This is a genomic window from Polaromonas sp. JS666 (assembly GCF_900103405.1).
In the GTDB taxonomy this organism is placed as follows: Bacteria; Pseudomonadota; Gammaproteobacteria; order Burkholderiales; family Burkholderiaceae_C; genus Polaromonas.
In genome coordinates this window covers 286,803-344,473 of sequence record NZ_FNHX01000002.1, presented here as the reverse complement: position 1 = coordinate 344,473, position 57,671 = coordinate 286,803, and the positions used below count along the sequence as shown (strand labels likewise).

The following is a 57,671-nucleotide window of genomic DNA, read 5'->3' as shown; positions in this document are numbered from 1 at the left end:
ACTTTCACCGTCGCCGACATCCGCAAGACCTTCCTCGATTTCTTCGCGTCCAAGGGGCACACCGTGGTGCCCTCCAGCTCGCTGGTGCCGGGCAACGACCCGACGCTGATGTTCACCAACTCCGGCATGGTGCAGTTCAAGGACGTGTTCCTGGGCACCGACAAGCGCCCCTATGTGCGCGCCGCGTCCGTCCAGGCCTGCCTGCGCGCCGGCGGCAAGCACAACGACCTGGAAAACGTGGGCTACACCGCGCGCCATCACACCTTCTTCGAGATGCTGGGCAACTGGAGCTTTGGCGACTACTTCAAGCGCGAGTCGCTCACGTGGGCCTGGGAGCTGCTGACCGAGGTCTACAAACTACCGCCCGAGCGCCTGATGGCCACGGTGTATGAGGAAGACGACGAGGCCTACGACATCTGGACCCAGGAAATTGGCCTGCCGCCCGAGCGCGTGATCCGCATCGGCGACAACAAGGGCGGCCGCTACAAGTCCGACAACTTCTGGATGATGGCCGACACCGGGCCCTGCGGCCCGTGCAGCGAAATCTTTTACGACCACGGCGACCACATTCCCGGCGGCCCGCCCGGCAGCCCCGATGAAGACGGCGACCGCTTCATCGAAATCTGGAACAACGTGTTCATGCAGTTCGACATGGCGGCCGACGGCAGCGTCACCAAACTGCCAGCGCCCTGCGTGGACACCGGCATGGGCCTGGAGCGCCTGGCCGCCATCCTGCAGCATGTGCACAGCAACTACGAAATCGACATCTTTGACGCGCTGATCAAGGCCGCCGCGCGCGAAACCGGCGAGAAGGACCTGGGCAACAAGTCGCTGCGCGTGATTGCCGACCACATCCGCGCCACCGCCTTCCTGGTGGCCGACGGCGTCAACCCGTCCAACGAGGGACGCGGTTATGTGCAGCGCCGCATCATCCGCCGCGCGATCCGCCATGGCTACAAGCTGGGCAAGAAGACGCCTTTCTTCCACAAGCTGGTGGCCGACCTCGCCAAACTGATGGGCGACGCCTATCCCAAGCTCAGGACCGACGAAGCCCGCATCACCGCCGTGCTCAAAGCCGAGGAAGAGCGCTTCTTCGAAACGCTGGAAATCGGCATGACCATCCTGGACACGGCGCTGGCCGGCGGCGCCAAGGTGCTGCCGGGCGAGGTGGCCTTCAAGCTGCATGACACCTACGGCTTCCCGCTGGACTTGTCGGCCGACGTCTGCCGCGAGCGCGGCGTCGAGGTCGATGAGGCCGGCTTCAAGGCCGCGATGGACAAGCAAAAGAACCAGGCGCGCGCCGCCGGCAAGTTCAAGATGGACCGCGCGCTCGAATACACCGGCAGCGGCAATACCTTCACCGGCTATGAGCTGCTCGAAGAGCCCGCGAAAGTGGTGGCCCTTTATGCCGACGGCGTGGCCGTGCAGGCCCTGAATGCCGGGCAAAGTGGTGTGGTCGTGCTGGACACCACGCCCTTTTACGCCGAAAGCGGAGGCCAGGTCGGCGACCAGGGCCGCATCACCGCGGCAGGTGCCAGCTTCGCGGTGGACGACACGCAGAAAATCCGCGCCGATGTGTTCGGCCACCACGGCACGCAGGAAGAGGGCACGCTCAAGGTCGGCGATGCGGTGAAGGCGCAGGTCAATACCGCCGTGCGCGCCGCCACCGTGCGCAACCACAGCGCCACCCATTTGATGCACAAGGCCTTGCGCGAAGTGCTGGGCGAGCATGTGCAGCAAAAGGGTAGCCTGGTGAACGCCGAGCGCACCCGCTTTGACTTCGCGCACGGCGCGCCCGTAACCGACGCGCAGATCCGCGAGATCGAAGCCCGCGTCAATGCCGAAATCCTCTCCAACGTGGCGACCGACGCCAGCGTGATGGACATGGAGGCCGCGCAAAAAAGCGGCGCCATGATGCTCTTCGGCGAAAAATACGGCGACCGCGTGCGCGTGCTGACCATAGGCTCGAGCAAGGAACTCTGCGGCGGCACCCATGTGGCGCGCACCGGCGACATAGGCCTGTTCAAGATCGTCGCCGAGAGCGGCGTGGCCGCCGGCGTGCGGCGCGTGGAAGCTGTCACCGGCGAGAACGCGCTGGCCTATCTGCAGTCGCTGGAATCCACGGTGCAGGCCGCGGCCGGCTCGCTCAAGGCCAGCCCGACGGAACTGCAGGGCCGCATCGGCCAGGTGCTGGACCAGGTCAAGGTGCTCGAGAAAGAAATCGCCGCGCTCAAGGGCAAGCTGGCCTCTTCGCAAGGCGATGAGCTGCTCACGCAGGCGGTGGACATCAAGGGCCTCAAGGTGCTGGCCGCAAAACTCGAAGGCGCCGACGCCAAGACCCTGCGCGACACCATGGACAAGCTCAAGGACAAGCTCAAGACAGCCGTCATTGTGCTGGCCGCGGTCGACGGCGACAAAGTGCAGATCGCCGCGGGCGTGACGGCCGACAGCGTGGGCAAGGTCAAGGCCGGCGAGCTGGTGAACTTTGTGGCCCAGCAAGTCGGCGGTAAGGGCGGCGGCAAGGCCGACATGGCCATGGCCGGCGGCACCGATGCGTCCAAGCTGGGCGATGCGCTGAAGTCGGTGCAGGGCTGGGTGGGCGAGCGCGCCTGACGCGCTCCCGCTTCAAAAGCGTTTCAAAAAACGAGGCCGGTTTCCCCGAGGGGAACCGGCCTTTTTCTTTTGGCGAACTGGTTTGTTTACACCGCAGCCCAGAACACCGCGAACCAGCTGTTGGGATCGGTCCAGTATTCGATGTGATTGAAGCCGGCCTGCCGCAGCAGGGCCGTCATGCCCGGGACCGTGTACTTGTAGGAGCATTCGGTGTGTATGCGCTCGCCGGCCCGGAAGCCGCGCTCATGGCCGGGCCAGCGCACCGTCAGTTCATCCGTCGCTTCCAGGTGCATCTCGATGCGCGACTCCCTGGCATTGAACAGCGCCACATGGCGCCATTGCCGCAGGTCAAAGTCCGAGCCCAGCAAGTCGTTGATATTGAGCAGCAGGTTTTTGTTGAAGGCGCCGGTCACGCCCAACGCGTCGTCGTAGGCGGCCTCCAGGCGCGCCGTGTCCTTGACCAGGTCTATGCCCAGCAGCAGGCCGCGCGCCTTGCCCTGCGCCGGGTCGGCGATGTGCTCCAGGAACTGCAAGGCCTGGCCGGGGTGGAAATTGCCCAGGCTGGAGCCCGGATAGAAAAACACCCGCTCATGCGCCTGGACTTCGCCCGGCAGGGCCAGCCCGGCCGAGAAGTCCATGCCCAGGCCGACGATGTCGAGCGCCGGAAAGTTGTTTTGCACCTGCTCGGCCGCATCGCGCAAAAAATCGACCGAGATGTCGACCGGCACGTACTGGCGCGGCTGCAGGTGCGGTATCAAGGCCATGGCCTTGGCGCAGTTGCCCGCGCCCAGGTCGATCAGGCAGGGTTGGTGGATGCCCGCCTCGGCCAGCGTGGCGGCGATGTGCGTTCGCGCCGCCTCGAAGATGCCGGCTTCGGTGCGCGTGGGGTAGTACTCGTCCAGGCCGGTGATGGCCTCAAAGAGCTTGGAGCCCAGCGCGTTGTAGAAAAATTTGGGCGACACAGCGGCCGCCGGGGCCAGCAGTGCTTCCGTCAGCTCTTGCACCGTTGCATGCATGGCCTGCGCGTCGCTGTTCGGACGGTAGAGGTCAATGAATTGCGGGGACGCGGGAGGCAGCTGGAGCGAGAGGGCCGATATGTTGAGTGGTAGGTTCAAGATTCGCCTTGGCTACGGTTATTTGGTAATGACGTTAGATTTAAAAGCCAGTTGGAAAGAGCGTTTGTAGGACTGAATCGCTTTGGGTGCAAGCGGCGCCGGCCAAATGCTGTCCTATATAGGGTTCGCGCCGCAAGGCGGACCAATGCTGGCGCTGTGCCGGTGCTGTGTTTTGCAGCGGCGCGCGGACCTCCTGTGGCATTTGGTCGCCCCAGGTTGTTATTTCTTACAAAAGAGCTCTTACAAAGAGCCGGCACTGCTGACCAGCGCCCTCATGCCCGCGCAGGCGGCTTATGGCGTCGGCAGGGCCTGGCCTGTGTGCTCGGCCCCTTGCGCAAACTGTCGCAGGGTGTCACCGGCCATGCGGTAGCGCACCCATTCGGCTTGTGGTTTGGCCCCCAGCGATTGGTAAAACTGGATGGCCGGCTCGTTCCAGTCCAGCACACTCCACTCGAAGCGCCCGCAGCCGCTGTCAAAAGCCAGCCGGGCCAGGTGGCGCAACAGCCGTTTGCCGGCGCCGCTGCCCCGGTGTTTGGGCGACACGTACAAATCCTCCAGGTACATGCCTTTGCGGCCCAGCCAGGTGGAATAGCTCAGGAAGTACACCGCATAGCCCACGGGCTGGCCGTCTATCTCGCAGATCAGGGCCCGGGCGGGGGTGCCCGGCTCAAACAGGCTGCGCTCGATGTCCGCGACGCTCGCAATGACCTCATGCTCCGCTTTTTCATAAATGGCCAGTTCGACGATAAAGGCGTGGATCAGTGCGGCGTCGCTGGCTAGCGCGTCCCGGATATCGATGTTCATGAAGCTTCCTGTGATTGGTGTGAAGGCACCCGCATGGATGCATGCATGGTGGCTCGGTTACCCTAGCAGCATCCTACCAATGCCAGGCCCATGACGATTCCGCCCTTTTCCCGTCGCCATTTCCTGCAACGGGCACTTGCCATCAGCGCCGGTGCCGCCGTGCTTCCGGCGAGGCCGCAGGGCTTGACCGGCCCTGCGTATGAAGTCAGTCCCTGGGCCGGCCCGGTATCCGCTTTCGCGCTGGTCGACACCACCGGCAAGACCTGGTTGCCTGCCGACCTGCGCGGCCGGGCCGTGCTGCTGAATTTCTGGGCCAGCTGGTGCGAGCCCTGCCGCGCCGAGATGCCCACGCTGCAGCAAGTGGCGGATTTTTACGGGCCCGAGAAGCTGCTGGTGCTGGCGATCAACTTCAAGGAGCCGCCCGCGCGTGCCCTGCAGTTTGCCAAGACCACGGGCGTGACGCTGCCCGTGTTGCTGGACCTGGACGGCAAGGCGGCGCGGGGCTGGGGCGTCAAGGTCTTCCCGACAACCCTGATGATGGACACGGCCGGCCGGCCGCGCCTGCGCGTCAAGGGCGAAGTCGACTGGACCGGGCCCGCGGCCGCGAAGCTGATTGACGGCCTCCTCAAGCCTTGAGAGAGCCGACGGCAGGGCAGGGGCGATAATTGCGGCCTGGCATCCCGGGGCATCTTTACCTGCCGCGGTGTATGCCACTCTCACCCCACCCGGAGATCCTTTATGACCACCGTACGCCGAGCCTTCCTGAAAAGCGGCGCCGCAGCCGCCATGGCCGCCGCCTTGCCATCCCTCAACTTCGCCCAAGCGCCCGCCGCCCCCAGCCGCCGCCACTTCGCACCCCAAAGCGGCGCCTGGCGTACTTTTGACGTGACGACGCGCGTGGACATCCTCAAGCCGCAAGGCGTGACCAAGGTCTGGCTGCCGATTCCCTCGGTCAACAGCGACTACCAGCATTCGTTGGGCAACAGTTTCGCTAGCAACGGCAGCACGCTGCTGGCGCAGGACGGCCGCGACGGCGCGAAGATGCTGTATGCCGAATTTCCGGCCACGGAAGCCAAACCCTTTGTGGAACTGACCAGCCGCGTGCAGACCCAGGGCCGGGCCATCGACTGGTCGCGGAAAACCGCTCCGGCCGAAAGCGCCGACACGCTGCGCTATTTCACGCGCCCGACCACGCTGATCCCGACCGACGGCATCGTGCGCAAGACCGCGCTCGCGGCCACACAGGGCGCGAAGACCGATGTCGAGAAAGCGCAAAAGATTTATGACTGGATCGTCGCCAATACCTACCGCGAACCCAAGGTGCGCGGCTGCGGCGAGGGCGACATCAAGACCATGCTGGAAACCGGCAACCTGGGCGGCAAGTGCGCCGACCTCAATGCGCTGTTTGTCGGCCTGTGCCGCTCGGTGGGCCTGCCGGCGCGCGACGTCTACGGCATACGCCTGGTGCCCTCGGCCTTCGGCTACAAGGAGCTCTCGGGCAACCCGGCCAGCCTCAAGGGCGCCCAGCATTGCCGCTCCGAGGTCTACCTCAAGGGCCACGGCTGGGTGGCCATGGACCCGGCCGACGTCGCCAAGGTGATGCGCCTGGAAACGGCGGACTGGATCAAGACCACCGCCGACCCAGTGGTGGCCCCCGTGAACAAGGCGCTGTTCGGCGGCTGGGAAGGCAACTGGATGGCTTACAACACGGCGCACGACCTGGCCCTGCCGAAATCGGCCGGCGAGAAGCTAGGCTTCTTTATGTACCCCATTGGCGAAAACGCCGCAGGGCGTTTTGACTCCTACGCGCCGGACGACTTCAAGTACCAGATCACGGCCAGGGAAGTCACCGCCAGCTAGCCCGGCGGCGTGGCCATCAGGCGCAGCAGCAGCGCCTCGTAGCGGGACACCACCTCGGCATTGGCCGGCAGGTAGCGCTTGATCAGCTCGCGCTGCCGCGCCGCGTAGCCGGCGGCCTGCTCGTCGTGGCGGTCGAAGACCTCCAGCAGGCGTGCGCAGCCCGCCTCGACGTCATTGCCTTCGTAGTAATAGCCCAGGTCGGCGCACAGGTGGGCGTTGTGCACCAGCGGATAGCCCTGCCAGCAGACCTCGAGGTAAAAATAGTTGAGCGCGTTCTCCCACTGGTGCGAGATCACGACGTCGCTCATCTCGCTGAGGAAGGCCGGTGTCTCGAAAACGCCCAGGAAGGAGGCCTTGTGCTGGCGCACGATGTCCAGCTGGTTCATCAGCGCGACAAACTCCTTGCTCTCCTGCGCCAGGCGCATGGCATTGGTGACGTGCAGCCAGGCAATCGCCTCGGGCCTGCGCCTGTAGGCTTCCTCGGCGATCAGGATGGGATAGAGGCAGAACTTGACCACGTCCAGGTTCTGCTCCATCACGCTGAGCCGGCGCGGGCCGTGCCGCGGGTGGTAGCGGCCGGCATCAGGCAGGGCCTGGCTGCGTTCCTCGATGAACACCGGGTCCCAGACAAAGGGCACGACGGTGGCCGGCCTGCGCCGCAGCGTCGAAAAATAATGCTGGCTGATGGGCGCCACCTGCGGAATCACCCAGAGGTCGTCATAACGCTGGTTGATGAACAGGTCATAACCCCACAGCGGCCGGCCAAACAGGATGGACTCCATGGTGTGCACGTATTCAAAGCCGCAGCAGTAGGACACCAGGCGGGTGCCGCGGTGCTTCAGGTAGTCGGTCTGCTCCGCGCTGACCTGGCCGCCGAGCTCGATGAGCACGTCCAGCGAGTCCTTGGCATCCTCGAAAGCGACGGTGGGCCAGCGCCGCTGGTCCCAGGGCAGGGCGGCCGTGATGCGGACGGCGGTGGTGTTGACCAGGCGCACCGAGGCCACCAGCCGCGAGTGCTTGAGGGCTTCGGCCAGAAACACCGCGTTCTGTTTGATGCCGTTGTTCCACAGCGTCTCAGCCTCCTGGTGCAGGCCAATGGTGATGCCTATGCGCAGGCCGGGGTTTGTGGGGGCCATGGCCGTGTTCTCAGCCGGTCAAAAGCCCGGCCAGCAGTTCGTCGTAGCGGGCCACCAGTTCCGGGTTGGCGGCCGTGTGCGCCCGCAGCAGCTCGCGCTGCCGCGCGGCATATTCGGTGGCCGCGTCGTCATGCCGCTGCAGCAACTGCAGCAGCTGGCGCGCGCCGGCTTCCACGTCGTTGCCTTCGTAGTAGTAACCCAGCTCTTTGCACATGCCGGCGTTGTGCACCAGCGGGTAGCCCAGCCAGCAGACGTCGAAGTAAAAATAATTGAGCGGGTTGTCCCACTGGTTGGAGATCACGGCGTCGGCGTGTTCGCCCAGGAAATTCGCCGTGTCATAACGCCCCAGGAAGGTGGCCTTGCCGGCGTTGACGATGTCGAGCTGGAACATCAGCAGCTGGAACTCGCGGCTTTGCTCGGCCAGGTGCTTGGCGCTGCAGACGTTGAGGAACTCGATGAGCTCCGGCCGCGCGCGGAAGGCCGCTTCGGCGATCAGGATGGGATAGATGCAGGCCTTGACCACATCCATATTGGGTTCCATGACGGCCAGCCGCTTGGCCGCGCGACCCGGCTGGTAGCGCGCGCCATGGGGCAGAGCCGCCACACTGGACTCCAGCCAGCGCGGGTCCCAGACAAAGGGCACGACCTTGGCCGGGCAGCGCCTGAGCGTCTGGATAAAGGACAGCGAGTTGTTGGCCACCTGGGGGATGACCCAGATTTCGTCATAGTGGCGGTTCATGTAGACGCCGTTGGGCCAGAGCGGCCGGCCAAACAGGATGGACTCCAGCACCACCACATACTCGCTGCCGCAGCAGTAGCTGACCAGGCGCGTGCCGGCCGCCTTCAGTTGCAGGGAATGCGCTTCGCTGATGCCGCCGCCCAGCTCAATCAGCACGTCGAGGTCCTTCAGGGCGGCCTCCAGCGTGACGACCGGGAAGGTCTTGAGGTCCCAGGGAAGCTGGCCGGTGATGGGCACGTCGGTGGTGTTGACCAGCTGCACCCGGTGGCCCAGCGGCGAGGCCTGCAGCACGCAGGCCAGGTTCAGCGCGTTTTGCTTGATGCCGTTGACCCACAGGCTTTCATCGGGCGAGCGCAGGCCTATGGTGATGCCTATGCGCAGGGCCTTCATGGTCGGTGTGCCCCGCCGTTCATCGCCTGGGTGCTCTCAGCGCGGGGTCTTTCCAGTCGTACTCGACGTGGCGGCGGATGATCAGGCAGCCGGGCGGCGAGTCGATCAGGGTCACCGAGGCGCCGGGGTCGCGCGCATCGACGTAAACGGTGAAGGTGGCCAGCAGCTGCGTGGCCTGGTAGCCGCCAAGCTCCTGCTGCGCGATGCTGCGGCAGGCAAAGGGCGCGACCGAGATGCGTTCGGCCGCGACCGAGCAGCCGCCCGTGCTGTCGGGCACCGCCGTCAGGGAAAAGGCCAGCGAGGCGTTTTTGTACTCGACGCCGCTGAGCGAGAAGAAGGGGCCGCCGTCGGGGTTTTTGCGGTCCCAGTCGACCAGCACGTCGTTGCCGGTGCTGCCGCTGACGGTCAGCGAGGACAGGCGGGTGATGGCCGGCAGGCAGCGCCTCACGCCCACATTGGTGGCGGCGGCCGTCAGCGCGTCCAGCGGTACGCCGGCAGCCGGTGCCGGCAACACGGGAGCGGGTGGGCGCTGCGGCGTGACCTGCGCCTGCGCCTGGAAACCCGGCATGCCCAGAACGGCGGCCGCCAGCAGCGTGCGGCGCAAAAAGAAGAGGAAAGAGGTGGACATCACGATGAACCCGCGCGGTACAGATGGACCAGCGCCTCATTGTAGGCACGCACGTTGTTTTCGTTCTCGGGCGCCAGGGTGCGCAGAAAGGTGCGCGCGCGCTCCCGGTAGCCCGCCAGGTCGGCGTCGTGCTGGGAAAAGGCCTGCAGCAGGGCCAGGCCGCCTTCCTCGCAGTCGAAACCGGGGTAGAAGTAGCCGCAATCAGCGAGGAAGCTGGAGTTGTGGATCAGCGGGTAGCCGCCGTAAAGCGCTTCGTAGTACAGGTAGTTTTGCCCGTTTTCCCAGTGGTGGCAGACCACGGCATCGACTTGCGACGAAAGGCACTGGTAGACCGGAAAGCGGCCTTCGAAGACGGCCAGGCCGTGCCTGACGATGTCCAGGCTGTTGGCGAAGTCGACAAAGGTCACATGGTCCTTCATGTGAAAGCTGTTGTAGACCCGCATCAGCTCGATCACGCGCGGGTTGGCCCGGTGCGCCATGTCGATCAGCAGCATGGGCAGGTGGCTGGTCTTGACCATGCAGATATTGGGCTCGAAGATGCCCAGCCGCCATTTTTTGCGGCCCGGCTTGTAGCCGAAGGTCTCGCCGTTGGGCAGGGTCGCGGCCGCGCGGTCTATCACGCCGGGGCTCCAGAGGTGCTGCATCAGCCGCACCGGCGCCCGCATCGCGCTGCCGAAGTAGTGCATGCAGCTGCGCTCGTACTCGGGCAGGGTCCAGATTTCGTCGTAGGGCGTCCCGGCGATCAGCAAGCCGTGCTGCTTGTTGAAGATCATGCGCTCGATGTCGATGACGTAGTCGTTGCCCACGCGCATGGTCACGATTTTCCCGTCGCGCTCGCGAAAGCCCACGGCCCAGTCCCGGCTCAGTTGCGCGCTCATCTCTATCATGATGTCGAGCTTGTCGGCCGCGGCCGCCATATCGATGATAGGCACCGGGGAGTCGGCCATGAAGCGCTGGGCGTCGGCCGCATCGCCGTCGCCGCCGCCGCTGACGAGATAGGTTTCGGCCACGTTGGGCGCCTTGAGCAGCAGCATCACCAGAAACAGGCAGTTCTGGTAGATGCCGTTTTCCCACAGCGATTGCTCGCCCTTGCGCACATAAATGGAAACGCCGACCCGCAGGCGGTCCGGCGTGGTCGCTTTGGCCTGGCTCATGCGGCGGCTCCCACGCTTGCGGTATTGCTGAAAAGCGCTTGCAGCCTGCGCGCCAGGCTTTGCAGGTTGCCGTGCGCAAAGGGATCGACGGAGGCGATCACCCGCCGGGCCTGCTGGCGGTGCTGCTCCAGGCGGCTGTCGTGCTGGCTTGCGGCCAGCAGCAGCTTGCGCCCGCCTTCTGCCGTGTTGAAGTCGGGATAGTAGTAGTCGGAATACCCGGCGTCGCGCAGCCAGGGCGAGTTGTGGATCAGCGGGTAGTTGCCGTGCAGGGCGTCCAGGTAGTTGTAGTTCTGGTCGTTTTGCCACTGGTGCGCCACCACGGCGTCGGCATGCTGCACCATGTAGCCGGCAAAGTCATGGCGGCCCTGGAAGATCGCTTTTTGCTGCTTGACCAGGTCCAGCGAGTTGGCCAGGTAGAGCAGCGTGGGGTGGTCCTTCAGGTGCAGGGTGTTGAGCACGTGCATGAAGTTCACCTGCGCGGGCTCGGCGCGGAAGGCCTCGTCGCAGATCAGCATGGGGATGTTGGTGCATTTGACCACCGACACATTGGGCTCGAAGATGGCCACGCGCAGGCCCGCGCCGGCTGCGCGCGGTTTGTAGCCGAAGGCATAGCCTTCTTTTTCCAGCTCCCGGGCGCGCGCGTCCAGGAACTGCGGCGACCAGATGTAGGGCACCTCATGCACCGGGCAGCGGTGCAGGGCGCGCAGCATGGGGGCGAAGGCGGAAAAGTCCTTGGGCAGTATCCAGATCTCGTCACAGCGGTCGGCCCGGCTGAAAAACCCCGGGCGGTCGAACACGCTGGGCTCTATCAGGCCGACATAGGGCTGGCCGGCGCAGTACCAGACCACTTTTTTGCCCTGGGCGCGCAGGTAGTCCAGCCATTTGACGTCCAGCGCGCCGGCCATCTCGATGGCCAGGTCGATGTGGTCGGTGGCTTCGTGCGCGGACATCATGCGCAGGCCCAGCGCGTCCATATTGACCTGCGGCGGCATGGTGTTCTGGTCCCCGCCGTTGAGCAGCACGACGGACTGCACAAAAGGCAGCTTCTGGAAGGACTGGGCCAGGAAGACGACGTTCTGCCCCAGCCCGTTTTCCCAGATGTTCTGGCCGGCGTGTGTGAGGACCGAGATACCGATACGCATGCTTGTGTCTCTCCCAAAGCAATGAGCGCCGGGGGCCCTGGGGGGCCGCGCGGCGCTCACCGGGAGCCGGGGGGCTCCATCTGACTGACGGTGTAAGGCGCTTAAGCCATTCTACTGAGAGCGGCTCCTGGAGCCGTTAGCGCCACTTCCAGCTTGCGCCGAAGTTCATGCCCCACTCCTTGCCGGTGGTGGAGACGCCGAAGCCCCATGCGCTCTTGCCGTCGTTGTTGAGCGCCTTGAAGTTCAGGCCCAGCGCGCCGTAGCCCTTGTAGTTGCCCACGCCTATGCCCAGGGCTTTTTCGCCGCCCTCGAGGTTGGGCATGTAGGTGGCGGCCATGGCCATGCTCATCGCGATGCCGGAGTAGGCCACGCGCCTGACGTCGTTGAGCTGCGCGACGTTGACCGCATCGGTGGCGAACACGCCGGGGGCCACATTGGTGATGCGGCGCTCGTTGCCCGGCGAGCCCACCGACACCGTGTTGGGTTGGTCGGCCACCGAGTAGGCGCCCAGCGCCACGGCGCGGTTGGCCGTGGCTTCGGCGCTGGCGCCCAGGGCCACCGAGTCGTTGCCGGAGGCCAGCGAATTGGCGCCCACGGCGGTGGCCGGGTCGGCAATCGCCCTGGCCTGGAAGCCTATGGCCACCGAGCCTTCGTAGGTGGCCGTCGCGCGGAAGCCGATGGCCGTGGTGTTTTTGTCCTGGGCCAGCGACTGCGAACCATAGGCGGTGGCGCCCGTCGCCACCGTCGTGGCGGTTGCGCCATTCACCCCGGCACGCGTGCCGGCGCTGGCGCACAGGCCGGTTGCCGTGGTGTCGGCGCCGTTGGCCACCGTGCAATCGGAAGGCGAGGCCACGGTCTGCATCGTCGTGCCGTTGAAGGATTTTCCCTGCGTGAGCAGCCCGGCGCCGGCTGCGCCGCCCGCGGTGGAGCCTATAACTGCGCCGCCGTTGGCCGCCGCGGAATTTGCCGCATTGACCAGCGAGGCCAGGGCCGCGGTGCCCGAGGTCGCGCTCGACAGCCCGGTGGACAGCGAGGCAATGCCGTTGTTGGCGGTGCTCAGTCCGGTGGACAGCGAAATCACGCTGTTGCCGACCGTGCTCAGGCCGGTCGACAGGGACAGGATGCCGCTGCTGGCGGTGCTCAGGCCGCTGGAGGTCGAGGTGGACAGCGAGGCGATGTTGCTGTTGGCTGTGCTCAGGCCCGTTGACAGCGAGCTGGTGCCCGTGGAGACCGAGGTCGACAGCGAGGTCACGGTGCTGCTCACCGTGCTCAGCCCGGTGGAGACGGAGCTGAAGCCGGTCGAGAGCGAGCTGAAGCCGGTGGAGGTCGAGGTGGACAGCGAGTTGAGCCCGGTCGACAGGGAGCTGATGCCCGTGGACGTTGAGGTCGACAGCGAGGCAACGTTGCTGTTGGTGGTGTTCAGGCCCGTGGACAGCGAGCTGACGCCCGTCGACAGGGAACTGACCCCGGTGGACAGAGAACTGATGCCGGTGGACGTCGAAGTCGACAGCGAATCAATGCTGGTCGACAGGGAGCTGATGCCTGTCGAGGTCGAAGTCGAGAGCGAACTGACACCGGTGGACAGCGAGCTGATGCCGGTCGAGGCCGAGGTCGACAGTGAGCTGATACCAGTGGACAGGGAGCTCACGCCGGTCGAGAGCGAACTGACGCCGGTGGACAGCGAACTGACACCCGTGGACGCCGAGGTGGACAGGGAAGCGACGTTGCTGTTGGTGGTGCTCAGGCCCGTGGACAGCGAACTGGCGCTCGTGGAGGTCGAGGTGGACAGGCCGTCGATGGCGGTCGACAGCGAGCTGATGCCCGTGGAGGCCGAGGTGGACAGCACCGCGACATTGCTGTTGGTGGTGCTGAGGCCTGTCGAGAGGGAGCCTACGCTGGTCGACAGCGAAATAAAGCCGGTGGACAGCGATCCAAACCCGGTGGACAGGGAACCGAAGCCGGTCGACAGCGAACTGATGCCCGTGGAGGTCGAGGTCGACAGGGAATCCAGGCCCGTGGACAGCGAACTCACGCCGGTGGACAGCGAGCTCACACCGGTCGAGGTGGAGGTCGACAGCGAGGCGACATTGCTGTTGGTGCTGCTCAGGCCGGTGGACAGTGAGCTGAAGCCGGTCGAGGTGGAAGTCGACAAGGAGCTGAAGCCCGTCGAGATCGAGCTGAAACCGGTGGACACCGTATTGAAGCCGGTGGACAGCGAGGCGACCACACTTTCGGTGGTGCTCAGGCCGGTGGACAGGGAGTTGAAGCCGGTCGAGGTGGACGTCGACAACGAGTTAAAGCCCGTCGAGATCGAACTGAAACCGGTGGACACCGTGTTGAAGCCGGTGGACAGCGAGGCCACCGCGCTTTCGGTGGTGCTCAGGCCGGTGGACAGGGAGCTGAAGCCGGTCGAGGTGGATGTCGACAGCGAGTTAAAGCCGGTCGAGATCGAGCTGAAACCCGTCGAGATGGAACTGAAGCCGGTGGAGACCGTGCCAAAACCCGTGGACAGCGAGGCCACGGCGCTGTCCGTGGTGCTCAGGCCCGTGGACAGGGAACCCAGACCCGTGGACAGGGAACTGAAGCCTGTCGAGGTGGCGGTCGACAGCGAGCTGAAGCCTGTTGAGAGTGAGCTGAAGCCGGTAGACACCGAGCTGAAACCGGTCGACAGCGAGGCCACACCGCTTTCGGCGGTGCTCAGGCCCGTGGACAGTGAGCTAAAGCCGGTGGATGTCGAGGTCGACAGCGAGCTGAAGCCGGTCGAAATTGAGCTGAAGCCGGTAGAGATGGAACCAAAGCCGGTCGAGAGCGAGGCCACGGTGCTGTCGGTCGTGCTCAGTCCCGTCGACAGCGAGGTGATCCGGCTGGCCGAGGTGCTCAGGCCCGTTGAGGCCGAGGTGGACAGGGAGCCGATACCGGTCGAAGCCGAGGTTGACAGCGCCGCCAGGTTGCCGTCGGTCGTGCTCAGGCCGGTGGACAAGGAACTGAAGCCGGTCGACGTGGCGGTCGAGAGCGAGCTGAAACCCGTCGAGAGGGAACTGAAACCGGTCGATACGGAGCTGAAGCCCGTGGACAGCGACGCGACACGGCTGTCAGTTGTGCTCAGGCCGGTGGACAAGGACGTAATGCCGCTGGCCGCCGTGCTCAAGCCCGTGGAGGTCGAGGTGGACAGTGAAGTGATCCGGCTGTCGGCGGTGCTCAGGCCAGTTGACGTGGAGGTCGACAACGAGGTGACGTTGCTGTTGGTGGTGCTCAGGCCGGTAGACAGCGAGTTGGTCGAGGTCGACAGGGATGCAATGCCGCTGGTCGCGGTGCTCAGGCCTGTGGAGGTGGACGTCGACAGTGACGTGACATTGCTGTCTGTTGTGCTCAAGCCCGTCGACAGGGAAGCAATGCCGCTGGCGGCTGTGCTGAGTCCCGCGGAGGTCGATGTCGACAAGGAAGTGACGCCACTGGTCGCCGTGCTCAGGCCGGTCGAGGTCGAAGTCGACAGTGAAGTGATCCGGCTGTCGGCGGTGCTCAGGCCTGTTGAAGTGGACGTCGACAGCGAGGTCACATTGCTGTTGGTCGTGCTCAGGCCGGTGGACAGGGAACCGATGCCGGTCGATGTCGACGTCGACAGCGACGCAACATTGCTGTCCGTTGTGCTCAGGCCGGTGGACAGGGAAGTGATGCCGCTTGCAGCCGTGCTCAGACCGACCGACGTAGCGGTGGACAGCGACGTGACGCTGCTGTTGGTGGTGCTAAGGCCGGTGGACAGCGAATTGGTCGAAGTCGACAGGGATGCGATGCCGCTGGTTGCTGTGCTCAGGCCTGTGGAAGCAGACGTTGAGAGCGAAGTGATGCTGCTGTTGGTCGTGCTCAGGCCGGTGGACAGCGATGAAATACCGCTGGCGGCGGTACTCAAGCCCGTCGAGGTGGAGCTTGACAGCGAGCCGATGCCGGTCGAAGCCGACGTGGACAGCGATGCGACATTGCTGTCGGTGGTGCTCAAGCCAGTCGACAGGGAAGCGATGCCGCTGGAGGCAGTGCTCAGTCCGGTTGACGTGGACGTGGAAAGAGATGTGATCCTGCTGTCCGCGGTGCTCAGGCCCGTGGAGGTCGAGGTCGACAGCGAAGCAAGGTTGCTGTTCGTGCTGCTCAAGCCGGTGGACAGGGAGCTGACACCGGTCGACGCGGACGTCGACAAGGACGCGACATTGCTGTTGGTGGTGCTCAGCCCGGTGGACAGGGAAGTGATGCCGCTGGTCGCCGTGCTCAGGCCGGTTGAGGTCGAGGTCGACAGCGACGTGACGTTGCTATTGGTCGTGCTCAGGCCGGTGGACAGGGAGCCGATGCCAGTCGAAGCCGATGTGGACAGCGACGCGACATTGCTGTCGGTGGTGCTCAGGCCTGTCGACAGGGAGGTGATGCCGCTGGTAGCCGTGCTCAGACCGGTGGAAGTCGAGGTCGACAGTGAAGTGATCCGGCTGTCGGCGGTGCTAAGGCCCGTTGAAGTAGAGGTCGACAGCGAGGCGACGTTGCTGTTGGTCGTGCTCAGGCCGGTGGACAGGGAGCCGATGCCGGTCGACGCCGACGTGGACAGCGACGCAACATTGCTGTCCGTCGTGCTGAGGCCGGTAGACAAGGACGTGATGCCGCTGGCCGCCGTGCTCAGGCCTGTCGATGTCGAGGTCGACAGGGACGTGACGCTGCTGTTTGTGGTGCTCAGCCCGGTGGACAGCGAGGCGATGCCGCTTGTGGCGGTGCTCAGGCCCGTCGAGGTGGAGCTTGACAGCGAGCTGATGCCGGTCGAAGTCGATGTCGACAGGGAGGCGATGCCGCTGGTCGCCGTGCTCAGGCCTGTCGATGTCGAGGTGGACAGCGAAGTAACACGGCTGTCCGTGGTGCTCAGGCCCGTGGATAGCGACGTAATGCCACTGGCGGCGGTGCTCAGGCCTGTCGAGGTTGACGTGGACAGCGAACTGATGCCGGTCGACGCGGACGTCGACAAGGAGGTGACGTTGCTGTTCGTCGTGCTGAGCCCGGTGGACAGCGAGTTTGCCGAAGTCGACAGGGATGCAATGCCGCTGCTGGCCGTGCTCAAGCCGGTCGATGTCGAGGACGACAGCGAGCTCACGGTGCTGTTGGTGGTGCTCAGGCCCGTCGACAGGGAGGTAATGCCGCTGGCGGAGGTGCTCAAACCGGTGGAGGTCGACGTTGACAGCGATGTAATCCGGCTGTCGGCGGTGCTCAGGCCTGTTGAAGTGGACGTCGACAGCGAGGTGACGCTGCTATTCGTCGTGCTCAGTCCGGTGGACAGCGACGTAATGCCGCTGGTGGCGGTGCTCAGGCCCGTGGATGTGGAAGTCGACAGCGAGGTGACGCTGCTATTGGTAGTGCTCAGTCCGGTGGACAGCGACGTAATGCCGCTGGTGGCAGTGCTCAGGCCTGTGGACGTGGAAGTCGACAAGGAGGTGACATTGCTGTTCGTCGTGCTGAGGCCGGTGGAAGTCGAGGTCGACAGCGAAGTGATCCGGCTGTCGGCGGTGCTCAGGCCCGTTGAAGTGGACGTTGACAGCGAGGTCACGTTGCTGTTGGTCGTGCTCAGGCCGGTGGACAGGGAGCCGATGCCGGTCGAAGCGGATGTCGAAAGCGAAGTGATGCCGCTGGTGGCGGTGCTCAATCCGCTTGACGTGGACGTGGAAAGAGATGTGATCCTGCTGTCCGCGGTGCTCAGGCCCGTGGACGTCGAAGTCGACAGCGAGGTGACGTTGCTGTTGGTTGTGCTGAGACCGGTGGACAGTGAGCCGATGCCGGTCGAAGCAGACGTCGACAAGGACGTGACGTTGCTGTTGGTGGTGCTCAGGCCAGTCGACAAGGAGCTTATGCCGCTGCTGGCCGTGCTCAGTCCTGTGGAGGTGGATGTCGATAGTGAGGTGATGCGGCTGTCGGCGGTGCTAAGGCCGGTCGATGTCGAGGTCGACAGCGAGATCACGCTGCTGTTGGTCGTGCTGAGACCAGTGGACAGCGAGGTGATGCCGCTCGCAGCTGTACTCAGGCCGGTAGACAGTGAACTGATGCCGGTCGACGCGGACGTCGACAAGGACGTCACATTGCTGTTGGTGCTGCTGAGGCCGGTAGACAGGGAAGTGATGCCGCTGGTAGCCGTACTCAATCCCGTCGACGTGGAGGTCGACAGCGAAGTGACGCTGCTGTTGGTGGTGCTCAAGCCCGTGGACAGCGAAATGATGCCGCTGGCGGCCGTGCTCAGGCCGGTGGACGTGGAGGTCGAAAGAGAGCTGATGCCTGTCGATGCCGAGGTCGACAGCGATGCAACATTGCTGCTGGTACTGCTCAGGCCAGTGGACAGCGAGGTGATACGGCTGTCGGCGGTACTCAAGCCGGTAGACAGCGAGCCGATACCGGTTGAAGTCGATGTCGACAAGGACGTGACATTGCTGTTGGTGGTGCTCAGGCCGGTGGAAAGCGAGCCAATACCGGTGGATGTGGACGTCGACAGCGAAGTGATGCGGCTGTCGGCGCTGCTCAGGCCGGTGGACAGCGAGACGATGCCGCTGGCGGAGGTGCTCAAGCCGCTCGACGTCGATGTCGACAGGGAGGTGATGCGGCTGTCGGCGGTGCTCAGGCCTGTTGAGGCTGAACTCGACAGCGATACCACGCTGCTGGCCGTTGTGCTCAGGCCGGTGGAGAGGGACGCGATACCGCTGGTCGCCGTGCTCAGGCCGGATGAAACCGATGTCGACAGCGAGCTGAAGCCGGTCGAAATGGAGCTAAAGCCTGTTGAGACGGAATTAAAACCGGTAGACAGGGACGCCACGCCGCTGTTGGCCGTGCTGAGCCCAGTGGACAGCGAGCTGCTGGCGGTCGACAGCGATGTGACGTTGCTGTTGGTACTGCTCAGGCCGGTGGACAGCGAGGTGATGCCGCTGGCGGCTGTGCTCAAGCCCGTTGATGTCGAAGTGGACAGCGATGTGACGCGGCTGTCGGTGGTGCTGAGGCCCGTGGATAGCGAGGTGACACTGCTGTTGGCCGTGCTGAGCCCAGTGGACAGCGAGCTGCTGGCGGTCGACAACGAGGCCACGCTGCTGTTGGTTGTGCTCAGGCCCGTCGACAGGGAGGTAATGCTACTGGCTGCGGTGCTCAGGCCGGTCGATGCGGAGGTGGACAGTGAAGTGACACGGCTGTCCGTGGTGCTCAAGCCTGTCGACAGCGAGTTGATTCGGCTGGTGGCGGTGCTCAGGCCGGTAGACGTCGATGTGGAGAGCGAAGTGACGCTGCTGTTCGTGGTGCTCAGGCCCGTGGACAACGAAGTGACGCTGCTGTTGGCACTGCTCAGCCCGGTGGATAGCGACGTAATGCCACTGGTGGCAGTGCTCAGTCCGGTGGACGTCGAGGTTGACAGCGAAGTGACGCTGCTGTTGGTGGTGCTCAGTCCCGTGGACAGCGAAATGATGCCGCTGCTTGCGGTGCTCAGTCCCGTGGACAGGGAGCTGATGCCGGTGGAGGCCGAGGTCGACAGCGAGGCTACGCTGCTGTTGGCGGTGCTCAGTCCCGTGGACAGCGAAATGATGCCGCTGCTTGCGGTGCTCAGTCCCGTGGACAGGGAGCTGATACCGGTGGAGGCCGAGGTCGAAAGCGAGGCCACGCTGCTGTTGGTGGTACTCAGCCCGGTGGACAGCGAAACAATCCCGCTTGTGGCGGTGCTCAAACCCGTCGAGAGCGAGGTGATGCCGCTGGCCGCCGTGCTCAAGCCGGTGGAGGTCGAGGTTGAGAGGGAACTGATGCCCGTCGATGCCGAGGTCGACAGCGAGGCCACGCTGCTGTTGGTGGTGCTCAGCCCGGTCGACAGCGAAATGATGCCGCTGGCAGCGGTGCTCAGGCCTGTTGATGTTGAAGTGGACAGCGAGGTAATACGGCTGTCCGCTGTGCTTAAGCCGGTCGATGCCGAAGTGGAGAGCGAAGTCACGCGGCTGTCCGCGGTGCTCAGCCCAGTGGACAAGGAGATGATTCCGCTGGCCGCCGTGCTCAGGCCGGTGGAGGTAGAGGTCGAGAGCGAACTGATGCCCGTCGATGCGGAAGTCGACAGCGAGACCACGCTGCTGTTGGTAGTGCTCAGGCCGGTGGACAGGGAGGTAATGCCGCTGGCGGCGGTGCTCAGGCCAGTCGATGCAGAGGTGGACAGCGAAGTGACACGGCTGTCCGCGGTGCTCAACCCGGTGGACAGCGAGATGATCCCGCTGGCCGCCGTGCTCAAACCGGTCGATAGGGAGGTGATGCCGCTGGTGGCGGTGCTCAAGCCTGTGGAGGTCGACGTCGACAAGGACGCCACATTGCTGTTGGTGCTGCTAAGGCCGGTCGACAGCGAGACGATTCCGCTTGTGGCGGTGCTCAAACCCGTCGAGGTGGACGTCGACAGCGAAGTGACGCTGCTGTTGGTGGTGCTCAGGCCCGTCGAGAGGGATGTGATTCCGCTGGTAGCCGTGCTCAGGCCTGTCGAGGTGGAGGTGGACAGGGAGGTGACACGGCTGTCCGTGGTACTCAAGCCCGTCGACAGCGAGTTGATTCGGCTGGTAGCGGTACTCAGGCCTGTCGACGTGGAAGTCGACAGCGAGGTGACGCTGCTGTTGGTTGTGCTCAACCCAGTGGATAGCGAGGTGATGCCGCTGCTAGCCGTGCTGAGGCCGGTCGATGCCGATGTGGATAGCGATGTGACGCTGCTATTCGTCGTGCTCAGCCCGGTGGACAGCGACGTAATGCCACTGGTGGCGGTACTCAGGCCCGTGGACGTGGAAGTCGACAGCGAGGTGACGCTGCTGTTGGTTGTGCTCAGTCCAGTGGACAAGGAGACGATGCCGCTGCCGGCCGTGCTGAGTCCCGTGGACAGGGAAGTGATCCCGCTGTTGGCGGTGCTCAGACCTGTGGACGTAGAGGTCGAGAGGGAACTGATGCCTGTCGATGCCGAAGTCGACAGCGAAGCCACGCTGCTGTTGGTGGTACTCAGGCCCGTGGATGTCGAGGTCGACAGTGACGTGATCCGGCTGTCCGCGGTGCTCAGCCCCGTTGAGGTAGAGGTCGACAAAGACGCGATGCTGCTGGTTGCCGTGCTCAGGCCGGTCGATGCCGATGTGGACAGCGAACTGACGCTGCTGTTCGTGGTGCTCAGGCCGGTGGACAGCGAACTGATGCCGGTGGACGCCGAAGTCGACAGGGACGTGATGCTGCTTGTGGCGGTACTCAGGCCCGTGGAGGCGGAAGTGGACAGCGAAGTGACGCTGCTGCTTGCCGTGCTCAGTCCAGTGGACAGGGAACTGATGCCTGTCGAGGCGGAGGTCGACAGCGAACTGATGCCGGTGGAAGCCGAGGTCGACAGGGACGTGATGCTGCTTGTAGCGGTGCTCAGGCCCGTGGAGGTGGAGGTGGACAGCGAAGCGACGCTGCTGGTTGCCGTGCTCAGTCCGGTGGACAGGGAGCTGATGCCTGTCGAGGCGGAGGTCGACAGCGAAGTGACGCGGCTGTCCGTGGTGCTCAGTCCCGTTGACAGCGAGTTGAGGCGGCTGGTGGCGGTACTCAGGCCCGTCGACGTCGAGGTCGACAATGAATCGACGTAAATGCGTGTGTTGTTGACGTAATTCACGCAGGTCGAGGCGGCGGAGTACATCGTGCCGCCATTGCCCGCGGTACAGGCGGCTTCCGGCAGTGTTTGCCCGTAGGCCGAACTCACGGGGCTGAGGCCCCCGCCACCGAACAGTCCAGCAAGCACCACGGCGCCTGCGGCGCCGACCTGGACCACCTTGGAGCCGCTGCGTTTGCCGCGCGCGCTCGAGATTTCCGACACGGCGACCCACGTGCCCAGAAGCTCGCTGTAGACGGTACGGTAGAACTTGTTCATGGTGGGGTTAGGACAGGCGTGTGGCCGGCAGTGTTTGCTTAAGTGCTACTTGTAAAAATATGTACAAACGATGTAACTAGTTCACAGGATTCTCCCATAGAGCTTGGAAAAAGCATGTGAAAAACCCCCGTATATTTCTTGTAAATCATTGATTAGATTGATTTTTTGCGGAAAAAATCACATGCCAATGAGATGCTAGATATATCGGTTTCTACGTAGAAATTCCCGATAAGTGATTCAATGTGTAACTAATACGCGATTTTTTGCTCGTTTCCTGACATCTTTGGTGATTGATTTCACGAAAAACCACACTTTTGGATTAATTCCGCGATGCGGCAGGCGCCGGCCTTTTTCGGCGCCATGCGGACGGCAAATTCGTGGGGATGAGGAGACACGGGCGTGCCGGGAGCCCGAAATCAGGTACGGCTCGGCTGCGCGCGGGCATGGGCGCACGCGTGCTGTGGTTTGGCTTGGGAGCGAGGGGGCTCAGCCGCCCGTTGCCGGGGGCAGGCCTGCAAGCAGGCTCAAACGGGTCTGGAAAGACCGTTGCCGACCCGTGACCGGGTCGGTGAAATGCATGGATTTCGCGAGAAGCTGCAAGGGGCGGCTGTAATCATCGTCCGGCGTGGGATGCACCGGCGGGTAGATCCTGTCGTTGAGGATGGGAATACCCAGGGCATGCATATGCACCCGCAACTGGTGTTTTTTGCCGGTGACCGGGCTCAGCGCGTAGCGGGCCCAGCCGCCATTGGTCTCCAGCACGCTGATGTGGGTTTCGCTGTTGGCGGGGCCGGGCGCTTCCTGTTGCCGGAAGAAGGGTTCGCCTTCCACGATGCGGCTTTGGCGAAGCAGCGGAAAAACAATGCCTTCACGCCATGGCGCGATGGCCTCGTAGTGTTTGGCCACCTCATGGCGCCTGAAAAGTGCCTGGTAGGCGTCGCGGTCGGCGGGCCTCACCGAAAACAGCACCAGGCCGGCGGTTTCGCGGTCTATGCGGTGCAGCGGCGCCAGGCCGGCCAGGCCCAGGCGGTTTTTAAGGCGCACCAGCAGCGTTTCCTGCACATAGTGGCCCGAGGGCGTGACCGGCAGGAAATGGGGTTTGTCGGCCACGACCAGGTGTTCGTCCTGGTACAGCACGCTGGCCTCGAAGGGTACGCGGGGCTCGTCCTCCAGCGCGCGGTAGTAGTACACGCGCATGTGGCCGCGGTAGGGCCGTTCAGCCGTGACGGGTACGCCGAACTCATCGGCTACCAGGCCGTCCCGCATGCGTTGCAGCCAGGTTTCACGCGTGATCGCGGGAAAGCGCTGCACCAGGAAGTCGGTGATGCTGGGCCAATCGCCCGCCGGCAAGCCCACACAGCTGGGGCTGACCCCGTCGCGGGTCGGCAGTCCATGGGACGGCTGCCCGTTCACGCCGGCATGGGCGGGCATTCAGACACGGGTGAACACCACGTCCCAGACGCCGTGCCCCAGCTTGATGCCGCGGTTTTCAAACTTGGTCAGCGGCCGGTAGGCCGGCTTGGGCGCGTAGCCGCCCTGGGAAGCGTCCGCGGTGTTGCGCAGCAGCGGCTCGGCGCCCAGCACCTCGAGGATTTGCTCGGCATAGGGCTGCCAGTCGGTGGCGCAGTGCAGGTAGCCGCCGGGCTTGAGGCGGGCCGCCAGCTTGGCGACCAGCGGCGCCTGGATCAGGCGGCGCTTGTTGTGCCGCTTTTTGTGCCAGGGATCGGGAAAGAAGATGTGCACGCCGTCCAGGCTGGCCGGCGGCAGCATGTTGTCCATCACTTCAACGGCGTCGTGCTGCAGGATGCGGATGTTGGCCAGGCCCTGTTCGCTGATGCGCTTGAGCAGCGCGCCCACGCCGGGGGTGTGGACCTCGCAGCACAGGAAGTTTTTCTCGGGCATCAGCGCGGCGATGTGGGCCGTCGCTTCGCCCATGCCAAAGCCTATCTCGAGGATGGTGGGGGCCGAGCGCTGGAACATGGCCTCGAAATCCGCCGGCGCCGCCGCATAGGGCAGCAGGAACTGGGGGCCCACGTCGGCAAAGGCCTTGGCCTGGCCGACGGTGGTGCGGCCGGTGCGGCGCACAAAGCTGCGTATGTTGCGCGGGGCGCCTGGCTCGGCGGCCGCGCCTTCGGTGGAGGGGTCGGGGAGGGCGGAGGGCGGGAGGGGGGAAGTTGTATCTGTCACCGGTTGATTTTAAGGCGGGTCGCCCACAGGGGCACGGCCTGCCGCAACCAGTCCTGCGGCGTGGCGGCGCTGCCGCCGTCTGGTGGCAGGCCTAAAACCGCGCCGGCCTGCCGCAGCAGGGCCAGCGGCTGGGACGTGTCCAATGCCTGCGCGCCGTTCTGTTTGGAGAGCTTTTCGCCGTTGGCGCCCAGCACCAGCGGCGTGTGCAGGTAGCGCGGAAGGGGCAGGCCCAGCGCGCGCTGCAGCAGGATTTGCCGCGCCGTGTTGTCGGCCAGGTCCTCGCCCCGCACGATGTCGCTGATGCCCTGGGCCGCGTCGTCCACCACCACGGCCAGTTGGTAGGCCCACAGGCCGTCGGCGCGCTTGAGCACAAAGTCGCCCACCTCATGGGCCACGTCCTGCGACTGCGGGCCCAGCAGGCGGTCCTGCCAGCGGATGGGCGCGGGGGCTCGTGTGTCCAGCCGCCAGGCGCGCGCGCTACGGCCGTGCAGGCCGTCCCGGCAGGTGCCGGGATAGACCAGTTCGCCATGGCGCTCGCGCGGCTGGCCTGAAGCCGCCAGCGCCCGGGCGATGTCCTGGCGCGTGCAGGCGCAGGGGTAGGCCAGCCCGCGCGCGACCAGCGAATCCAGCGCCTGCTGGTACAGCGTGCCGCGCTGTGATTGGTAGACGGGCGGCTCGTCCGGCAGCAGGCCGCATTGGGCCAGTTGTTCAAGAATCGTCTGGCCGGCGCCGGGCACACAGCGCGGCGTGTCCACGTCCTCGATGCGCACCAGCCAGCGGCCCTGGTGCGCGCGGGCGTCCAGCCAGCTGGCCAGGGCTGCGACGAGTGAGCCGGCGTGCAGCGGGCCCGTTGGGGAAGGGGCAAACCGGCCCCGGTATTCGGCCTCCATGCGGGCGCTCCCGAACCTGGTTTTCAGGCTGGCCGCCACGCAGGGCCGCCCCCAGTAAGGCCCGCCCCTATCTCTAATGAAAGGGGCAGCGTACCGCCGAAGGCACGCGAAGCGACAAGCGTGGGGGCTAACAAATTTCGAGGGCCATTTCTAGGCCCGAGATAAAGCCCTCTTCCACGCGGTGCCCCAGGCACCAGTCGCCGCAGGCGCCTATGCGGGACTTGGCGTCCCATGCATGGGTCTTGCCCAGTGGCTGCAGTGTCTGGGCGTGGCGCCAGCGGTGCACCACGGCATGCGGCGGCGCCGCGCGTATGCCGGTGACTTCAGTAAAGGCCTTGAGCAGTTTGGCCTTGACGCGTTCGGCGTCGTCTTCCAGGTGGCGCTGCGACCAGTCGGGGCTGGCCTGCACGGTCCAGCGTTCGATCGGGCTGCGCCCGGGCTTGGAGGATTCGCGCGCCAGCCAGGCGATGCGGTGGTGGGTGCTGCGCGCCGCGTTCCAGTGGGGGCCCAGGTGCGCCATCGTGGGTTGCATGGCCTGGGGGAAGGCCAGCATCAGCGTCCAGCACGGCGCCACGCTGACCTTGGCGAGCGCCTCCATCAGCGGCTTGCCCTGTTGCGAGCTCAACAGCAGGGCGTGCGCCTGCGGCGAGGGCAGGGCCAGCACCACGTCGTCAAAGCCCGAGTGCACCCGGCTGCCGGCGCCCGGCCCTTCGGTCTGCAACTGCCATTGTTCGGGATGCAGCTTGTCGCGTTCGAGCCGCAGCACCTCGGTCTCCAGCAGCAGGCGGCCCGCGGCCGCCAGGGGCTGGGCCCATTGGCGCAGCAGCGCATTCATGCCCGGCGTGGGAACCCAGTGCGCCTCCTTGGGCGGCAGCGCCGAGGCCACGACACGGCCCAGCTCGTCGAGGATGCGCACGGTGTTGGCGCTCCAGGGCCGCACCAGCCCGGGGACCGTGGCCAGGGCTTTTTCGAAACGCGCATCGCGCACGGTGAAATACTGCGCGCCGTGGTCGAAGCCGCCGAATTCGCTGTCCCGGGTGGCCATGCGCCCGCCGACTTCAGGGCTTTTCTCGAACACAGTGACCTGGTGGCCGGCCTGCGCCAGCGTGCGCGCGCAAGCAATGCCGGCGATGCCGGCGCCTATCACGGCGATGCGGCGGCCGGCCGCGGATTCAGGAAGGGGGAGGCTGGCGTTTTTTGTCATGTCTTTGTGTGCTTTTTGGGTTGGATGAATGAGGCGCCTTGCCGCTTTCGCGGGCAATTCACGGCCCCCCGGCCTGGGTCATCACGTCTGAACCATAAACGAAAACGATAAGAAGCTCTAAGCGCACTCTACACGCAGGCGCGGCCGCCGCGCCCGGATTGCGCGGCGACTACGGGTTTTCACATGCGCTCCAGCAGCGCTTTTCGCGTGGCCGCGCTCTCCAGTTGCTTGAGCCACCACTGCAGCGCGCGCCCCTCCTTGCCGTCGGGCGCGCGCAGCCAGGCATAACTCATGGGCACATGGCGCGGTGGGCGCTGCATGCGTTTTTCCACCAGCCGGCCGGTGATGACGTGGGGGCGCGCCAGGTATTCCGGCAGAAAACCGCCGCCCAGGCCGCGCAGCTGCGCCTGGAGTTTTTCCTGCATGCCGGGCACGGTGAAGATGTCTTGCCCGCCCAGCAGGCCCACCGTGACGCCGCTGCCGCGCTGCACCGAATCGGCGACGGCCACGGCGCGGTGCGGCATCAGCATGGCGTCGGTCACGGGCTCGGGGGCCTGCGCCAATGGGTGATGGGGCGCGACCGCGTAAATGAAATGGATGCTGCCCAGCACCCTGTGCTGCACCGCGGTATTGGCCGAGGGTTCTATGGCCACGCCCAGGGCCAGGTCGGCCTGGCCTGAGGTGAGCGCCTCCAGCGTGCCCGACAGCGCCTCTTCGCGCAGGCGCAGCCGGGTGGGCGGGTTCAGCGCGAAAAACGCCTCGCACAGCTCCATCACCGTGGTGCGCGAAATCACGCTGTCCACCGCCAGCGTGAGCTGCGGCTCCCAGCCGGTGGCCACGCGCTTGACGCGGTTGGCGACGGCGTCGAGTTCGGCCAGCAAGCGGTTGCCCTCGCGCAGCAGTTCCTTGCCGGCTTCGGTCAGTTTGGCCTGGCGCGAGGAGCGGTCAAAGAGCAGCACGTCCAGCGCATCTTCCACCTGGCGTATCCGGTAGGTCAGCGCGCTGGGCACCAGGCCCAGCTCGCGCGCCGCGGCCGCCATGCTGCCGGCGCCGTGGATCGCGCCTATCAGGCCCAGGGTTTCGGGCGTCAGGGCGTCGCGTACCCGGTTGTTGATCGTTGCCATAAGAATGATTCAAATAATTTGAATGATGCCATCAAAGCGAAGCAATGGAAAGCCGGGGTCCCAGGCCTACATTGGAGTCATCGCCAACGCATCTCAACCAGCTCGAAAGGAGCACCTCATGATGACCTTAAGAACCTCCAGCGAACGCGGCTACGCAGACCACGGCTGGCTCAAGTCTTTCCATTCCTTTTCCTTCGCCGGTTATTACGACCCGGCCCACATGGGCTTTGGCAACCTGCGCGTCATCAATGAAGACCGCATCGCGGCCGGCCGCGGCTTCGGCACGCACGGCCACCAGAACATGGAAATCATCAGCTATGTGCTGAGCGGCGAACTCGCGCACAAGGACAGCCTGGGCAATATCAAGAGCATCCCGCCCGGCGACGTGCAGCGCATGAGCGCCGGCACGGGCGTGCAGCACAGCGAGTTCAACCATGCGGACGGCCAGACCACGCATTTCCTGCAGATCTGGATAGAACCCAATGTGACCGGCATTCCCCCCAGCTATGAGCAAAAGACCTTTGCCGACGCCGAAAAACGCGGCGCCCTGCGCCTGGTGGCTTCACCCGACGGCGCCAAGGGCTCGGTGCTGATCCATGCCGATGCGAGGCTTTATGCGGGCCTGTTCGACGGCGCGGAAAGCGCCACGCTGGAACTGAGCGCAGCACGCAAGACCTATGTGCACCTGGTCCGTGGACAGCTTGAAGTCAACGGCAAAGTGCTCAAGGCCGGCGATGCCGCCATGCTGCAATCGGAAGCCGCGCTGCAGCTGGCCCATGGCCGGGACGCTGAAGTGCTGGTGTTTGACCTGGCACCGTAACCCACACCCAGGACAAGCGCGAATGCGCATGAGCGCACGGCGCTTGCCCAGAGTGTTTTTTTCATCCATGATTTCCCCGTTAACTTTACTTAGAAGGACTCACCATGCTCAACTCCCTGCAAAACCCTCTCTCCCTGGTCGGCCGTGTGCTGCTGGCCCTGCTGTTTGTGCCCGCGGGCTTCAGCAAGATCGCCGGCTTTGCCGGAACGGCCGGCTACATCGCTTCCAAAGGCGTGCCGCTGCCCGAAGTCGCCGCGGCTGCCGCGATCGCGATTGAGCTGGGGCTGGGCCTTCTGCTGCTGGTCGGCTTCATGACGCGCTGGGCCGCGCTCGGCATCGCCTTTTTCACCGTGGTGATCACCTTCATCTTCCACAACTACTGGGGTGTGCCCGCCGAACAGGCCATGATGCAGCAACTGATGTTTTTCAAGAACATCGCCGTGATCGGCGGCCTGCTCACCGTGGCGGCTTGGGGTGGCGGCGCCTGGAGCGTGGACGCCAAGATCAAGGGCTGATCCGCGAAAAAGCAGGGCTGCAGCGGGGGCTTTCATGCCTGGGCTGCAGCCCTTTTATCTGGCCTGGTTCCAAATTTCATTCTTCTCCCGCGAAAGATATTGAATGCCCAAAGTTGTCGTGATTTACCACTCCGGCTATGGCCATACCCAGCGCATGGCGCAGTCGGTGGCCGAAGGCGCCGGCGCCGAGCTGCTGGCCATAGATGCCGACGGCAACCTGCCCGAAGGCGGCTGGGAAACGCTCAATGCCGCCGACGCCATCATCATGGGATCGCCCACCTACATGGGCAATGTGAGCTGGCAGTTCAAGAAGTTCGCCGACGCCTCCTCCAAACCCTGGTACAGCCAGGCCTGGAAAGACAAGCTCTTCGCCGGCTTCACCAACAGCGCCGCGATGAACGGCGACAAGCTGTCCACGCTGAACTACCTGTTCACCCTGGCCATGCAGCACGGCGGCATCTGGGTCAGCCAGGGCATGCTGCCCAGCAACAGCAAGGCCGCGTTGCGCAACGATGCCAACTACCTGGGTTCCTACAGCGGCGCCATCGCGCAGTCGCCCTCCGATGCCGGCGCCGGCGAGATGTCGGCCGGTGACCTGGAAACCGCCCGCAGCTTCGGCGCGCGCGTCGCTGCCGTCGCCGCGAAATTCACCGCCTGATTTTTTCCTTGCCCACTGGAACCCCATGACCATAGAACTCCAACGCGATCTCACTGCCGCGATGGCCCAGCAGGTGCACATCCGCGGCCATAGCCTCACCGCCGACGTCAGCGAAGCCGAAGGCGGCGCCGACAGCGGCCCCAGCCCGCACGACCTCTACGACGCGGCACTCGGCGCCTGCAAGGCCCTAACCGTGATGTGGTACGCCCGCAAAAAAGGCATCCCTGTCGAGGACATCCACACACGCATGGAGCGCGACGACTCGCAGGAGCGCAGCGGCGTCTACAAGCTTTCGGCCAGGCTGCAGATCAAGGGCGCCCTGAGCGACGCCCAGTTGCAGGAACTGCACGCCGTGGCGCAGAAATGCCCCGTGCACAAACTCATGACCACCGTCACGACGGAAATCACCACCGAACTGGAGCGCCTGCCATGAGCACCGTGTTGAAACTGACTGGCCACCACAAGGACCTGGGCGGCGGCTTCATGGTGCGCCGCCTGCTGCCCGCCGCGCAGCAGCAGTCGGTCGGCCCCTTTATCTTTTTTGACCACTTCGGCCCGGTGACCGAGCAGCCCGGCACCAACCACGACGTGCGCCCGCACCCGCACATCGGCCTGGCGACGGTGACCTATTTGTTCGAGGGCGCGATGATGCACCGCGACAGCCTGGGCTCGGCCCAGCGCATAGAGCCCGGCGCCATCAACTGGATGACGGCCGGCCGCGGCATCGTGCACTCGGAGCGCGCGCCCGAAGACCTGCGCGGCACGTCCTACGTGAACCACGGCCTGCAGCTGTGGGCCGCGCTGCCCAAGGAGTTTGAGGAAACGGCGCCCGGCTTTTCGCACACGCCGGCGGAAACCATTCCGGCCACCACGGTGGACGGCGCGGCGGTGCGCGTCCTGATCGGTGAGGCCTTCGGGAAGGTCTCGCCCGTCAAGACTTTTTCCAAAACGCTTTACCTGGACGTGGCCCTGGCCGCCGGCACAGCTTTCACGTTGCCGCCGCTCGCGGAGCAGATGGCAATTTATCCGGTGGACGGCGACCTGATGGTGGACGGTGAGCTGCTGGCCATGCACACCCTGGCGACGCTGGCGCCTGGCGCGGCCGTGCAACTGAGCGCGGGCGTGCCAACCCGCCTGGTGGTGATAGGCGGCGACGCGCTCGATGCGCACCGCTTCATGTGGTGGAACTTTGTCTCCAGCCGCAAGGAACGCATCGTGCAGGCCGGCGAAGACTGGGAGGCGCAGGCCATGGGGCAGGTGCCCGGCGAGACGGAATTCATCCCGCTGCCGGAACGGAAGTTCACGGCGGGTGGCTAAATTAAGATCAGGCGATGCAAATCTTTACCCTGCTTCCGTGGAGCGACTGGTTGGCGATTGCCTGGTTTTTTCTGGGCTGGATGGGTTATGCCTGGTTCGCCCGGCACTACGGTGGGAAGCGCTCCTCGCTGCTGGGCACCACCAACCGCTACCGGCACTACTGGCTGCTGCAGGCTACTGCGCGCGACCCGCGCGTGATCGACGGCATCATCACGCAAAACCTCTCGAGCACGCCGGCTTTTTTCTCGTCGACCACCATCATCATCATCGGCGGCTTGTTCGCGTTGCTGGGCACCACCGACAAGGCGGCCGAGTTGGTGCGCGAGATTCCGTTCGCGGTGCGCACCTCGGTGCTGATCTTCGACCTCAAGGTGCTGCTGATGGTAGCGGTGTTTGTGTATGCCTTTTTCCGCTTCAGCTGGTCCATGCGCCAGTACACCTTTGTCGCCTTGCTGATAGGCTCCATGCCTTCGCCGCAGGAGTTTGAAGTCGGCAAGTTCGACCGCGAAGCTTTTGCCACGCGCAGCAGCCGCATGGTGGGCCTGGCGGCGGAGACCTTTAACGACGGGCTCAGGGCTTACTATTTCAGTTTCGCCATCATGGCCTGGTTTTTCTCGACCTTCGCGTTTGCGCTGGCGACCGCGGTGGTGGTGCTGATTCTCTACAACCGCGAGTTCAACTCCGACGTGCTCGGTGTGTTGCGCGATTAGGCCAGGTCGCGCGCCAGCCGCAGGCCGCTGAACTGCCAGCGCGCATCGGGCGGGAAGAAGTTGCGGTAGCTCGCGCGCATATGGCTTTGCGGCGTCGCGCAGGAGCCGCCGCGCAGCACAAATTGGTTGCACATGAACTTGCCGTTGTACTCGCCCACCAGGCCTTCCCAGGGCTTGTAGCCGGGGTAGGGGTTGTAGTTGGACTGCGTCCATTCCCACACGTCGCCGAACATCTGCGCCGGCAGGCCACGGCTGCCTTCCTGCTGCGGCAGCGGATGGAAGGCCGATGTCTCCACAAAGTTGCCCTGGGCCGCGGCACCGGCCGGCAAGCCGCGCGCGGCGAGTTCCCACTCAAACTCGGTCGGCAGGCGGGCGCCGGCCCAGCGCGCAAAAGCGTCGGCTTCAAAATAGCTGAGGTGGCAGGCCGGCGTGTTCGGGTCCACGTCAATCAGGCCTTGCAGCGTGAAATGCTGGTAGCCGCCCTCGCCGCCCTGCCAGTAAAAGGGCAGGCTGACCTTGTTTTCGGTGACCCAGTCCCAGCCCATGGACAGCCACAGCTCGGGGCGCTGGTAGCCCTTGTCGGCGATAAAGGCCATGATCTCGCCGTTGGTCACCGGCCGGCTGGCGAGCTCGAAGGCCGCCACATAGGCCTTGTGGCGCGGCGTTTCATTGTCGAAAGCGAATTCACCGTCGCGCGCGGCATCGTAGCCATGCTCCACCAGGCCGGCCTCATGGCGCAGCCACTCCACCGGCTGCGGGTGTATGCCGGCCAGTGGCCAGCGGCTCGCATAGGCCGGTCGCGCGGGATTGAAGGACAGCGCGTGTTTGATGTCGGTCAGCAGCAGTTCCTGGTGCTGCTGCTCGTGGTGCAGGCCCAGGGTCACGAGTTCCTTGAGTTCCTGCTGCTGAGCGCTATCGGCGCCGGCCTCGACCGCGCCAATCACCGCCAGCATGCGCTGGTTGACCTGGGCGCGGTAGGCGAGCACTTCGTCCAGCGAAGGCCGGCTGATCAGGCCGCGCTTGGGCCGCGGGTATTTGTCGCCCACGCCGTTGTAATAGCTGTTGAACAGCACACGAAAGCCCGCATCGAAGGGTGTGAAGCCGGGCTCGAAGCGTTCAAGGATAAAGGTCTCGAAAAACCAGGTCAGGTGGGCCAGATGCCATTTCGCGGGACTGGCGTCGGGCATGGACTGCAGCTGGCAGTCTTCGGGGCTTAGCGGCTGTATCAGCGCCTCGGTCTGCTGGCGCAGGGCGATAAAGCGCCTGGCGAGCGGAGACAGGGAGGCGTGGGCGGCCTGCTGGCGTGCGGGGGAGGTGTCTGTGGGCATGGTGGCTACCGTAAAAGGGGACGGCTGGCAGACGTGGAATGTTGTGGGATGCGAACGATTCAAAAGCTTCGCACGGGGCTTTGGGCTCAGCTGTCGGACAAAAGCCCGAAATTTTCGGACCGCCGGGCGGCGCGTGGCGGGTTCAAAGGCTTGGCTGGCGGGTTGACTTGGGGTTTGAGCGCCGGGTCCAGCGCGCGGCGTTCATCAAACACAAAACATTCGCCGTCAAAATGCGCGTGCCCGCTTTCCTCGAAGTACTTGAGGATGCCGCCGTCCAGCTGCCAGACGTTCTCCACGCCGGCCTCGCGCATCAGGATGGCAGCCTTCTCGCAGCGTATGCCGCCGGTGCAAAAGCTCACCACGGTCTTGCCGGCCAGCTCCTGTTTGTGCGCCAGCAGGGCTTCGGGAAACTCGGTGAACTTGCGGATGCGCCAGTCGATGGCGTTGCGGAAGGTGCCGACGTCGGCTTCAAAGTCGTTGCGGGTGTCCAGCGTCACCACGGGGCGGCCCGTGTCGTCGTGTCCCGCGTCCAGCCAGCGCTTGAGCGTGGCGGCGTCCAGCGCCGGCGCGCGTCCGGCCGCGGGCTGCACGGCCGGGTGGTTCATGCGGATGATCTCGGGCTTGACCTTGACCAGCAGCTTGCGAAAAGGCTGGGCGCCGGACCAGCTTTCCTTGGCCTGCAGGTCGGCAAAACGCACGTCCTGTTTCAACCATGCCAAAAAATCATGAATATCGCCGGCCGGCCCGGCCAGGAAGAGGTTGATGCCTTCTTCGGCCAGCAGCACCGTGCCCTTGATGGCATGGCCCTGCAGCCTGCCCGCCAGGCTGGTTTGCAGCGCATCGGGCTGGGCCAGCGCGACAAACTTGTAGGCCGCAATGTTCAGGATTTGCATGATGCGATTGATTGTAGGCAGGCACGCAAGGCCTTGCACTGTCCCATGGCGCCTCAGCGGACAGACCCGGCCCTAAAATGGTCCCTATGTTTGTTCATTTGCGCCTCCACACCGAATTTTCCGTCGTCGACGGCACCAACCGCATCGATGAAGTCGTGGCCGCCGCGGCCGCCGACGGGCAACCGGCGCTGGCCATCACCGACCTGAGCAACCTCTTCGGCACCGTCAAGTTCTACAAGGAAACCCGCGGCGCTGGCGTCAAGCCCCTGATAGGCGCCGACATCTGGGTGCAGGTGCCGGGCAAGGATGCCGGCGCGCCCGCCGCCCGCCTGCTGCTGCTGGTGCAAAGCCGCCAGGGCTACCTGAACCTGTCCGAAATCCTCACGCGGGCCTGGACCAAGAACGTGGTGCGCGACCAGGCGGTGGTCAAGCTCGAATGGCTGCAGGAGCTGGGCGAGGGCCTGATCGCCCTGTCCGGCGCGCAGGGCGGCTCCGTGGGCCAGGCCCTGCTGCAGGGCGACAGCGCCCGCGCCGCGGAATGCGCGCTGTATTTTGCGGGCCTGTTTCCCCACCGCTTTTACCTGGAACTGCAGCGCGCCCAGCGGCCCGACGACGAGCGCCATGTGGCCGCCGCCGTCCAGCTGGCGGCGCGGCTCAAGCTGCCCGTGGTGGCCACCCACCCCGTGCAGTTCCTGACCTACGACGATTACGAGGCGCATGAAGCGCGCGTCTGCATCTCGGAAGGCGAGATCCTGGGCAACACGCGGCGCGTGCGCAAGTTCACGCGCGAGCAGTACTTCAAGTCGACCGAACAGATGCAGGCGCTGTTCGCCGACGTGCCCACGGCCCTGGCCAACACGCTGGAGATCGCCAAGCGCTGCAACCTCACGCTCGAGCTCGGCAAACCCATGCTGCCGGACTACCCGACGCCCGAAGTGGGCGGCGTGCGCATGCCCATCGACGAGTATTTCCGCCAGGCCTCGTTTGAAGGCCTGGAAGAACGCCTGGCCCACCTGTACCGCGATGCGGCCGTGCGTGACCAGAAGCGGCCCGAGTACGTCAAGCGGCTGGAGTTCGAGATCAACACCATCCTCAAGATGGGTTTTCCCGGCTACTTCCTGATCGTGGGCGACTTCATCAACTGGGCCAAGAACAACGGCTGCCCGGTCGGGCCGGGCCGGGGCTCCGGCGCGGGTTCGCTGGTGGCCTATTCGCTCAAGATCACCGACCTGGACCCGCTGCAGTACAACCTGCTGTTCGAGCGCTTCCTGAACCCGGAGCGGGTGTCCATGCCCGACTTCGATATCGACTTCTGCCAGAGCAACCGCGACCGCGTGATCGATTACGTGAAGGACAAGTACGGCAAGGACGCCGTGAGCCAGATCGTGACCTTCGGCACCATGGCGGCGCGCGCCGCCATCCGCGACGTGGGCCGCGTGCTGGATTTTCCCTACGGCTTTTGCGACGGCATCTCCAAGCTCATCCCTAACAAGCCGGGCCAGCACATCACGATTGAACAGGCGAAGGAGCAGGAGCCCGTGCTGGCCGAGCGCGAGCGCAAGGAAGAGGACGTGCAAACCCTGCTGGCACTTGCGCAAAAGCTCGAGGGCCTGACCCGCAACGTCGGCATGCACGCCGGGGGCGTGCTGATCGCGCCCAGCAAGCTGACCGATTTCTGCCCGCTTTACGCCCAGCCGGGCAGCGACTCCGCGGTGAGCCAGTTCGACAAGGACGACGTGGAGGCGATTGGCCTGGTCAAGTTCGACTTTTTGGGCCTGGCCACGCTGACCATCCTGGAGATCGCCAGGGAATTCATCATCGCGCGCCACCCGGCCCAGAAGGACTTCAAGTTCGAAGACCTGCCGCTCAACGACCGCAAGGTTTACGAGCTTTTCGGCCGGGGCCAGACCGAAGCCGTGTTCCAGTTTGAAAGTATCGGCATGCAGCGCATGCTCAAGGACGCCAAGCCGGACCGCCTGGAAGACCTGATCGCGATGAATGCGCTGTATCGACCGGGGCCCATGGAGCTGATCCCGACCTATATCGCGCGCAAGCAGGGCAAGGAAGTGCCCGAATACCCGGACCCGCGCGTCAAGGCCATCCTCGAAGAGACCTACGGCATCATGGTCTACCAGGAGCAGGTGATGCAGACCGCGCAGATCCTGGGCGGCTACTCGCTGGGCGGCGCCGACTTGCTGCGCCGCGCCATGGGCAAGAAGAAGAAAGAGGAGATGGACGCGCAGCGCGCGATCTTCCGCAAGGGCGCGGGCGAGGGCGGCCTCAGCGAGGAAAAGGCCGACGAGGTCTTCGACCTGATGGAAAAGTTCGCGGGCTACGGCTTCAACAAGTCGCACTCCGCCGCCTATGCGCTGCTGGCCTACCACACGGCCTGGCTCAAGGTGCACTACACCGCCGAGTTCTTCGCCGCCAACATGACGGTGGAAATGGATGACACCGACAAGCTCAAGGTGCTGTTTGGCGACGCGCAGAAGATGGGCATACAGTTCGAGTCGCCCGACATCAACCGCGGCGACTACCGCTTTGAGCCCATCAGCGCGACCTCGGTGCGTTACGGCCTGGGCGCCGTCAAGGGCACGGGCCAGCAGGCGATCGCCGCGATTGTCGCGGCGCGCAAGGAAGGCGGCCCCTTTACCTCGCTCTACGATTTTTGCGTGCGCGTGGACCGCAGCCGCCTGAACAAACGCACGGTGGAAGCCCTGATCAAGGGCGGCGCCTTCGACAACCTGCAGCTCAACCGCGCCTCGCTGCTGGCCTCGGTGGACCGTGCCTTTGAGTTCGCCGCCGCGACCGAGGCCAACGCCAACCAGGGCGGGCTGTTCGACATGAGCGATTCGCATGCCGCCAGCACCCAGGAACCGCCGCTGGTGGAGGCCATGCCCTTCGGCGTGAAGGCGCGCCTGGTGCAGGAAAAAACCGCGATCGGCTTTTACCTTTCGGGTCATTTGTTCGACGAGGTGGAAACCGAGGTGCGCCAGTTCGCCAAACGCAAGATCGAGGACCTGATCGACTCGCGGGAGCCGCAGTTGCTGGCCGCCATTTTGAGCGACCTGCGCGTGATCAACGGCAACCGCGGCAAGCTGATCATCTTCAAGCTTGACGACAAGACCGATGTGCTTGAGGCCTCGGTGGACGAGGCGCTGTTCAACGCCAACCGAAACCTGCTCAAGGACGACGAGCTGGTGATCGTGCAGGGCACGCTGCAGGGCGCGTCCGAGCGCTTTGGCCGCCGCTTCAAGGTCACCCAGGTGTGGGACCTGGAAACCGCGCGCTGCAAATTCGGCAAGTACCTGCGCGTGGCCGTCAACGGCAGCGCGCCCGATATCTCGCGCATGGTCAGGGACTTCCCGCCGCGCCGCGAAATGTCGGATCAGGGCGAGATCAGCCGCGGCCTGCCGGTGCGCCTGAGCCTCAGGCGGCAAAACGAGGTGGGCGGCGCGACGGCCGAACTGCACCTGGGCGAAGCCGCCAGGTTCTTCCCTACCGATGCGGCGCTGGCCAGCTGGATGGCGCAGGCCGACAAGGGGCTGGTGCAGATTGTGTATGAGTGACGGCGGGCTGCTGTTTGCCTGGAGCGCCCTGGCGCTCGGCCGGGCCTAGTCCTTGGGGCCGAATTCAACGGGAAAGTCGGTGATGATCTTGCCGTTTTCATCCGGAGGAATGCGTTCCGCCTTCTCCACGGCCCGGAGAACGGCATCGTCCCAGGCTTGCACGCCGCTGGATTTGCTCAGCCTCGAACTCATGATCAGTCCCGTGGAGGAAACTTTCACCTGGACGACGGCTTTCGGGTTGCCCTGAATGCTTTCAGGATTGGCAAAGACGATGTTGCGCTTGAACAAAGCGGCCAGCCGTCCTCTGTAATTCGCTGATGGACCGCTGGCCCTTTGCGCCGTGCCGGTGGCGTCGGGGCTGCCTGTTGCACCGGCCAGGCCCATGGCGCGCCTGATGTTCGCCTGGCGCTGCTTTTCCGCTTCCGCATCCGCCAGTTTTTTCTTTTCCGCCTCTTTCGTGTCCAGCTTCTTGGCGTCTTCGGCGGCCTTGCGCTTGGCCAGTTCTTCCCTGGCCTTCTGCTCTTTCAGCTCTTTGTCTTTTTTCGCCTGCAGCTCGGCCTTGAGCTTTTCCTGCTTCTGGTTCTCGGCCTCTTTTTGCTGCTGCAGCAGCTTGCGTTTTTTCTCCTGCTCCAGCGCAATGTCGACATTGGGCGTGGGAGGGGGCGGCGGCTTCACTTCCGGCGTGGGGGGGGCCGGCGGTGGCGGCGGCGGGGTGGGGGCTTCGACCAGCTTGGGCGCCACGGCCTGCGGCACGCTGGTCCATATTTCGGCCTCGAAGGACGCCGCCTTGTCGCTGTGCTTCCAGTTGATGCCCCAGGTCAGCGCTGCCATCAACAGCAAGTGGGCAAGCACGGCCAAGCCGAAGGCGCGCAGCGAACCCGTGTCGCGGGGCGGTCCGAACTCGATGCGGTCTGCGGCGCTGGGCATGGCGAACTCCGGGCGGCCAGGCGGCTACTTGTTGCCGGTCTGCACCGACAGGCCCACGCGCGAGACACCGGCTTTTTGCAGGTTGTCCATGACCTGGACCACGGTTTCGTACTTGATGGATTTGTCGGCGCTGATGACCACGGGCACGGCCTGCGCGCCCTCGGCCTTCACGCCCGGCTCCAGCCGTGCGATGTCGGCCGCGACGTTGCGCACCTGGCTGGGCACGCTGTCGGTCTTGATCTTGATCTGCACGGTTTCATCCTTGCCGATCAGGATCTGCACCGGGTTCTGCGGCTGACTGGGCGCCTTGCCGACCTTGGGCAGTGCGATCATGCTGGGCGTGATCAGCGGCGCCGTCACCATGAAGATGATGAGCAGCACCAGCATCACGTCGATAAAAGGCACCATGTTGATCTCACTGATGGTGCGCCGGCCGCGGCCGCGGCGGGAATTGACTGCTGGCATGGCGGTCTCCTTACAGCTCTAGTGGCCCGAAGGTGATTGGGCGCCCAGGTTGCGCTGCAGGATGTTGGAGAACTCTTCGATGAAAGTCTCCAGCCGGTTGGCCACGCGGTCTATGTCGTGCGAGAAGCGGTTATAGGCGACGACGGCCGGAATCGCCGCGAACAGGCCAATGGCGGTGGCCACCAGCGCTTCGGCGATGCCGGGCGCCACCGTGGCCAGCGTGACCTGCTCCAGGGCCGCCAGGCCGGTGAAGGCGTGCATGATGCCCCAGACGGTGCCGAACAGGCCCACGTAAGGCGATACCGACCCGACGGTGGCCAGGAAGGACAGGTTGGATTCGATAGCGTCGAGTTCGCGCTGGTAGCTCGCGCGCATGGCGCGGCGCGCGCCGTCCAGCAGCGTGCCGGGGTCGGTGATGTGGCGCTCGCGCAGCTTCTGGTATTCACGCATGCCGCTGGCGAAAATCCGTTCCATCGCGCCCGAATGTTTGGCGTTCTGCGCGGCGCCGGCGAAGAGGTCGTTCAGGCTGGTGCCCGACCAGAATTCGCGGTCGAACTCGTCGTTGAGCTTCTGCACGCGCTTGAGCGCGACGATCTTGCGGAAGATCGCGGCCCAGCTGGCGATGGACACGCCGACCAGCAGCGCCACGACGGCCTGCACGACCCAGCTGGCATTGAGGATGAGGCTGACGATGGACAGGTCTTGGTTCATGTTGTGGCCGTATCAGTTTTTAAGCTGTCAAGAATGGAAGCCGGAATGCGCCGTGGCTGCAGGCTGGCGGCGTCGACCCAGCCTATGCGTATGCTGCCTTCACAGAGCAGTGGCGCCGGCTGCCCGGGTGGCTGCTCTGTTTTTAATAGCGCCTGCTGGCTGATTATCATGGACGCGCGGCCGGCTTCGACCAGGCTTGCCGTAACAATCAGTTCATCGTCCAGCCGGGCGGAACGATGGTAGCGGATGCTGGTTTCCGCCACTACGAAGATGCCGCCCGTGCTTTCCCGCAGGCGCTGCTGTTCAATACCGAGTGATCTGAGCCATTCGGTGCGCGAACGTTCAAAAAATTTCAGGTAGTTCGCGTAAAAAACAATGCCGCCGGCGTCGGTGTCTTCCCAATAGACCCGTAAAGGCCAGCTGAAAACCCGCGCGCCTGCGCTCATGCCAGCACTGCCTTGAGCCTGGCCACGGCTTCCTGCAACTGCGCCATGGAGTTGGCCGTGGAAAAGCGGATGAATTGTTCAGGCGCCGCATGGCCGAAATCGCGGCCCGGGGTGACCGCCAGGTGGGCGCGCTTCATGAGTTCGAACGCGAAGTCCCAGCTGCCGCTGACGCCCAGGCGCGCGGCTGCGGCGGTGCAGTCGGCATAGGCGTAAAACGCACCGTCGGGCATCACCGGCACCGTCAGGCCCAGGCGATTCAGTTCGGGGATGAAGTAGTCGCGGCGCGCCTTGAATTCGGCGCGGCGGCGTTCGTATTCCCGCAGGCTTTCGGGCTCGAAGCAGGCCAGCGCCGCATGCTGGGCCACGGTGCTGGGGCAGATGAAGAGGTTTTGCGCGATGCGCTCGACCACCGGCGCCAGCGCCTCGGGCACCACCAGCCAGCCCAGGCGCCAGCCGGTCATGTTGAAGTATTTGCTGAAGCTGTTGATGCTGATGACGCTCTGGCCCAGCTCGCCGGGCATGGCCAGGGCCGAGTGGCCGAAATGCTCTTCGTAGCTCAGGCCCAGGTAGATTTCATCGATCAGCGTGATGCCGTCGCGGGCGTGTACGAATTCGTGGATGCGCTGGAGCTCTTCGGGGGCGATCGAGGTGCCTGTCGGGTTGGAGGGCGAGGCCAGCAGCACGCCGCGCGTCTGGGGCTTCCAGGCGGCCTCGACTTTTTCGCGGGTGAGCTGGAAGCGTTCGGCCGCGGTGGTCGGCACCAGCACGGCGTTGCCCTCGGCGGCGCTGACAAAATGCCGGTTGCAGGGGTAGCTGGGGTCGGGCATCAGGATTTCATCGCCGGCCTCGATCAGCGCCAGGCAGGCCAGCTGCAGCGCGGCCGAGGCCCCCGCCGTGATGATGATGCGGCTGGGCGCGACTTGCGCGCCGAAACGCGCGGCATACCAGGCGCTGATGTGCTCGCGCAGCGCCGGCAGGCCGGTGGCCTGGGTGTACTGCGTGTTGCCCTGCGAGATCGCGCGGGCCGCGGCCTCCTGCACCAGGGGCGGCGCGGTGAAGTCGGGCTCGCCGATGTTCAGGAAGATCATGGGCCGGTCGCTGTGGGCGAATTCCTGCGCCAGCGCCGAGGCCGCCTTGGCGACCTCCATGACATAAAAGGGCTCTATGCGTTGAGCCCGCCGGGCGATTTTCACGGCAGGCCTTTCACCGGGCGGCTTGTCGGGCTTTGTCGGCGGCGACTTCGGCGGCGCGAAGGGCGGGCGCCATCTTGTTGAGCACGCCGTTGACGTATTTGTGGCCGTCAGTGCCGCCAAAGGCCTTGGCCAGTTCTATGCACTCGTTGATCACGACGCGCCAGGGCACGTCCAGGCAGTGGGTGAATTCGTAAGCGCCTATCCACAATACCGCGTGCTCGATGGGCGAGATCTCGGCCATGGGCCGGTCCAGCAGCGGAACAATGCCCGCGTCCAGCGTTTTGGCGTCGGCGATGCAGCCGTGCAGCAGCGCGTCGTAGTGGGCCGAATCGGCCTTGTGAAAGCCCGCGAGGTCGCGTGTGAAGGCGTCTATCGAATCGGCCTCGTTGCGTCCCACCAGGTGCTGGTAAAGAGCCTGCAGGGCGAATTCGCGCGCGCGCGTGCGCGCCGATTTGTCGGCCGCTTTTTTGACGCCGGTGTCGGTCAGGCCGGTGCGGGTCTGCGGCGGGCGTTTGGGTTTGATGATGGGTTCAGCCATGAAAAGTGCCAGTCAGGTTAAGGGGGTGAGCGCGCTCAGGCAATTTCATTGATCAGGTTGGCCATTTCGACGGCCACGCGCGCGGCGTCGCGCCCTTTTTCGTCCTGGCGGGCCTGGGCCTGCGCGAGGTTCTCGGTCGTCAGGATGGCATTGGCGATAGGCAGCTGGTAGTCCAGCGCCAGGCGCGTGACGGCGGCACCGCTTTCGTTGGCCACCAGCTCGAAGTGGTAGGTCTCGCCGCGGATGATGCAGCCCAGGGCGATCAGCGCGTCGTACTTGTCGCTTTCAGCCAGCGCCTGCAGCGCGCAGGGCACCTCCAGCGCGCCGGGCACCTTGACGTGGCGAATGTTGTCCTCATGCACGCCCAGGGCGGCAAGCTCGTGTTTGCAAGCCTCGGCCAGCGCATTGGTGACGCTTTCATTGAAGCGCGCCTGCACGATGCCTATGGAAAGTTTTCTGCCGTCCAGTTTGTCGGCCGTACCTTTTTCTGCTCCGAACACGATGATTCCCTTTTGATTGATGTGTAGCTTGATGGGCTGGCGAAAAGCTCAGTCCCGGGTGATGTAGCCGACGATTTCCAGGCCGTAGCCCGTCATGCTGGGCATGCGGCGCGGGTTGCCCATGAGGTTCATGCGGTGCACGCCGCATTCGCGCAAGATCTGCGCGCCCACGCCGTAGGTGCGCAGGTCCATGCGGCCGCGCTCGGGCGCCTGGCTGGCGCGTGCCGTGCCTTCGAACTGGGCCAGCAGCTGCGCTGCGCTTTCGCCGCAGTTGAGCAGCACGGCCACACCCCGGCCTTCATCGGCGATGTGTTTGAGGCTTTGGTCCAGGCTCCAGGAGTGCATGGGGCGGCCGGTTTCCAGCACGTCCAGCACCGACAGCGGCTCATGCACGCGCGCGGCCACGACGGCGTCGGCCGACCATTCGCCCCTGACCAGGGCCAGGTGCAGGCCCTGGCTGGGCTTGTCGCGAAAGGCGTGGGCGGTGAACTCGCCGAAGGCGGTCTGCAGCGTGCGGCAGCCGATTTTTTCGACCAGGGAGTCGTTGCGGCTGCGGTGCTCGATCAGGTCGGCGATGGTGCCTATCTTGAGGCCGTGCTCGGCCGCGAAGACCAGCAGGTCGGGCAGGCGGGCCATGGTGCCGTCGTCCTTCATGATCTCGCAGATCACGGCGGCCGGCGAGCAGCCGGCCATGCCGGCCAGGTCGCAGCCGGCTTCGGTATGGCCGGCGCGCATCAGCACGCCGCCGTCCACCGCCTGCAGCGGGAAGATGTGGCCGGGCTGCACCAGGTCGCTGACCTTGGCGTTTTTGGCGACGGCGGCCTGCACGGTGCGGGCGCGGTCGGCGGCCGAGATGCCGGTGGTCACGCCTTCGGCGGCCTCAATGGAAACCGTAAACGCCGTGGAATGTTTGGTGCCGTTGCGCGTTGCCATGGGCGGCAGCTGCAGCAGCTCGCAGCGTTCGCGGGTCAGGGTCAGGCAGATCAGGCCGCGGCCGAAACGCGCCATGAAGTTGATGGCCTCTGGCGTGACGTGGTCGGCCGCGAGCACCAGGTCGCCTTCGTTCTCGCGGTCTTCCTCGTCGATCAGGATGACCATGCGGCCGGCGCGCATGTCGGCGACGATGTCTTCAACGGGGGAAATGGCAGTGCTCATGGTTCAGGGCTTCTTTGAAATATTGTTGTGGGTGTCGCCCAGCATGCGCTCGACGTAGCGCGCGATCAGGTCGATTTCGAGGTTGACCTGGGAGCCGGCGGTCAGCCGGCCCAAGGCGGTGTTCTGCACGGTATGCGGGATCAGGTTGATGCTGAGCTCCGTGCCATCGGCCTGGTCGGTGACCCGGTTGACCGTCAGGCTCACGCCGTTGACGGTGATGGAGCCCTTGTAGGCCAGGTATTTGCCGAGTTCGCGCGGGGCCAGTATGCGCAGCTCCCAGCTTTCACCGACCTCGGCGAAATGCGTGACGCGGCCGATTCCGTCGACATGGCCCGAGACGATATGGCCGCCCAGGCGGTCGTGGGCGCGCAGGGCTTTTTCGAGGTTGACGGTGCCGGTTTCGGCAAGGCCTGTGGTTTTGGCCAGCGATTCGGCGGAAATGTCGATGGTGAAGCGATTGAGGGGCAGGTCCAGTGTGGTGGCCGTCATGCAGGCGCCGTTGAGCGCGATGCTGTCGCCCAGGCCCACGTCGTCGAGGTAACCCGCAGGCGCCTCGATGGTGAGCCGCTTGCCGTGGTCTGAAGAGCTGCCCAGGCTTTGGATGGCGACGATGCGCCCCAAGCCGGTAATGATTCCGGTAAACATGCGCTATTTTCGCAGGGATTCCAGCCCCGGCGTGGGGAAAGGCCACTATTGCCCGGTAAAAGCCGCCCGGGCCGCATGAAATCGAGCTAGAACTGGTCCCTGCCCACGCCACGGGCCAGCACGCGCAGGTCCGGGCCTACCCTCTCGGCGGAATGGAATTGCAGGGCCACGGCATCACCGAGCTGCTCCAGGGGGCCGAACGAGGCCATGCCCATACCCGGGCCCAGCAGCTTGGGCGCGAGGTAGACCAGGAATTCGTCGACCAGCCCTTCGCGGACCAGGGAACCGTTGAGCTTGCTGCCGGCCTCCACATGCAGGTCGTTGATTTCGCGGTGCGCCAGGTTTTTCATCATGGCGGCCAGGTCCACTTTTCCGCGGGCATCGGGCAGGCAGGTCACCGTCGCGCCTTTGGCCGTGAGAGCGGCCTCCCGCGAAGTGTCCTGAACCGCCGTGTAAATCCACACCGGCCCGCCGGCCTCGAAAATCTTCGCGTCCACCGGCGTCTGCAGCAGGCTGTCGACGATCACGCGAAAGGGTTGCCTGGGCGTATCCACCAGCCGGACGTCCAGCCGGGGGTTATCTTGCAGCACCGTGCCTATGCCCGTCAGCACGGCACCGGCCCGCGCGCGCCAGGCATGGCCGTCGGCCCGGGCTTCGGGCGAGGTGATCCATTGGCTCTGGCCGTTGGCCAGGGCGGTGGCGCCGTCCAGCGAGGCGGCGATTTTCATGCGCACCCAGGGGGTCTTGCGGACCATGCGGCTGAAGAAGCCGATATTCAGTTCCCTGGCCTGCGCAGCACCGGCGCCCACTTCCACCGCTACACCGGCCGCGCGCAGGCGTTCAAAGCCCTGGCCGGAAACCAGCGGATTGGGGTCGGCCATGGAGGCAACAACTTTGCGGATGCCCGCGGCAACGAGGGCGTCGCAGCAGGGGCCGGTGCGTCCATGGTGGGAGCAGGGCTCCAGCGTGACATAGGCGGTGGCGCCTTCGGTGGAATGGCCCCGGGCCGCCGCATCGCGCAGGGCCATGATTTCCGCGTGGGGGCCTCCGGCCTGCTGTGTGTGGCCGGTGCCTATGGTTTGTCCCGCGGGGGATACCAGGACACAGCCAATGCGGGGATTGGGCGATGCGCTGAAGGGCGCGTTGGCTGCGGCCTGCAGGGCGGCCTGGATGAATTCGAGAGAGGAGGCTGTATGGATGGGCTGCTGCATGGTTTCCTGCTGCGGCCACATCAGGGACGGGGCCTAGTGCTTTAACGCCAACATTCCGCGATCAAGTCGGCGGTCGCGCCTGCGGCGGTGATGCCTTTGGCCCCCGACTGCGTCAGGGTGAAGCCGCCGCACTTGTCGTTGGCCATGTTGGCCGTGCTCAAAGGACGCATGATAAGCGTGAATGTGCTTGACGTGGCGCTGCTGGGGCCGGCGCCGGTGTTGGAGATCGCGTAGAGTTGCGTGCCTTCGGCGGGCGATCTGAGCAAGGCGGGCGGCATGGTGGCCCAGATGGTCTGCGAGCCGGTGCGGTCCGCGTCGTAACGGTCGTTGGCCGCGTAGAAGCGCTGCATGTACTGGGCGGCCTGCGAAAGCTGCGCCCGCGCCGCGGCACGGTTGCCGCGCGCGATGTAGCTCTGGTAAGAGGGCAGGGCGATCGCGGCCAGCAAGCCGACGATTGCCACCACGATCATCAGCTCAATCAGCGTAAAGCCCGCCGAGCCGCTGTTTTTTTTCAGTTTGGACATCATGGAATGATTCTCTTTGTAAAAGCAGCGATTTTCAAGCTCAGTTGGCACGCGGGAAGAGCTGGCGCCACGAACGGTTCAGGACGGAGCCTGGGCATTCGCCGGGGTGGGCGGCCCGGTAGGAGGCGCTGCTGCAATTGGCCGTCGTGCACTCGGGCGCATGCGCTGCAGCGTAAGCCGCGTCGGCGCAACTGCCGCATTCAGCAACGTGGGCTACCGCATAGACCGGGTTGGTGCAGTCCTGGGGTGGGGGGGCGCCCTTGGTGCGAATCGTGATAGAGCCGCTTGCAGTCTGAACGCTTCGCAGGCCGGTGTCTTCACCCAAGGAGTTTCGGATAACGAGGACAACGTCGACGCCATCAGCGGGTGTGGTGAAGGTGCAGACGTTCGCGTCCCTCTCGTCAATCAGTTTATCGCCATTTGTGTCCAGTGTGCCGCCCGCACGGCAAAGCCCGGTGAATGGATTGATCGTGTAGGTCTGTCCTTTGCTTGTCGCGGCCAGGCAGCTCGATGCGCTGGTGATTGGTGCAACTGTGTCGACTTTGACCACTTCGTCCACCATATTAATCTCTGAGATGGTGCGTTGACCGGTAAAGGTATCTTGAGCCAGCTTCCAGCCCCGACGGGTGGACCAGTCAAGGGTGGTGACTGCCGGATTGACAAAGCTGATCCCGCCGACGTCAGTGGCGCCGCCGCCGTTGATTGTCTCGCCAGTGCTTGGATCGATACTCCCGGTAACGAGGGTGTGTTTAAGACCTTCGAGTTGCGAGTCGGTAATGGAGTCGGAACCCGTGGAGCCGAACGGCTTGCGGTCCCACAGACCATAGACTTGCTGGATCGGCGTCGTCACGGAAGGGTCAGCCGCCTCAAACAACTTGCCGGTAGCCACGATCACTATATAGCTGGGTATGAAGCCGGGCTGGTCGGTCCGTTCAATCACAGCCGGCGCGCCTGTAATGGGCAAGGGTGTTGCGCCGCTGAGCGCGGTGAACAGCGCAACACCGCCGTTGCCAAGGCCCCAAGCGGAAGAAGTGGCACCGCTCAGGTCGAATTTCCATAAGCGGCCTTTCAGGTCGCCCGCATAGACGCCGATGATTTGCCGTTTGTCGTTGTAAACCAGGCGCACGCCGCCAAGGCCGTTGCCGGTCGTGTTGTCGGTCTGGATTTCCTTGAGCAGTTTGCCGGTGCCGGTCTCAACGACAAAGAGGCTGGCTTTCCCGGATTTGCTGTCATAGCCGTTGCCGAAGATGGTCACCCAGTTGCCGCTGACCGTGATGCCACTCTGGGCTTTGGTCAGGACATTGCCCAGTTCTGCGAACGAGGTCGTGGAGTTTCCTGGCATCACGGGAAACGCAGGGTCCGCATTGACTTCCCACAAGATCGCCTTGCCGTTCATGAGCAGGGGGTCGGTGGCATTCAGCGCGAAGACCGACTTGGCACCGGCGCCAGCGGTACCCACGACCAGGTTGCGCCATCCTGTGGACGTGCCTCCGCCGGTCAGATTGGGGGTTGTTAGATAGGCGTCGACCTCCATCATCGGGCCGTCCACCATGTAAGTGTGGGCATAGGGATAGCCACTATCGGTCAGGGCTTCGAGCTTTCCAAGTACGGACCGTGGAACGTAGGCAAAGACTTCCCGGCCGCCCATATTGCTGCCGTAGCCTTCCCCAAATGCATGCAGCATGCCGTCATTACCACCCACAAACACCACACCTTCGGTGCGGGCCGCCTTGCTGGCCATGTAGGCGGCATAGGTGGTCAGGCCTGGGGTCGATGCTGGAAGCTTCTCATACTGGGGATTGGTGTTGTTCCTGATGTAGGCGGGTGTCGAATTGACGAGGTCACCCAGAACCGCCGGACGTTTTCTCATGCCGGCACCTTCCTTGGTCCGCACGCCACGCAGGTAGTCGATGATGTCGGAGGTCACCGCATTGCTCATCTGCATATTGGTGTTGGTGCCCTTCAGGCTGTTGGCTGCCGTGGTGATGTTGGTATAGGTGAAGTCGAGGCCCTGCTTGGTTGCGTCGGTCCAGACGAAAATCTTCCGGGAAGCCGGTGCGGGCAGCGTGGTAGCGCCCGTGGGCTGTCCGTTGCCGTCGGTGGCGATGACCTGCCAGTCCACGGAGCTTGTAACTATGTCTTTCATCTGGAGGTTGCCCCACCATGTGCCGCTAATGTAGAAGGGAATAAATTTCTTGGTGCCTACGGTCAGGTCAGTGGCGGATGCCGCTACACCGGCTTGCGAGAACTGCTGACTCGCGATACTGCCGATGACATTGCCCAGATCGGTCGCGAATTGTTGTGCATCGGTCACCGTGAGGAAATCGCCGCCGCCGTTGTGGGCCGCGTGGCGCATGTCGTCAATCGTCGTGACGGTATTGAGCACGGGGACGGCCCAGTTCAGGTTGCCGGCTTTGGCGCTGCCCACGTCGCCATCGGTCATCTTGCCGGGTGCGCCGAAGCTGACCATGTAGCTGGTCATGTTCTGCCAGAACGGGGGGGCCGAGGCATCGCCGATGCCGTAGTCGTTCGCCAGGTCGGGGCGCAGGTCAGTGGCCCAGTATTTCAGCGCAATGTCGGCCAGGGTGTCGGCGGTGCCGGCCGCGCCGGTGGTCTTGTCCGATTTGCCTTTGTTGCGCACGTCGGTTTTGTCGCCTGGCTTGTACTGGTAGCTTTTGGTGGGGTCCAGGGCATGGGTGTATTTAACCCCCAAGGTGCTGTCGACATCGCCTACGCCCGCGGGCGCTGCATCGGTGTAAAAGCCGTCGGTGATCAGCATGGAATAGGAACGGCGGCAGGACAGGTGGCTGGCCGGCGTTTCCCCGGTGGGGGGCGCCCAGGGCTTGGATCCCCAGGGGCCGCTGTTGGCATTGTTCTGGTAGTACTTGCCGACTCTGTCAAGCGCGCCGCGCAGCGGCGTGCCGCCACTGGCCACGCGCGCATCAAGCCAGGCATAGAAAGCGGGTTTGGCTACACCGAAATCCGTCATGGTATTGGGCGTGCCGTTGATGTCGCCATAGGCCAGGCGGAAATTGTCGGCCTGGCCCGCGAAGGCTGCGGACAGGCCGGTCTTTGCCGAACTGATGCGGTCTATGTGGTACTTACGCCAGTTCGCGATGTTCTGGCGTTCCTCGTTGAAGGTACAAGTGGCGCCAGCGCAGTCCGTGCGGGTGCCACCATGCGGCCCGAATGGGTTGGTGCTGCCGCTGCCGGAGGTATTGGAGCCGTTCTTTTTGAAAGTGCTTGTCGTGACCTGGTAGCTGTCGTAGTTTCCGGTGTTCTTGAGGTCGTTGGACGTAGTAAAGGTTGTCGGGTCGACGCCTGTTTTCGGCAGGAACATGGTCACGACCGAGGTGTTATCCACTGCGGCGTTCCCTTGGAGAACACCACCGACATAACCCGGTGCGTAGAGCTTTTTGGGGTTGTAAAACAGCAGGTTGTTGACAGGGGAACTCTGGCGAGGGTCGCCGCTGCCAATGCAATCCACATGAAAGCCCGGGATGCTGGTGGATCCAGGGGATTCGGCGAGCAGCGCGGCGCTGACATGCTTGGCATAGACGCACTCCCAGTCCATGGATCCCGAGGTATCGAGCACCAGCGCAATGTTGGGCCTGACGTTCACGGTTCTGGACAGCAGCGGTTCCTGCGCGACGACCGCGAATGAACTGTCCGCCGCAACCAGCGCGACCGCGTAGAACGCGACGTTTCGCAAAAAGGAAAATTTCATGGCCAGGCCTTTCATGCTCGCGTCGAGCATCATTTCATGGTTACTACAGATTGGAGCCACACCTCGGTGCCCCTGGGGGCGCTCCCGTCTTTCGCGCCGACTTCAGGGCCGAAGCCTCTGGCCGTCGTGACAAAAACCTTGGTGTCGGCGGGGGTCAGGTACTGCGCCATGCACTCGGGCTGGCGGGTGAAATAAACGGTGGTTCCGGCGTCGCCGGCCGAGGTGAACGCGACCGTCTTGAGGTTGGCCGTCGGCGCGAGGGTGTCCCAATTGGCCATGGTTTCCCAGCCGTATTTGGTGCCGGCGCCGACGGGGGCTGCCTCAGGCGCGAAGCCGGTGGCCGGGTTGGCGGCGTAGAGCTGCACCTGCTGCTCGCAAAAGCGCAGGGCGGTTTCAGCCGTTTGCCGGGCCAGCGCCTGCTGGCGGCTCTGGTTGGCCACCTGTTCGGTCGACGAGGCGCCGCGAATCGAGATGCTGGCCAGAACCGAAAGAATCATCAGCATGATGAGCGCCACAATCAGCACGACGCCCTGCTGCCCGTGCATTTTTACGGTTTGGCGTGGTTCAGGGATTGACATAACCTACTCCGTGATTGCGCAGCAGCACCGTGGTGCGGTAGGCGCGGCGCATCCTGCCGTCGGTGATGTCGACATCGGCGCCCGCGCAGTTTTGATAGCTTGGCTTGACGGCGGAGGTGCCCAGATCCCTCAGCACGGCGTCCTCGCTCCTGACCACCACGCAGACCTGCGCCGCGACCACCTTGTTCCAGCGGTCCAGCATGGGCAGGGCCGTCAGGGCCGCATCCGTGGGGTTGATGATGCCGGAGGCGCTCAGGTAGCCGCGCACGTTCTGGCTGTTGGGGACGGCGGGCTCGGCAACCGCGAAATTCACCGTCGCGCTTTCAATGTTTTCAGCCAGCACCTGCGATTGCGCCAGGTTCCCGCTTCCGCGGCAGGTCAGCGTGTTGTTGGTGATGGAGATGCGCGACTGCATGGTGTAGTAGCCCCCCGCGCCCGCGGCCGCCACGCCGTTGCCTATGCAGTCCATGGGCAGGCCGCCGGCGGTGTTTTTACCGGTGTTGAGGTCACCCTCGTAGGCCACGGCCAGGCCGAAGCCACCGCTCCCGGCGCAGGTCAGGGCGCTTATGTTGGCGACGGTGGCGTCCGTGAAACCCGTGTTGCAGGCGTACAGGTTCCAGCCGCCCTGGCCCAGGTCGTTCTTGACGCCGCCGGTGCGCGTGGGGTTGTAGCCCGCCTGGCGCAGCTCCTGGGTAAAAACGCCGAGCGCCATCTGCGCGTCCTCGTTCATCTGGCCCTGGGCCTGCGCGTTGCGCGTGGCCGTGCTGCCGGAGAGGTACATGACAACCAGGGCGCCTATGATCACCATGCCCAACACCATGGAGATCAGCAGCTCGATCAGGGTAAAGCCAGAAGACTGCCGCCTTCCCGCGAATCTTGCCGCCGGCATGCGAAGACGCTGCCGCGGGCGGGTTTTTGCGAATGAAGTCATAACTGCACCTTCATGTAAAAGCAGCGCGGCAGGGTGGCCAGGGCCTTTGCGGTGGCCGAGCAGTTGTCGGACGTCAATTCGGCGGACTGGTCGACACCGGCGACCTTTCGGGTGTTGTCCAGCACGCCGGCTTCTTCCCAGACGATCCAGATGTTGGCCTGGGTTGCGCTGGCGCCGGGACGGGTGACTTCGACCCCGCCCTGGGGCAGCAGCGCGCGAACCCGGCTCTGGAAGGCCGTGAGGTCCGCGGCAGCCAGCAGCGCGGGGGTGGTGCAATTGGGAAAGGCGCAGGGCGCGAGGGCCGGGGGGTTACCCGTGGTCATCATCGCCACGTCGTAATTGCCGCCGGAAAGACCGGTCGGGTTGAGCCTGATCACTTCCGCCAGTTCCGTGGCCAGGGCGCTTGCGATGGCGCGGTTGGCCGCGTTCTTTTGCGCCGCGACCGAGTAGGCCTGCATGCCGGCGAGCGCCAGCATGCCGAAGGACATGAGCAGTATGGAAATGAGCACTTCCAGCAGCGACGAGCCTCGTTGCCCCTTGCGCGAAGGAGCGGGTTTTCTGGTGAATCCTACGAGCATGCGACATCCCCCGTCTGGACCTTGACCCGGCCCACTGAGTTCATGCACAGGGTGCGGGTGTAGTAAGCGTTGGTGGCAAATGAGCCTGAGGCGTGGACCAGCCACCGGCCTGACTGGCCGATGGCGCGGCCCGTGGCGTCATAAATGATGCCGTTCCCGGTGCTGACGGCCGTGGGAGTGGAGACGCCCACGGCGAAAAAGTCGCTGATGCCGGCCATGGGCTCCTGGGCGCGCAGCACGATGTCGGTCGCGGCGTCGAAGCTGCCGTTGCTGTTGCTGTCAAGGAAGACTACCCATCCCTGCATCCAGCCGCCGACGGTCGCGCCATTTCCGGTGGAGCATACGGGGCTCGCCGCGGTCGAGTTGGCGGTCCTGCAAATGGTCACGCTCTTTCCGCGCCGCATGGCTTCACCGCGGGCGTAGCGCGTATCCGAGATAAACCCGTTGGTGGCCCGGGTGACGGACGAGTTGGCGAGCAGGCCCAGGAAAGAAGGCGCCGCAAGCGTTGCCAGAATGCCGATGATGGCGACGACAACCAGGATTTCAATCAGGGTGAAGCCGCGCTGGGCTCGTCTCATCCGCCAGGGCGGTTGGGGACGGGAAGTGGCTCGGCCGGCGATCGATAGATTTTCGAACATGCGCAATTGTGAGCATGCGCCGGCGCTCCCGCCTCCTGTATTCGACGCCCGGTCAGCTTTGCGTGACAAACGGTCGGCGCCGCCCGGGCCCCTAGCGCCTGACTTCGTCGACCAGGGTCTTGAACTCGTCGATGTCCTCAAAGCTGCGGTACACGCTGGCAAAACGCACGTAGGCCACTTTGTCGAGCTTCTTGAGCTCGCGCATCACCAGCTCGCCAAGCCGGTTGGAGGCGACCTCGCGCACACCCAGGCTCAGCAGCTTTTCTTCTATACGCTCGATGGCCGAGTCGATCTGCTCGGTGCTGACCGGGCGCTTGCGCAGCGCCAGGTTCATGGAGCCCAGGATCTTGCTGCGCTTGTACTCGATGCGCCGGCCGTCCTTCTTGACGATGGACGGGAAGGTGACGTCGGGCCGCTCGTAGGTGGTGAAGCGTTTCTCGCAGGCGCCGCACTGGCGGCGGCGGCGTATGAAGTCGGCATCCTCGGCCACCCTGGTTTCGACAACCTGGGTTTCGAGATGGCCGCAGAAAGGGCATTTCATGGGTGTTGACCTGAATTTAAAAACATCAATCGGTCTTTAGCCCATTGAGGACGGCAGGGGCACGATGGAAAACAGGGGGCCCCAAGCCGTCCGCCATGGTTAACGGTAAACCGGGAAGCGGCTGGTCAAGGCGTGGACCTTGGCGCGTACCGTTTCCAGGGTGGCCGCGTCGCGCGGATTGTCGAGCACGTCGGCAATCAGGTTGGCGGTGGCGCGGGCTTCCTCGTCCTTGAAGCCGCGGGTGGTCATGGCCGGGGTGCCGATGCGCACACCGCTGGTGACCATGGGTTTTTCCGGGTCGTTCGGGATGGCGTTCTTGTTGATCGTCATGTGGGCGCTGCCCAGCACGGCTTCGGCTTCCTTGCCGGTAATGCCTTTGGCGCGCAGGTCGACCAGCATCACGTGGCTTTCGGTGCGGCCGCTGACGATGCGCAGGCCGCGCTGCGTCAGGGTGTCGGCGACGATCTGCGCGTTCTTCACGACCTGCTGCTGGTAGGCCTTGAACTCGGGCGTCATGGCTTCCTTGAAGGCCACGGCCTTGGCCGCGATCACATGCATCAGCGGGCCGCCCTGCAGGCCGGGGAAGATGGCGCTGTTGATGGCTTTTTCATGCTCGGCCTTCATCAGGATGATGCCGCCGCGCGGGCCGCGCAGGCTTTTGTGCGTGGTCGAGGTGACGATATCGGCATGCGGCACCGGGTTCGGGTAGACGCCCGCGGCCACCAGGCCGGCGTAGTGGGCGATGTCGACCATGAAGATGGCGCCGACGGCCTTGGCTACCTTGGCGAAGCGCTCGAAGTCGATGCGCAGGCTGTAGGCCGAGGCGCCCGCGATGATCAGCTTGGGCTTGGTTTCGTGGGCCTTGCGTTCCATCGCGTCGTAGTCGATTTCTTCCTTGTCGTTCAGGCCGTAGGACACGACGTTGAACCACTTGCCGCTCATGTTCAGGGCCATGCCGTGCGTCAGGTGGCCGCCTTCGGCCAGGCTCATGCCCATGATGGTGTCGCCGGGTTTCAGGAAGGCCAGGAACACCGCCTCGTTGGCCGAAGCGCCGCAATGCGCCTGCACGTTGGCGGCCTCGGCACCGAAGATCGCCTTGATGCGGTCGATGGCCAGTTGCTCGGCGACGTCCACGTGTTCGCAGCCGCCGTAGTAGCGGCGGCCGGGATAGCCTTCGGCGTATTTGTTGGTGAGTTGCGAGCCCTGCGCGGCCATGACGGCGGGCGAGGCGTAGTTTTCGCTGGCGATCAGCTCGATGTGCTGCTCTTGCCGGGCGTTTTCAGCCTGGATGGCGGCGAAGATTTCGGGGTCGGTCTGTTCGACCAGGATGTCGCGGTGGTACATGGCAGTCCTTAAAGACGTGGTCCCTGCTATTCAATGAATGAAACAAGGGCTGCCCAGGCGAACGGCTGAACGCTTGGGCCCAACGGCTTTCAGCGGTGCGCTTCCCAGTGGTGTCCCACGTCAGCTTCGATGGTTGCGAAAAACCTCGAGCCTATCGCCAGTTGCGCACCCGGCTAGTGTAACTGAGGGCGCGTAAAACCCCGCGGCGCATCGTCCCATTCCCATGGCCTGAAAGCAAAAAGCCGGGCGCTGGCGGCGGCCCGGCTTTGCGGTGCAAGCGGGCGGGCCCTCGGGCCGCGCCGCCGGCAGGGATCAGGACTGGTTCAGCAGTGCCACTTTTTCAGGTGTCTTGCCCTCCGAGGCCGGCGTGTCGGACTTGCCGGGCAGGGAGGCCGGAACCGGGCGCGAAGTGCCGGGCTCGGCAAAGAAGGGCGAAGGCTTGCCGCGCTTGGACGCCGATGCCACCACGGCCAGCAGGCGGGCGTGTTCCCCCATCACCTTGCCGGCGTAGCCGCCGTCGTCTTCCATGTTGGCGGCGCCCACATAGTATTTGAGGCCGCCCTCGATGGAGCCGGCCCGGGCGATGCATTCCTGCAGCACCTTGACGCCGACGCGCAGGTTGGTCACCGGGTCGAAGGCCGCCAGCTTGCCGCCGAAGTTGTCGTATTTGTCGTGGTGCACCTTGGTCATGACCTGCATCAGACCCTGGGCGCCCACCGGGCTTTGCGCGAAGGGGTTGAAGCCAGACTCGATGGCCATGATGGCCAGGATCAGGGTCGGGTCGAGCTTGGCCTTCTGGCCGATGTCGAAGGCTTCGGCCACCAGCACGCTCAGGGGCTCCGGCGCCACGCCGTATTTCTTGCTGAGCCAGTAGGCCACTGCCGCCTGCTGGGCCGGCAGGTCCTTGGGGTTGGACGCCGTGGCGCGCTCGATGGCGGCCGGCTCGGTAAAGCCGATGGCCGCCTCCTGGCGCTGCTGCAGCCAGGTCATGAGCTTGAATTCACCGGCCTGACGCAAGTCGGGCCGGGCCGTCAGTGTGATCACCGCGAACACGACCGCCAGGCCCAGAAGGGCAAAGCTGTTGTGGGTGATCTCGAAAAAGCCCTGGGCGATGTCATCAGCAATGGTTAAAACACTGCTGCGTACACTTTTCAAGTGCGCCTCAAGGCCGAATTGTCCTAGCGCTGTCATAGCACTCCTTTCTACGCTTGCAGGCCCTTTGGGGGCCAAGCAGGCTTTGATTGGGTCGCCATCAAACCAAGGCATGCCTTGTGGGGTGTTGACCCCTGTTTGACGTTGCCGGCTTCTTTGGTGAAGGGGGGCAGCGGAGATTCGGGTTGTCCCTAGGTTTCTGTGGGACTGGCGGGATTCTATGGGGTCGTTAAATAACCTGTCAATAATAACAAATCGTTTCTTTATATTGAATAAGCAAATAAAAACCTTGATTCTGGGCAGAACCCGCCTGAATCAAGGTAGTTACGGCCCCTTTTTGAGACCAAGCTCTAAGTTAGATTCGACGTGAAAAATACCGGATCAGCGGATCGCGGGTCCGGCTGTAGGCGGTTTCCGATGCTCCATGTGGGACGGTTGGGGCGATTTCGGGATGCCGGCGGGTGTCCGAAGGCTGCGGCAATCACTCCGGTCCCGGTGATTGAAAAGATGGTCTTGCCTGCACGGTGCGGGAGGTTTAACCTGCAGTTGCCTGATTCATTTGGGCATCCAACCGGGTAACCAACCCCGGAAAAACTGGAAGCAATCACTTGCTTTCATCGCACTGGGGACGATTCATCTCTCCTTTGCGAAACCCGACGGCATGAGCATAAACGCCCGCCGTCAACCCCGGTCGGCTCAGCTGCCCGGGGTTTTTCTTTTGGGTGACCGTCTTTTTCAAATAAGTCATTGACCGATTGGCGCCAGCGTTAAAAACTCGACGCCTATGGCAATCAATGATCTGAAGAATAAATGGCGCGACATCGAATGGCGAAACACCGCAAAAACCCTGCCGGCACGGGCCGCCGACGTGGCCCGCTCGCCCATATGGCGGCGCCGCGCCGCCTGGGCATTGGGCGTGCTGCTGCTGGTCTGGGCGCTGGCCTATGCGGCCGTGCCGTCCATCCTGAAATCGCAACTCGAAAAAATCGCCTCTGAAAAACTGGGCCGGCAAGTCACCGTGGGCGCGGTCGACTTCAAGCCCTGGTCGCTGGAACTCACGCTGCGCGACCTGGCCATCGCCAAGGCCGGGGCCGCCGGCGCTCCCCAGGCGGCCCCCCAACTGGCCATCAAGCGCATATATATAGATGCGGAACTGGAATCCCTGCTGCGGCTGGCGCCGGTGGCCGACGCCGTGCAGGTCGATGAACCCGTGGCCTTTCTGGCCCACCAAGGCGAAGGCCGCTACGACATCGACGACATCCTGGAGCGCCTGAAGACCCCGGCGGACCCGCCGGCCGGCGATCCGCCGCGCTTTGCGGTCTACAACATCGTGGTGAGCGGCGGGCGCCTGGACTTTGCCGACCAGTCCGCCGGCAAGACCCACGAGCTGAGGGAGCTGAACCTCTCCGTGCCCTTCCTGAGCAACCTCAAGTCCCAGCGAGAGATCAAAACCTCCCCGCACCTGGCTTTCAAGCTCAACGGCAGCAGCTTTGACACCGCCGCCGAAGGCACACCTTTTGCCCAGACCCATAAAACCGACGCCACCTTCACGCTGCGCGGTTTTGACCTGAACCCCTATCTGGCCTACTGGCCGGCGAGCCTGCCCTACAAACTGCAAAGTGCCGTGCTGCATGCCGACGCCAAAGTGGCGTTTGAGCAGGCGCCGGCCACGCAGGTGCGGATCTCCGGCACGGTGACGGCGGAAAAAGTGCGCGTGCAGGCGTCGGGCCAGGCGCCCGCGGCCCGCCCCGACATGCTCGCGTTTGAGCGGCTGCAGGTGTATATGGCCGACGTGCGCCCGCTGGAGCAGTTCGTCAAGCTCGCGTCGGTCGAGTTGAGCGCGCCCGCGCTGTCCGTGGTCCGCGACCGGTCGGGGCGGCTCAACCTGTTGCCGCCGGCTGCCACGCCTGCTACAAAAAGTGAAGCAAGCACGCCCGATGGCGCAAAGCCCACCGCGCCGGTCAAGGCGGCGGCGACGACACCCTGGAAAGTGCAGGTGGCCCGTGTGGCCGTGCGCGCGGGCAGCGTGAACTGGCTGGACGAAACCCTGGCTTCGCCCGCCGACATCCGCTTGACCGGCCTGGCGCTCAATGCCACGGCCATCGCCATGCCTTTTTCGGCCGGCGCGCCGCTGCAATTCGACGGCTCGGTAGGCCTTGAGCCGCCGCCCGCTTTGGTGCCCCCGCCCGTCAAGGCTGGCGCAAAGGCCGGCGCCAAACCAGCCGCGCCGCAAACCCCTGTCACCCCGGCACTGCTGACCTTCCAGGGCAGCGCCACCGACCAGGCTGCCCAGCTGACGGCCAAGCTGGCCGCCTGGCCGCTGGGCATGGCAGCCAAATACGTGGGCCAGTTCCTGCTCCCGGCGCTGGGCGGCCAGCTCGACGCCGAACTGGGCGTGAACTGGCAGGCGGCCAGCGGCGACAAGCCGCAAGTGCTGCATCTCAGCGCGCCGCAGCTCGCGCTCAGCGAGGTGCAGCTGGCCCAGGGCAAGGTGTCGCTGGTGTCGGTCAAGCGCGTGGACCTGGCGCAGGTGGACATTGACGTGGCCGGCCAGAACTTCAAGGCCGCCAAACTGTTGCTGACCCAGCCCAAGGCCCTGGTGGAGCGGGGCAGCGACAAGCGCTGGATGTATGAGCGCTGGATGGTGAACCCCGGCGCGGCAAGGCCTGCGCCCCCGCCCACCGATGCCGCCACGCGGGCCGGCGCGCCCAGCTGGGCCGTGGCCATCAACGACGTGCAGCTTGAAGGCGGCGCCATGTCGTTTTCCGACAAGGCCGGCGCCAAGCCGGTGGCGTTTGAAGTGACCGCGGCCAAGGCCCAGCTGGGCGGGCTGCTGCTTGACGACAGGCCCGCGTCCCGGGCCCAGGCCGCCAAGCCCATGCCGCTGACCGCCTCCCTGCGCCTGGCCTCCGGCCGTTTCGAGCCCGGCAAGGTGGACTTCAACGGCAGCCTGGGCCTGGCGCCGCTCCAGGCCCAGGGCCGGCTGCTGGTCGACCGGCTGCCGGTACAGGCCTTTGAGCCTTACGTTGCCGACATCCTCAATATCGAACTGCTGCGCGCCGATGCCAGCTTCAAGGGCCGGGTGGCCTATCGTCAGACGCCGGGCGGGCCCCAGGCCCAGGTGACGGGGGATGTGTCGCTGGAAGAGCTGCGCGCCAACACGCTGGCCCCCAGCGAAG

The 57,671-nt window shown here is 64.6% G+C and carries 45 protein-coding genes and 1 riboswitch (2 of these 46 cut by a window edge); of the genes, 11 read left to right on the top strand and 34 right to left on the bottom strand.

Translation table 11 applies throughout. From position 1 onward, the window contains the following. Nucleotides 1-2,613: the 3' portion of an alanine--tRNA ligase gene (gene alaS / locus BLQ85_RS05960; protein ID WP_074575421.1), read on the top strand. The gene continues 12 nt to the left of window position 1, outside the view; 2,613 of the gene's 2,625 nt are visible here — the last part of the coding sequence; the start codon falls outside the window, past its left edge; its stop codon occupies nucleotides 2,611-2,613. A gap of 86 nt (nucleotides 2,614-2,699) precedes the next feature. On the opposite strand, the gene egtD is transcribed toward alaS, so the two are convergent. Together egtD and BLQ85_RS05950 are read right to left on the bottom strand one after the other, a co-directional pair. After that, nucleotides 2,700-3,728: an L-histidine N(alpha)-methyltransferase gene (gene egtD, locus BLQ85_RS05955; protein ID WP_074575420.1), complete on the bottom strand. Its 1,029-nt coding sequence runs from the start codon at nucleotides 3,726-3,728 to the stop codon at nucleotides 2,700-2,702. Nucleotides 3,729-4,019: 291 nt separating this feature from the next. Beyond that, a complete protein-coding gene (locus tag BLQ85_RS05950; protein WP_074575419.1) occupies nucleotides 4,020-4,532 on the bottom strand; it encodes a GNAT family N-acetyltransferase in 513 nt (170 codons plus the stop codon). Nucleotides 4,533-4,622: 90 nt separating this feature from the next. On the opposite strand from BLQ85_RS05950, the gene BLQ85_RS05945 reads away from it, so the two are divergent. Both BLQ85_RS05945 and BLQ85_RS05940 read left to right on the top strand, forming a co-directional pair. After that, nucleotides 4,623-5,168 carry a TlpA family protein disulfide reductase gene (locus BLQ85_RS05945; protein WP_074575418.1) on the top strand — a complete coding sequence of 182 codons (546 nt, stop codon included), beginning with the start codon at nucleotides 4,623-4,625 and terminating at the stop codon, nucleotides 5,166-5,168. Nucleotides 5,169-5,270: 102 nt separating this feature from the next. Then, nucleotides 5,271-6,392, top strand: coding sequence for a transglutaminase-like domain-containing protein (locus BLQ85_RS05940; protein WP_074575417.1), 1,122 nt, complete (start codon nucleotides 5,271-5,273; stop codon nucleotides 6,390-6,392). Here BLQ85_RS05940 and BLQ85_RS05935 read toward each other — a convergent pair. The 11 genes from BLQ85_RS05935 to BLQ85_RS05880 form a co-directional block, all read right to left on the bottom strand. Beyond that, nucleotides 6,389-7,528, bottom strand: a complete 1,140-nt coding sequence (locus BLQ85_RS05935; protein WP_074575416.1) for a DUF2827 domain-containing protein — start codon at nucleotides 7,526-7,528, stop codon at nucleotides 6,389-6,391. The genes BLQ85_RS05940 and BLQ85_RS05935 overlap by 4 nt on opposite strands. Nucleotides 7,529-7,538: 10 nt before the next feature. Next, complete coding sequence (locus tag BLQ85_RS05930) at nucleotides 7,539-8,657, bottom strand: DUF2827 domain-containing protein (RefSeq protein ID WP_074575415.1); 1,119 nt, start codon at nucleotides 8,655-8,657, stop codon at nucleotides 7,539-7,541. A 19-nt stretch (nucleotides 8,658-8,676) separates the two neighbouring features. Further along, nucleotides 8,677-9,285 (bottom strand): hypothetical protein, encoded by a 609-nt coding sequence (locus BLQ85_RS05925; protein WP_074575414.1) that lies wholly within the window; start codon nucleotides 9,283-9,285, stop codon nucleotides 8,677-8,679. Continuing rightward, a complete protein-coding gene (locus tag BLQ85_RS05920; protein ID WP_074575413.1) occupies nucleotides 9,285-10,439 on the bottom strand; it encodes a DUF2827 domain-containing protein in 1,155 nt (384 codons plus the stop codon). The genes BLQ85_RS05925 and BLQ85_RS05920 overlap by 1 nt, the downstream gene beginning before the upstream one ends. Continuing rightward, nucleotides 10,436-11,581: a DUF2827 domain-containing protein gene (locus BLQ85_RS05915; RefSeq protein WP_074575412.1), complete on the bottom strand. Its 1,146-nt coding sequence runs from the start codon at nucleotides 11,579-11,581 to the stop codon at nucleotides 10,436-10,438. Before BLQ85_RS05915 ends, BLQ85_RS05920 begins: the two co-directional genes overlap by 4 nt. Nucleotides 11,582-11,717: 136 nt before the next feature. Next, nucleotides 11,718-21,473 carry an ESPR-type extended signal peptide-containing protein gene (locus BLQ85_RS24950; protein WP_139200922.1) on the bottom strand — a complete coding sequence of 3,252 codons (9,756 nt, stop codon included), beginning with the start codon at nucleotides 21,471-21,473 and terminating at the stop codon, nucleotides 11,718-11,720. Between the two features lie 486 nt (nucleotides 21,474-21,959). Then, entirely contained in the window at nucleotides 21,960-22,904 is a 945-nt protein-coding gene (locus BLQ85_RS05900) for an RluA family pseudouridine synthase (protein WP_074575411.1), read from the bottom strand. Next, nucleotides 22,905-23,660 (bottom strand): tRNA (guanosine(46)-N7)-methyltransferase TrmB, encoded by a 756-nt coding sequence (gene trmB, locus BLQ85_RS05895; protein ID WP_074575410.1) that lies wholly within the window; start codon nucleotides 23,658-23,660, stop codon nucleotides 22,905-22,907. Then, the gene (gluQRS, locus tag BLQ85_RS05890; RefSeq protein ID WP_074575409.1) at nucleotides 23,657-24,550 is read right to left on the bottom strand and encodes a tRNA glutamyl-Q(34) synthetase GluQRS; all 894 of its coding nucleotides are present in this window, start codon (nucleotides 24,548-24,550) and stop codon (nucleotides 23,657-23,659) included. The genes trmB and gluQRS overlap by 4 nt, the downstream gene beginning before the upstream one ends. A 127-nt stretch (nucleotides 24,551-24,677) precedes the next feature. Continuing rightward, on the bottom strand, nucleotides 24,678-25,754 hold the full coding sequence (locus BLQ85_RS05885) for an NAD(P)/FAD-dependent oxidoreductase (protein ID WP_074575408.1): 1,077 nt from the start codon (nucleotides 25,752-25,754) through the stop codon (nucleotides 24,678-24,680). A 179-nt stretch (nucleotides 25,755-25,933) separates the two neighbouring features. After that, a complete protein-coding gene (locus BLQ85_RS05880; RefSeq protein ID WP_074575407.1) occupies nucleotides 25,934-26,878 on the bottom strand; it encodes a LysR family transcriptional regulator in 945 nt (314 codons plus the stop codon). A gap of 118 nt (nucleotides 26,879-26,996) precedes the next feature. On the opposite strand from BLQ85_RS05880, the gene BLQ85_RS05875 reads away from it, so the two are divergent. The 6 genes from BLQ85_RS05875 (at nucleotide 26,997) to BLQ85_RS05850 (ending at nucleotide 30,898) form a co-directional block, all read left to right on the top strand. Next, nucleotides 26,997-27,698: a pirin family protein gene (locus tag BLQ85_RS05875; RefSeq protein ID WP_074575406.1), complete on the top strand. Its 702-nt coding sequence runs from the start codon at nucleotides 26,997-26,999 to the stop codon at nucleotides 27,696-27,698. A gap of 104 nt (nucleotides 27,699-27,802) precedes the next feature. Further along, complete coding sequence (locus BLQ85_RS05870; protein ID WP_074575405.1) at nucleotides 27,803-28,213, top strand: DoxX family protein; 411 nt, start codon at nucleotides 27,803-27,805, stop codon at nucleotides 28,211-28,213. 103 nt (nucleotides 28,214-28,316) lie between these two features. Continuing rightward, on the top strand, nucleotides 28,317-28,871 hold the full coding sequence (locus tag BLQ85_RS05865; RefSeq protein WP_074575404.1) for a flavodoxin family protein: 555 nt from the start codon (nucleotides 28,317-28,319) through the stop codon (nucleotides 28,869-28,871). 25 nt (nucleotides 28,872-28,896) lie between these two features. Further along, nucleotides 28,897-29,304 (top strand): OsmC family protein, encoded by a 408-nt coding sequence (locus tag BLQ85_RS05860; RefSeq protein ID WP_074575403.1) that lies wholly within the window; start codon nucleotides 28,897-28,899, stop codon nucleotides 29,302-29,304. Then, entirely contained in the window at nucleotides 29,301-30,188 is an 888-nt protein-coding gene (locus BLQ85_RS05855) for a pirin family protein (RefSeq protein WP_074575402.1), read from the top strand. The genes BLQ85_RS05860 and BLQ85_RS05855 overlap by 4 nt, the downstream gene beginning before the upstream one ends. Before the next feature lie 14 nt (nucleotides 30,189-30,202). Continuing rightward, entirely contained in the window at nucleotides 30,203-30,898 is a 696-nt protein-coding gene (locus tag BLQ85_RS05850) for a DUF599 domain-containing protein (RefSeq protein ID WP_074575401.1), read from the top strand. Here the strand turns inward: BLQ85_RS05850 and egtB are convergent. Further along, complete coding sequence (egtB, locus tag BLQ85_RS05845) at nucleotides 30,895-32,226, bottom strand: ergothioneine biosynthesis protein EgtB (protein WP_074575400.1); 1,332 nt, start codon at nucleotides 32,224-32,226, stop codon at nucleotides 30,895-30,897. The genes BLQ85_RS05850 and egtB overlap by 4 nt on opposite strands. An 86-nt stretch (nucleotides 32,227-32,312) precedes the next feature. After that, nucleotides 32,313-33,122, bottom strand: a complete 810-nt coding sequence (locus BLQ85_RS05840; protein WP_254779757.1) for a sulfurtransferase — start codon at nucleotides 33,120-33,122, stop codon at nucleotides 32,313-32,315. Between the two features lie 83 nt (nucleotides 33,123-33,205). Here BLQ85_RS05840 and dnaE point away from each other — a divergent pair, with 83 nt between their 5' ends. Continuing rightward, entirely contained in the window at nucleotides 33,206-36,688 is a 3,483-nt protein-coding gene (gene dnaE / locus BLQ85_RS05835) for a DNA polymerase III subunit alpha (protein ID WP_074575398.1), read from the top strand. A 45-nt stretch (nucleotides 36,689-36,733) separates the two neighbouring features. Here dnaE and tolA read toward each other — a convergent pair whose 3' ends face one another. From tolA to BLQ85_RS05740, 19 genes are all read right to left on the bottom strand, one after another. Then, nucleotides 36,734-37,615 (bottom strand): cell envelope integrity protein TolA, encoded by an 882-nt coding sequence (gene tolA, locus BLQ85_RS05830; RefSeq protein ID WP_074575397.1) that lies wholly within the window; start codon nucleotides 37,613-37,615, stop codon nucleotides 36,734-36,736. Nucleotides 37,616-37,639: 24 nt separating this feature from the next. Continuing rightward, nucleotides 37,640-38,080 (bottom strand): biopolymer transporter ExbD, encoded by a 441-nt coding sequence (locus BLQ85_RS05825; RefSeq protein WP_074575396.1) that lies wholly within the window; start codon nucleotides 38,078-38,080, stop codon nucleotides 37,640-37,642. Between the two features lie 18 nt (nucleotides 38,081-38,098). Next, nucleotides 38,099-38,791: a protein TolQ gene (gene tolQ, locus BLQ85_RS05820; RefSeq protein ID WP_074575395.1), complete on the bottom strand. Its 693-nt coding sequence runs from the start codon at nucleotides 38,789-38,791 to the stop codon at nucleotides 38,099-38,101. Beyond that, nucleotides 38,788-39,237: a tol-pal system-associated acyl-CoA thioesterase gene (locus tag BLQ85_RS05815; RefSeq protein ID WP_074575394.1), complete on the bottom strand. Its 450-nt coding sequence runs from the start codon at nucleotides 39,235-39,237 to the stop codon at nucleotides 38,788-38,790. Before BLQ85_RS05815 ends, tolQ begins: the two co-directional genes overlap by 4 nt. Next, complete coding sequence (locus BLQ85_RS05810; protein ID WP_074575393.1) at nucleotides 39,234-40,430, bottom strand: pyridoxal phosphate-dependent aminotransferase; 1,197 nt, start codon at nucleotides 40,428-40,430, stop codon at nucleotides 39,234-39,236. The genes BLQ85_RS05815 and BLQ85_RS05810 overlap by 4 nt, the downstream gene beginning before the upstream one ends. A gap of 10 nt (nucleotides 40,431-40,440) precedes the next feature. Next, nucleotides 40,441-40,968, bottom strand: a complete 528-nt coding sequence (nusB, locus tag BLQ85_RS05805; protein WP_074575392.1) for a transcription antitermination factor NusB — start codon at nucleotides 40,966-40,968, stop codon at nucleotides 40,441-40,443. A 35-nt stretch (nucleotides 40,969-41,003) separates the two neighbouring features. Next, nucleotides 41,004-41,468, bottom strand: a complete 465-nt coding sequence (ribH, locus tag BLQ85_RS05800) for a 6,7-dimethyl-8-ribityllumazine synthase (RefSeq protein WP_074575391.1) — start codon at nucleotides 41,466-41,468, stop codon at nucleotides 41,004-41,006. A gap of 48 nt (nucleotides 41,469-41,516) precedes the next feature. Next, entirely contained in the window at nucleotides 41,517-42,623 is a 1,107-nt protein-coding gene (ribBA, locus tag BLQ85_RS05795; protein WP_074575390.1) for a bifunctional 3,4-dihydroxy-2-butanone-4-phosphate synthase/GTP cyclohydrolase II, read from the bottom strand. Nucleotides 42,624-42,626: 3 nt separating this feature from the next. Next, nucleotides 42,627-43,268, bottom strand: coding sequence for a riboflavin synthase (locus tag BLQ85_RS05790; RefSeq protein WP_074575389.1), 642 nt, complete (start codon nucleotides 43,266-43,268; stop codon nucleotides 42,627-42,629). A gap of 86 nt (nucleotides 43,269-43,354) precedes the next feature. Then, nucleotides 43,355-44,479: a bifunctional diaminohydroxyphosphoribosylaminopyrimidine deaminase/5-amino-6-(5-phosphoribosylamino)uracil reductase RibD gene (gene ribD / locus BLQ85_RS05785; protein WP_139200905.1), complete on the bottom strand. Its 1,125-nt coding sequence runs from the start codon at nucleotides 44,477-44,479 to the stop codon at nucleotides 43,355-43,357. Nucleotides 44,480-44,520: 41 nt separating this feature from the next. Continuing rightward, nucleotides 44,521-44,994: a type IV pilin protein gene (locus BLQ85_RS05780; protein WP_217631809.1), complete on the bottom strand. Its 474-nt coding sequence runs from the start codon at nucleotides 44,992-44,994 to the stop codon at nucleotides 44,521-44,523. Nucleotides 44,995-45,043: 49 nt separating this feature from the next. Beyond that, a complete protein-coding gene (locus BLQ85_RS05775) occupies nucleotides 45,044-48,763 on the bottom strand; it encodes a pilus assembly protein (protein ID WP_074575387.1) in 3,720 nt (1,239 codons plus the stop codon). Further along, nucleotides 48,760-49,308 (bottom strand): pilus assembly PilX family protein, encoded by a 549-nt coding sequence (locus tag BLQ85_RS05770; protein WP_139200904.1) that lies wholly within the window; start codon nucleotides 49,306-49,308, stop codon nucleotides 48,760-48,762. The genes BLQ85_RS05775 and BLQ85_RS05770 overlap by 4 nt, the downstream gene beginning before the upstream one ends. Continuing rightward, nucleotides 49,295-50,239, bottom strand: coding sequence for a PilW family protein (locus tag BLQ85_RS05765; protein ID WP_083336756.1), 945 nt, complete (start codon nucleotides 50,237-50,239; stop codon nucleotides 49,295-49,297). The genes BLQ85_RS05770 and BLQ85_RS05765 overlap by 14 nt, the downstream gene beginning before the upstream one ends. Further along, the gene (gene pilV / locus BLQ85_RS05760; protein WP_074575384.1) at nucleotides 50,236-50,817 is read right to left on the bottom strand and encodes a type IV pilus modification protein PilV; all 582 of its coding nucleotides are present in this window, start codon (nucleotides 50,815-50,817) and stop codon (nucleotides 50,236-50,238) included. The genes BLQ85_RS05765 and pilV overlap by 4 nt, the downstream gene beginning before the upstream one ends. Then, a complete protein-coding gene (locus BLQ85_RS24755) occupies nucleotides 50,808-51,395 on the bottom strand; it encodes a GspH/FimT family pseudopilin (RefSeq protein ID WP_305790503.1) in 588 nt (195 codons plus the stop codon). Before BLQ85_RS24755 ends, pilV begins: the two co-directional genes overlap by 10 nt. 151 nt (nucleotides 51,396-51,546) lie before the next feature. After that, nucleotides 51,547-51,996, bottom strand: a complete 450-nt coding sequence (gene nrdR, locus BLQ85_RS05750; RefSeq protein ID WP_007872661.1) for a transcriptional regulator NrdR — start codon at nucleotides 51,994-51,996, stop codon at nucleotides 51,547-51,549. Nucleotides 51,997-52,095: 99 nt separating this feature from the next. Further along, entirely contained in the window at nucleotides 52,096-53,340 is a 1,245-nt protein-coding gene (glyA, locus tag BLQ85_RS05745) for a serine hydroxymethyltransferase (protein ID WP_074575382.1), read from the bottom strand. Nucleotides 53,341-53,384: 44 nt separating this feature from the next. Further along, nucleotides 53,385-53,515: riboswitch (ZMP/ZTP riboswitch) on the bottom strand. A gap of 137 nt (nucleotides 53,516-53,652) precedes the next feature. Beyond that, entirely contained in the window at nucleotides 53,653-54,531 is an 879-nt protein-coding gene (locus BLQ85_RS05740; RefSeq protein ID WP_074575381.1) for a lytic transglycosylase domain-containing protein, read from the bottom strand. A 745-nt stretch (nucleotides 54,532-55,276) separates the two neighbouring features. On the opposite strand from BLQ85_RS05740, the gene BLQ85_RS05735 reads away from it, so the two are divergent. Then, on the top strand, nucleotides 55,277-57,671 hold the 5' portion of the coding sequence (locus BLQ85_RS05735) for a DUF748 domain-containing protein (protein ID WP_074575380.1). Its footprint extends 1,502 nt past the window's final position; only the first 2,395 of its 3,897 coding nucleotides appear in the window; it begins with the start codon at nucleotides 55,277-55,279; the stop codon falls past the right edge of the window.

What these genes read in the sequence shown, in the direction of transcription:
- BLQ85_RS05740 (WP_074575381.1), bottom strand. Translation starts at nt 54,531, where the DNA reads ATGACAGCGCTAGGACAATTCGGCCTTGAGGCGCACTTGAAAAGTGTA.
- glyA (WP_074575382.1), bottom strand. Translation starts at nt 53,340, where the DNA reads ATGTACCACCGCGACATCCTGGTCGAACAGACCGACCCCGAAATCTTC.
- gluQRS (WP_074575409.1), bottom strand. Translation starts at nt 24,550, where the DNA reads ATGGAGGCCGAATACCGGGGCCGGTTTGCCCCTTCCCCAACGGGCCCG.
- BLQ85_RS24755 (WP_305790503.1), bottom strand. Translation starts at nt 51,395, where the DNA reads ATGAGACGAGCCCAGCGCGGCTTCACCCTGATTGAAATCCTGGTTGTC.
- BLQ85_RS05930 (WP_074575415.1), bottom strand. Translation starts at nt 8,657, where the DNA reads ATGAAGGCCCTGCGCATAGGCATCACCATAGGCCTGCGCTCGCCCGAT.
- BLQ85_RS05940 (WP_074575417.1), top strand. Translation starts at nt 5,271, where the DNA reads ATGACCACCGTACGCCGAGCCTTCCTGAAAAGCGGCGCCGCAGCCGCC.
- BLQ85_RS05790 (WP_074575389.1), bottom strand. Translation starts at nt 43,268, where the DNA reads ATGTTTACCGGAATCATTACCGGCTTGGGGCGCATCGTCGCCATCCAA.
- BLQ85_RS05945 (WP_074575418.1), top strand. Translation starts at nt 4,623, where the DNA reads ATGACGATTCCGCCCTTTTCCCGTCGCCATTTCCTGCAACGGGCACTT.
- BLQ85_RS05765 (WP_083336756.1), bottom strand. Translation starts at nt 50,239, where the DNA reads ATGACTTCATTCGCAAAAACCCGCCCGCGGCAGCGTCTTCGCATGCCG.
- BLQ85_RS05920 (WP_074575413.1), bottom strand. Translation starts at nt 10,439, where the DNA reads ATGAGCCAGGCCAAAGCGACCACGCCGGACCGCCTGCGGGTCGGCGTT.
- nusB (WP_074575392.1), bottom strand. Translation starts at nt 40,968, where the DNA reads ATGGCTGAACCCATCATCAAACCCAAACGCCCGCCGCAGACCCGCACC.
- BLQ85_RS05855 (WP_074575402.1), top strand. Translation starts at nt 29,301, where the DNA reads ATGAGCACCGTGTTGAAACTGACTGGCCACCACAAGGACCTGGGCGGC.
- dnaE (WP_074575398.1), top strand. Translation starts at nt 33,206, where the DNA reads ATGTTTGTTCATTTGCGCCTCCACACCGAATTTTCCGTCGTCGACGGC.
- BLQ85_RS05770 (WP_139200904.1), bottom strand. Translation starts at nt 49,308, where the DNA reads ATGTCAATCCCTGAACCACGCCAAACCGTAAAAATGCACGGGCAGCAG.
- BLQ85_RS05915 (WP_074575412.1), bottom strand. Translation starts at nt 11,581, where the DNA reads ATGCGTATCGGTATCTCGGTCCTCACACACGCCGGCCAGAACATCTGG.
- tolQ (WP_074575395.1), bottom strand. Translation starts at nt 38,791, where the DNA reads ATGAACCAAGACCTGTCCATCGTCAGCCTCATCCTCAATGCCAGCTGG.
- nrdR (WP_007872661.1), bottom strand. Translation starts at nt 51,996, where the DNA reads ATGAAATGCCCTTTCTGCGGCCATCTCGAAACCCAGGTTGTCGAAACC.
- BLQ85_RS05860 (WP_074575403.1), top strand. Translation starts at nt 28,897, where the DNA reads ATGACCATAGAACTCCAACGCGATCTCACTGCCGCGATGGCCCAGCAG.
- BLQ85_RS05950 (WP_074575419.1), bottom strand. Translation starts at nt 4,532, where the DNA reads ATGAACATCGATATCCGGGACGCGCTAGCCAGCGACGCCGCACTGATC.
- BLQ85_RS05880 (WP_074575407.1), bottom strand. Translation starts at nt 26,878, where the DNA reads ATGGCAACGATCAACAACCGGGTACGCGACGCCCTGACGCCCGAAACC.
- ribD (WP_139200905.1), bottom strand. Translation starts at nt 44,479, where the DNA reads ATGCAGCAGCCCATCCATACAGCCTCCTCTCTCGAATTCATCCAGGCC.
- BLQ85_RS05825 (WP_074575396.1), bottom strand. Translation starts at nt 38,080, where the DNA reads ATGCCAGCAGTCAATTCCCGCCGCGGCCGCGGCCGGCGCACCATCAGT.
- BLQ85_RS24950 (WP_139200922.1), bottom strand. Translation starts at nt 21,473, where the DNA reads ATGAACAAGTTCTACCGTACCGTCTACAGCGAGCTTCTGGGCACGTGG.
- BLQ85_RS05865 (WP_074575404.1), top strand. Translation starts at nt 28,317, where the DNA reads ATGCCCAAAGTTGTCGTGATTTACCACTCCGGCTATGGCCATACCCAG.
- BLQ85_RS05900 (WP_074575411.1), bottom strand. Translation starts at nt 22,904, where the DNA reads ATGCCCGCCCATGCCGGCGTGAACGGGCAGCCGTCCCATGGACTGCCG.
- ribBA (WP_074575390.1), bottom strand. Translation starts at nt 42,623, where the DNA reads ATGAGCACTGCCATTTCCCCCGTTGAAGACATCGTCGCCGACATGCGC.
- BLQ85_RS05850 (WP_074575401.1), top strand. Translation starts at nt 30,203, where the DNA reads ATGCAAATCTTTACCCTGCTTCCGTGGAGCGACTGGTTGGCGATTGCC.
- BLQ85_RS05815 (WP_074575394.1), bottom strand. Translation starts at nt 39,237, where the DNA reads ATGAGCGCAGGCGCGCGGGTTTTCAGCTGGCCTTTACGGGTCTATTGG.
- egtB (WP_074575400.1), bottom strand. Translation starts at nt 32,226, where the DNA reads ATGCCCACAGACACCTCCCCCGCACGCCAGCAGGCCGCCCACGCCTCC.
- BLQ85_RS05870 (WP_074575405.1), top strand. Translation starts at nt 27,803, where the DNA reads ATGCTCAACTCCCTGCAAAACCCTCTCTCCCTGGTCGGCCGTGTGCTG.
- BLQ85_RS05925 (WP_074575414.1), bottom strand. Translation starts at nt 9,285, where the DNA reads ATGTCCACCTCTTTCCTCTTCTTTTTGCGCCGCACGCTGCTGGCGGCC.
- BLQ85_RS05875 (WP_074575406.1), top strand. Translation starts at nt 26,997, where the DNA reads ATGATGACCTTAAGAACCTCCAGCGAACGCGGCTACGCAGACCACGGC.
- tolA (WP_074575397.1), bottom strand. Translation starts at nt 37,615, where the DNA reads ATGCCCAGCGCCGCAGACCGCATCGAGTTCGGACCGCCCCGCGACACG.
- BLQ85_RS05775 (WP_074575387.1), bottom strand. Translation starts at nt 48,763, where the DNA reads ATGATGCTCGACGCGAGCATGAAAGGCCTGGCCATGAAATTTTCCTTT.
- pilV (WP_074575384.1), bottom strand. Translation starts at nt 50,817, where the DNA reads ATGCTCGTAGGATTCACCAGAAAACCCGCTCCTTCGCGCAAGGGGCAA.
- BLQ85_RS05935 (WP_074575416.1), bottom strand. Translation starts at nt 7,528, where the DNA reads ATGGCCCCCACAAACCCCGGCCTGCGCATAGGCATCACCATTGGCCTG.
- BLQ85_RS05885 (WP_074575408.1), bottom strand. Translation starts at nt 25,754, where the DNA reads ATGACAAAAAACGCCAGCCTCCCCCTTCCTGAATCCGCGGCCGGCCGC.